Raw genomic sequence first — 57,671 nt, forward strand, 5'->3', positions numbered from 1 at the left:
TTTTATCAAATAAATAACCGCTAACGCGGCTATTTATTATTTTGTGTAGATCGATCTTACTGCTTTTCTAACCACTCTTCGATGAAATCTGCAATGTGTCCGATGTTATTAATATCTAACATAGGGATATTGCAGCTGATGTCTCCATCGCTTGCTAGCATCACCACGTGATCGTCAATTATTCCAGCAAAAGGCTTCCCAACTGATTCGCGATATAACGCGATCTTAGGAATAGGTTCATGCTTAAAGCCTTCAACCAAAATAAGGTCGCAGCGCGAGGGATCGATCTTCGAAGCCAGAAATTGCAAATCCAGCGGCTCTTCTTCTGGCGTTTCCGTCATCAGCGCCCATCGTTTATCACTTGCCACCAAGGTTTGCTCTGCTCCTGCTTTACGGAGCTCATAGCTATCTTTTCCCGGTGTATCAATATCCATATCATGGTGTGTGTGCTTAATAAGCGCGATCCTTATCCCTTTAGCATTCAGCAGCGGAATAAGCTTCTTCAATAATGTTGTTTTTCCTGTCCCGCTATAAGCGGCTATACCAAGCAAAGGTATGTTGTTCTTCATTTTTGTTCCTTTAGCTTCTGCTCGTAGCGCAAACACTCTTCGTATGTATTGAAATTAATAAAGCACTCTTCTGTGGGATACGTAACTCTTTGGGCTTCAAATTGTTCTAAAAATATCATTAATTTACGCTCGCCTCGTTCAAGATAATTCATCAGAGGTGAAATAAGGGAGCGGTGCAATAGCACAATTGTTGGATGTGCTCTGCTTCCATCAAATATGTATGCGGCCATTTTGTCTGCTTTAGATGTCCATAGGTGATGCACAATATCTGTTGGAATAAAAGGAACATCACATGGAGCAAACACAACCCATTCATGTTGGCTTTGTTGTAAGCCGCTTAGCATTCCTGCTAATGGTCCGGGATAATCATTAAGAACATCGGGGAATACGCTTAGCCCTGAACGTTGGTAAGTTGATATATTACGATTAGCATTGATGGACAGCCTTGTTACCTGGGGTGCCAGCGTTTCCTGCACATATTGATAGAGAGGCTTGCCATTGAGTAGAACGAGGCCTTTATCATTACCGCCCATTCTAGAGGCTCTTCCTCCAGCTAGAATTACGCCTTCGATGTCATGCATACAGGGTCTCTCTCTGTAACTAATAGCGTATTGTAACGTGCCTGCACCATACTTTCCTGCGCGTGTAATAGTTTGTAAAAAGTGAATGTTATACGTGCAGGGGCTATCTTTGGTAAATTAAGACTGATAATTTGTCTGCCCATTAAGCATCAGGGAGAAATACACAATGAAATGCCATCGCGTTAATGAACTTATTGAACTGATCCATCCAGCTTGGCAACAAGAACCTGATTTAAATCTGGTCCAATTTTTACAAAAACTTGCCGATGAAGCAGGATTTAAAGGCAATTTAGCTGACCTGACCGACGATATTCTCATTTATCACCTCAAGATGCGTAATAGCGCCAGCACTGAAGTTATCCCTGGTCTAAAGAAAGACTACGAGGAAGACTTTAAGACCGCTATTCTGCGCGCTAGAGGCGTAATTAAAGACTAATTTCAGACAAGATAGCGCATAAACAGCGCGGTAGGTCGATTTGATAATGTTATCATCTTGGTTTATTGCGCGAGTTCTGGCCTGACTATGACTAACCCAACTTTCAGTTTTCAAACACTTACGCCAGATCTTATTCTCGATGCTATCGAGAGTACGGGGATCCGTATTGATTCAGGTTTAACCGAACTCAATAGCTATGAGAACCGCGTCTTTCAACTGATGGATGAAGATCGTCAGCGTTACGTTGCGAAGTTCTACCGTCCAGAAAGATGGTCAGATAGCCAAATCGGCGAGGAACATAGCTTTGCTCGAGAGCTTCATGATAGCGAGATCCCTGTTGTCGCGCCGTTATCATTAAATGGGCAAACGCTTCATCATTTTGCTGGTTATGCATTTACCCTATTTCCAAGCGTGGGCGGCCGCGCATATGAAATCGACAATGACGATCAGCTTGAATGGGTTGGGCGTTATATGGCGCGTATCCATCAAGTTGGTCAGCAGAAGCTCTTTACCGAGCGACCAACCATGGGGTTGGATGAGTATCTCTATCAGCCAAGAGCGGTTTTAGAGCGTACTTCATTAATACCCATAAAGCTTAAGCCTGCGTTTCTTGCTTCTTTAGATTCATTGATTTCGGAAGTTGAGCAGTATTGGACGACCGACTGGGCGCCGGTACGACTACATGGTGATTGCCATCCCGGCAATATTCTATGGCGAGATGGCCCGCTGTTTGTTGACTTAGATGACGCGCGCAATGGTCCTGCGATCCAAGATTTATGGATGCTATTGCACGGTGAGCGCCAAGAGCAGCTTATCCAACTGGATATTTTGCTTGAAGCTTATGGCGAATTTGCTGATTTTGACTCTCAGCAGCTAAAACTAATAGAGCCTCTGCGTGCTATGCGTATGGTGCACTATTTGGCATGGGTTGCCCGTCGTTGGCAAGATCCTGCCTTTCCAAAGAGTTTTCCGTGGATGACCGATGAGAGTTTCTGGTTGAGACAAACATCTGCCTTCATGGAGCAGGTTAGGCTGTTACAAGCACCACCGTTGCAGCTAATGCCGATGTATTAAATCAAAAAACTTAAGACGATGGAGAAGTTCGCATGAAAAAGATTTGGTTGGCGTTAGTTGGGATCGCAATGGCATTTGGTGCCTCTGCGGCTCAATTTTCTGAAGGCGATCAGTATGTGAAGCTAGATAAAAGCATCACTAATGAGCCACAGGTTTTAGAGTTTTTCTCATTCTACTGCCCGCATTGCTATGAGTTCGAAGAGGTTTACCACGTTTCTGATGCAGTACGCAAAGGCCTGCCAGAAGGCGTGAAAATGACCAAGTATCACGTCGAATTCTTAGGTCCATTGGGCAAGCAGTTAACTCAAGCATGGGCTGTTGCAATGGCTCTGGGTGTTGAAGATAAAATCACTCAGCCAATGTTTGAAGCTGTGCAGAAAACCCAGAGCGTTCAGAGCCCTGAAGATATCCGTAACGTCTTCATTAAAGCGGGCGTTAGCGCTGCAGACTACGATGGCGCGTTGAACAGCTTCGTAGTGAAATCCTTGGTTGTACAACAAGAGAAAGCGGCTGAAGATCTACAACTGCGTGGCGTTCCTGCTATCTTCGTTAATGGCAAATATATGGTCAAAAACGATGGGCTGGATACCAGCTCAATGGATTCCTACGTTCAGCAATTCTCTCACGTTGTAAATTTCCTACTGAAACAGAAATAATCCGACGTTTGTCTCAGTAATAAAAAACCGGGCTTTTGCCCGGTTTTTTATTTATGTGGTGCTGCGTACACCTTTTTAAGGTGCTCGATGAGCCGATCTTTTTGCAGCCAAAGATTGTTCAACCAGAGCTGGAAGTGTCGTTTAAAGGCCTTATCGTTGAAATAGTCGCCGTGCATTTCCGCTGTGATAGGCAATGTTTCTACTCGGACGACAATTTTCTTCATTCGGCCACAGAGTAGATCTAAGAATGGACTGTGATTATTGTCGGGGTAGACCAGCGTAATATTTAATACACGATCAAACTGATTGCCCAATGCGCTAAGAGTGAATGCGATGCCTGCTGCTTTGGGGGGAAGCAAATTTCGATAAGGGGAGTGTGTTTTTACTCGTTTTTCTTCAGTGCTTCGCGAGCCTTCGACAAAATTAACAATAGTAGTTGGGCGCAGGCGAAATTTTTCGCAGGAACGACGTGTGGTTGCAATATCTTTGCCGCGCAATTCAGGATGCTTAAATAAATAGCTGCGTGAATAGCGTTTCATAAACGGCATATCCAGCGCCCAGCAGGCTAAGCCAACAAAGGGAACCCAAGCAAGCTGTTGCTTTAAAAAATACTTATTCATGGGAATGTGATTGCGCAATAGTACGCAGAGCACGACGATATCGGTCCAGCTTTTATGATTGCTGATGACCAAATACCAATTGTCTTTGCTCAGACCTTCTAAACCGTCTATCTCCCACTTTAATCCAACGTTAAGCTTCATCAGTATCGATAAACCTTGGCACCAGCACCACATCATGAAATCAGCGAAGCTTGAGATATAACGCCAAATAAAAGGGATGGGGAGGAGTAGTTTCATGATGCCAGCCATCGTAATCGGTATAGAACATAAAACTGTCACGAGGATGGTCAACGCCGTGGTTAACACAAATAGGATGGGTGATAGAACCAAGGCAATCAACGTAGGCATTAGCTTATTCGTGTAATAGCATTTGAGGAATCAAAGCGCGATTTTACCAGAAGGCTTATTGAACAACAGCATTTCGCCAGATATATGAAAGATAAATTCAAAAGTATTAGCGTAGTTGATTATTTAGACTAATCTGTATGAGTGCTAGCAGTAATATGAAAATAACGGTGACTAATTGAAATATTATCCACATCGCGAGGGTGTTGGCTATTTTATGTTCTGCTAGAGATTTTTACGTGTAAGTTATTTAAAAGACTAATGAAATTGTAAATAAAAGCAGGATAAGAACACCTATTATTAAAACCATGATCTTTTGTTCACAAACTTATCCACAATTTGATCGTTCAGATCTGAATACTTGATCGCATTACTTATCAAATCTCCCGCTAAAATTCGTCTCTTGTCTCGAGGTATGGCATCCTTACCTCTAAGTCCACCATCACGATAAAGACATACTATGGCCGAAATCCCTGAAAATCCCCTGATCCTAGTTGATGGATCCTCATACCTGTACCGTGCATACCATGCTTTTCCTCCGTTAACGAACCGTGCAGGAGAGCCAACAGGGGCAATGTATGGCGTGTTGAATATGCTGCGCAGCCTGATGCTGCAATATCAGCCGAGTCACGTCGCTGTGGTATTCGACGCCAAAGGAAAGACTTTCCGTGATGAGCTGTTCGCTGAATACAAATCACATCGTCCACCCATGCCAGATGACTTGCGTGAGCAAATAGAGCCGCTGCATAAAATGGTTCAGGCCGTTGGTTTGCCTCTTCTGGCCGTTTCTGGCGTCGAGGCTGATGATGTTATTGGTACGTTGGCGCAGGCAGCTGAAAAGGCGGGACGCCATGTATTGATTAGCACCGGCGATAAAGATATGGCGCAGCTTGTGACGCCAAGTATCACGTTGATCAACACGATGAATAACACCATTTTGGGGCCACAGGAAGTTTGCGAAAAATATGGTGTGCCGCCGGAGTTAATCATCGATTTCCTCGCCCTGATGGGGGATTCCTCGGATAACATCCCTGGCGTGCCCGGCGTTGGCGAAAAAACGGCTCAGGCGCTGTTACAAGGTATTGGCAGCCTAAAACAGATCTATAGCGATTTGGATAAAGTAGCGACGCTGAGTTTCCGCGGTGCCAAAACGATGGGCGCTAAACTGGAGCTGAATAAAGATAAGGCCGATCTTTCATACCTGCTGGCGACGATTAAAACTGATGTTGAGTTGGATATTACCTGCGACGATCTCCAGCTCAAGCCGATGGATACTGAACAGCTGCACGAGTTATTTAGCCGCTACGAGTTCAAACGCTGGTTAGAAGACGCTGAGGCTGGTTCTTGGCTCAGCGGTGAAAAGAAAGCACCAACGGCGCGCAAACCTGCAAAAGCTGACAGTGAGCCGCTGGCGGCGGCTGTGGTGGAAGAGGCTACGTCGGTTTTATCACAGGAAAATTACCAAACTATTCTGGATGAGTCAGCGCTGGATGATTTGATTACCAGCTTAAAATCAGCGAAGGTTTTTGCCTTCGATACTGAAACTGACTCTCTGGATGTCTTAACGACCAATCTGGTTGGTTTATCATTTGCAACTGCGCCGGGCGTCGCGGCTTATATTCCGGTCGGCCATGATTATCTCGATGCGCCAGATCAACTGAGCCGAGATACAGTCTTGGCGAAGCTAAAACCCCTGTTGGAAGATGACAATCTTCATAAAGTTGGGCAGAACCTAAAATACGATCAAGGCGTCATGGCGCGTTATGGCATTGAGCTAAAAGGCATTGCATTCGACACCATGCTGGAATCGTATGATCTCGACAGCGTTGCCGGTCGTCATGATATGGACAGCTTGGCAGAGCGCCACTTAAACCATAAAACCATAACGTTTGAAGAAATTGCGGGTAAAGGTAAATCTCAGCTGACCTTTAACCAGATTGCACTTGAGCAGGCAGCCCCTTATGCGGCTGAAGATGCCGATGTGACTTTGCAGCTACACCTCAAACTTTGGCCACAGCTGGAAAAAGAAGCGGGTTTGAAGAAAGTCTTCACCGATATTGATATGCCTTTGGTTCCGGTACTTTCACGTATGGAGCGAACCGGCGTACTGATCGATAGCCATATTTTGGGCAAGCATTCTCAGGAACTGGCTATCCGTTTGGATGAGCTGGAGAAGAAGGCCCATGAGGCTGCGGGAGAACCCTTCAACCTCTCCTCGCCAAAACAGCTACAGGCGATTTTATTCGAAAAGCAGAAGCTGCCTGTTGTGAAAAAAACGCCGGGTGGCGCGCCTTCAACAAATGAAGAGGTGCTGGCTGAATTAGCGGAGCAAGGCTTTGAACTGCCAACCATTATTTTGGAACACCGCGGTTTAGCGAAGTTAAAAAGCACGTACACGGACAAACTCCCGCAAATGATTAATGGTGCGACTGGTCGAGTCCATACGTCTTATCATCAAGCGGTTACCGCAACCGGACGGCTTTCCTCCAGCGATCCTAACCTGCAGAATATCCCAGTACGTAATGATGAAGGACGCCGGATCCGTCAGGCTTTCATTGCGCCACAGGGCTATAAAATTGTTGCGGCCGACTACTCTCAGATTGAATTACGCATCATGGCGCACTTGTCGGGTGACAAAGGCCTGCTGGCAGCGTTTGCCGCCGGTAAAGATATTCACCGTGCAACGGCGGCAGAAGTCTTTGGCCTAGCGCTTGAAGATGTCACCAGCGAACAACGCCGCAGTGCTAAAGCGATCAACTTTGGGCTGATTTATGGCATGAGTGCTTTTGGTTTGGCTCGTCAGCTGAATATTGCTCGTGGCGAAGCGCAGCGCTATATGGACCTCTATTTTGAGCGTTATCCTGGCGTGCTGGAATATATGGAGCGTACACGGCAGCAGGCGGCAGAGCAGGGATATGTAGAGACGCTAGATGGCCGTCGCCTCTATCTGCCGGAAATTCATTCCCGTAACGGTATGCGCCGTAAGGCGGCAGAACGCGCCGCGATCAACGCTCCGATGCAAGGAACCGCGGCTGATATTATCAAGCGTGCGATGATCGCCGTTGATGCATGGTTATTGGAACAGAAAGAACCTTTAGTTCGCATGATTATGCAGGTGCATGATGAATTGGTCTTTGAAGTTCATGAGTCCATCATCGATCAAACGGTTGAGAAAGTTCGTGAACTGATGGAGAAAAGCCTTGAGTTGGCGGTTCCGTTAAAAGTTGATGTGGGTACCGGTGAAAACTGGGATCAAGCTCACTAAGTGATGGTTAATTAACCTATTTATGTAATTTAACTACATAAAATTGCGTTCATAATGCCGTTTGCGCTGATTAATTGAACGTATTCTTGTAAGTTAGCTACAAAAAAGGGTTTTCCCCCGTCTGAAAATGTTGTAGAGTTACAGACGTAGGGTACAGAGGTAAGATGTTCTATCTTTCAGACCTTTTACTTCACGTAATCGGATTTGGCTGAATATTAGCCGCCCCAGTCTTTTATGACTGGGGCGTTTTTTTTTGTCCAAACCAAAAAAAGGCCGCCTCAGCGACCTTGTTCAATAAGATGTTAGGCAGCTATTCCCCGCCTTCTTCCTCATCTTCTTCAGACAGTGTTTCAGGCTCAATCTCACTGAACCACGTATTCAGTTTTTCACTCAGCTTATCGACGCCAAACTTCTTCAGTGAAGAAAACGCTTCAACCTGAATATCGCCCATAAACGGCAAAATAGCCTCACGCACCATATTTAGCTGAGCTTTGCGTGCACCGGATGCCAACTTATCGGCTTTGGTGAGCAACAGCATAACTGGCAGGTTAACGTCTACGGCCCATTGGATCATTTGCTGATCGAGATCTTTCAGCGGATGGCGGATATCCATCAACACCACCAATCCCTTCAGGCAGTTACGTTTTTGCAGGTATTCACCTAACGCTTTCTGCCATTTGCGTTTCATCTCTTCCGGAACTTCAGCATAACCATAGCCGGGTAAGTCAACCAGACGAATACCGTCGGTGACTTCAAACAGGTTAATCAGCTGAGTACGGCCTGGGGTTTTACTGGTACGTGCTAAGCCTTTTTGGTTGGTCAGCGTATTAAGTGCGCTGGATTTACCTGCGTTAGAGCGGCCAGCAAAGGCAACTTCAATTCCGGTATCGGCCGGCAGTGCGCGAATATCAGGGGCGCTGGTGACGAAGTGTGTCACATGATAGTTATAAGTTTTACGGTTCAAAACGTTCGTCTCCATTAAAGCATGGGGGTATCTGGTGGGGATTATAACTGCATCAGCCGCAAAGAGCGCATAAAACCGCTGTTTATCTGCTGTAAGCTCACGGCTTACAGCCGTGTAAGACATTGACCATTCGTTTTTCGGGCAATCACGTTTTCAGCTATAAGCCTGAATTTATTAAAGTAATAGATTCATATAATTACAAAACAACGTGATAAAGATCACATGAGAGCGGGCGTGCTAACCCATTGTGAAAGTAAGCCAATACTTTAAAGTATCTTTCAACGCCAAGGATAACGGCACGGAAAACTTCGTCAGGAAGACGAATCTCAGGGAACGCAAGAATGCGTAACGAGAGAAAGGATTCACGCTAAAGGAATTAGCGAAGATATACAGGATGTATATCGTAAAGGAAGACACAAACTCAGGATGAGTTTAGCGCTGGGATTGGCGCAACAAGGACAAGAGCCTCAGGAAGAGGATGCTAGGAGCAAAACGGCAAAGGGAAAAACCGGGACGTTGACTGCATTCAAGGATTGAATTGCGTGAATATCCTTCATTTGAAGGCTAGAATTAAGGCGACAGTTTAGGCTGTCGCCTTTTTTCTTTGTGTGCTTTCTGGTAGGGTGTGCGCATTGTCCGCCCCCTCAGCCTAAACGCCTGTTTTACGGGTGTCGGAGACTGGCGTATCAGGAATTAACCTGAGCTCGCTAATATTTCTCTACTCGATTTATCTCTCTGTGAGTACACGCTAATGAGTCCTGCCAATAAAACGCCGAAAGCTAAAACTTCAGCGCCAAAACAAAAACGAAAAACCCGTGTTGAGCTCGATCTGGAAGCTCGCGCCCGTAAGCGCCAGAAAAAGCACCGCGGTAACAAATCGGGTGGCCGTGCCAACCCAGAAGCTGCCAATAAAAAAACCGGTGATGCAGCTAAAGTTGTAGATCCGCGCATCGGCAGTAAAGTGCCTGTATCGCTGGTGGCAACAGAAGTGAAGAAGCCAAAAGCAAAAACGCCTAAACCGGAAGCGAAAAAACGACTGACGCCAGAAGAAGAGCTGACTCAGTTGGAAAACGATCCGCGTCTGGATGCGCTGCTGATCCGCCTCGATGATGGCGAAGATCTCAACCAAGAAGAGCAAAGCTACGTCGACAATATGTTGGACCGTATTGATGCGCTGATGGAAGAGCTAGGCATCGAGTTGGGCGACGAAGATGACGAAGTCGACGAAGAAGAGCCAAAAGAAGACATCGTTAAATTGCTCAAACGCGGTAACCCGAAAGACGTATTTTAATCGTCAATGGGGCTAATCCTAACAATAGCCTTACTGCTTACGTGTTATCTGTTGTGGTTATTAGGTAAACTATGGTGGCTGTCGCGGCGTAAACAACGCTGGCGACAAGCTGCCATGACCCGCCAGTTTTCACGGCTTCCTCGTCACCGGTCTGGCAGACGAAATCATCGGAAGGAGTAAGCATGTCGGAACAGGCAATTGTCTGGGATCTGGCCCTGATTCAAAAATATAATTATTCTGGGCCGCGTTACACCTCATACCCTACTGCATTAGAATTCAGCGAAAGCTTCACCGACACTGAATTTGCGAATGCTGTAGCTCGTTATCCTGAACGTGCGCTTTCGCTTTACGTTCATATCCCGTTTTGCCACAAGCTGTGTTACTTCTGCGGCTGCAATAAGATCGTTACTCGCCAAACACATAAGGCGGATGAATATCTTGATAAGCTGGCATTTGAAATCCGCCAACGTGCACCGATGTTTGTGGGGCGAAAAGTCTCCCAATTACATTGGGGCGGTGGTACGCCAACTTATTTAGATAAAAACCAGATTTCACGCTTAATGCACATGCTGCGCGATGCCTTTGATTTTCTGCCGGATGCAGAAATTTCAATTGAGGTCGATCCGCGTGAAATTGAGCTGGATGTGCTCGACCACCTACGCCAAGAAGGTTTCAACCGCCTCAGTATGGGCGTGCAGGACTTCAACAAAGAAGTTCAGAAACTGGTGAATCGTGAGCAAGACGAACAGTTCATCTTCGATTTGATTAATCGGGCTAAAGCGATCGGTTTTACCTCAACGAATATCGATCTTATTTACGGCTTACCAAAGCAAACGCCAGAGAGTTTTAGCTATACGCTGCAAAAAGTGGCTGAGCTCAATCCTGACCGTTTGAGCGTATTTAACTATGCGCATATGCCGAAGCTATTTGCCGCGCAGCGCAAAATCAAAGACGAAGATCTGCCATCGGCAGACAGCAAGCTGTCTATTCTGCAAGAAACTATCGCGATGCTAACGGGTTCTGGCTATCAGTTTATCGGCATGGACCATTTTGCTCATGCTAATGATGAATTGGCGGTGGCTCAGCGTGAAGGCAAATTGCACCGTAACTTCCAAGGCTATACCACGCAGGGCGATAGCGATCTTCTGGGATTGGGCGTTTCCGCGATAAGCATGATCGGGGATAGCTATGCGCAGAATCGCAAAGTGCTGAAAGAGTATTACGCCGACGTACAAGACCATGGTCACGCGCTTTGGCGTGGGCTTTCCATGACTGAAGATGACTGTTTGCGCCGTGATGTGATTAAAAATCTCATCTGCAATTTCCGCTTAGACTATTCCCAAGTTGAGAGCCAATACGCGATTGTGTTTGCCGATTACTTCGCCGATGACTTAAAACTGCTGGCACCTTTGGTCGACGATGGGCTGGTGGAAATCACGTCAACCAGCATTGAAGTGACTCCGCGCGGTCGTTTGCTGATCCGTAATATTTGCATGTGCTTTGACATCTATCTGCGTAAGCAGGCGAGAATGCAGCAGTTTTCGCGGGTAATCTAAAAGGTGTATGTCTTGGTAGGAAAAGCCGATGTGGCTGGGCCTACCAAGACTTGAACTGAAGATCGAAGTCGTTACTTCAACAAATGTGCATTCACACTGTTTTCTGTTACTTCCCCCGTTAATGCCGTGATCAGGTTATCTACCGCGCAGGCCGCCATGTTATAGCGGGTTTCTTCCGTTGCTGAGCCGATGTGAGGCAGTGCAACAACGTTAGGTAACAGCAGTAACTCTGAATCAGCAGGCAATGGCTCCACTTCGAACACATCTAACCCCGCAGCGCGAATCGTACCGTTTTTTAACGCTTCAATTAATGCCGCTTGATCGACAATTTTGCCGCGCGCGCCGTTGATCAAAATAGCGCTGGATTTCATTTTAGCTAAACGTTCAGCGTTGATGAGCTTATGCGTTTGTTCACTGTAAGGCAGCGTAATACAGACGAAGTCAGACTGAGTGAGCAATTCATCCAGTTCGCAGCGACGAGCATTAAACTCCTCTTCCACCTGCGTATTGGGGCGATCGTTCCAGTACAAAACATTCATGCCAAAACCCGCGTGGGCTCGACGCGCCAGCGCTGCACCGATACGCCCCATGCCCAAAATACCTATCGTTTTATGGTGAACGTCGACGCCATAGCTATCGTTGCCGATGCTGCGCGTCCATTTTCCGGCTTTCACCATTTCTGCCATTTCCAAAGTGCGGCGTGCGGTCATCAGAATCAGCGTAAACACGGTATCTGCAGTAGTTTCGGTGAGCACAGTTGGCGTGTGCATCAACACAATTTTACGCTGTGTCAGATCGGCTACGTCGAACTGATCGTAGCCAACTGAAATAGTTGAGATCGCTTTTAGCTTGGGCGCATGGTCTAGCAACTCAGCGCGCACCGGTACGCTTGCGCCAATCATGCCATCGGCATTTTTAAGCGCGGCGATAACTTCTGCGCGGTTAGTCTCATTGATTCCATCAAAGAATCGGACATCAAAATGGTCTTCTAATCGCTGTAGCAAATCAGAGGGTATTTTTTTATACAGAACAATGGATTGCTTCATAAAACTATTTCCCCTGAGCGACGGCTGAAGTGGGTTTAACGGTGGCTTTTTTTTGCGTATCTGATGGCTTAACAATGAGCGTTAAGCCAACGGCGACCAGTAGCGCACCGGCCATAAATACGTAGGACGCAGCTGGAGAGCCGGTAGAACCATTCAGATAACCCACAAACCACGAGCCAAAGAAAGAACCCAACGCACCCATGCTGTTAATTAAGGCCATTGCGCCACCGGAAACGTTACGTGGCAGCATTTCAGGGATAATGGCGAAGAATGGGCCATAAGGTGCATACATCGCTGCGCCTGCGATAACCAACAGCGCGTAAGACCACCAGAAGTGATTTGCGCCAACGAGATAAGAACCGATAAAGGCCAGTGCGCCGATCAACAGCAGCGGCCATACGAACAGTTTACGGTTTTGCATTTTGTCGGATGCCCAAGACACCACGATCATCGCAATGGTTGCGGCCAAATAAGGCACTGCCGACAGCCAGCCAGCTTCCACCATTCCCATATCAGAACCGTGGCGCAGAATCGAAGGTAGCCACAGTACAAAGCCGTACACGCCGATGCTCCATGCAAAATACTGAGCACACAGGATAATGACGTTACGCGAGCGGAAAGCTTCACTGTAGTTACGTACGGCCTTAATGCCCTGTTGTTCTTCAAGCAGTTTGGCCTGTAGCGCGGCTTTTTCAGATTCACTTAACCAGCCAACTTGTTCAGGTTTATCTTTAACCAGCACCCACCAACAGAATGCCCAAATCACCGCTGGGAAGCCTTCGATGATGAACATTTCGCGCCAGCCATAGGCATGAATTAAATAGCCAGAAACCACAGACATCCACAGAACAGTGACCGGATTACCTAAAATTAAAAAGGTATTGGCTCTTGAACGCTCCGCCTTGGTAAACCAGTTACTGATGTAAATAAGCATGGCGGGCATAACCGCCGCTTCGACCACGCCAAGTGCGAAGCGAATAGCCGTCAGCGCAGGGATATTGCTGACTAAACCGGTTAACGTGGCGCACATGCCCCATAGGATCAGGCACCAAAATACCAGTTTACGTACGCTGCGGCGTTCGGCGTAAATGGCTCCAGGGATCTGGAAGAAAAAATAGCCGAGGAAAAATAGGGCGCCCAGTAGAGAGGCCATTCCTTTGGTGATGCCAAGATCTTCATTAATCCCAGCAGCGGAGGCAAAGCTGAAGTTCGCGCGATCAAGATAAGCCATGCTATAGGTGATAAAAATCACCGGCATGATGTACCACCAGCGCTTCGGGGCAATCGTTGATTTGCTCATGGTTATAATCCTTCAGTGTGGTTCAGATACATCCTTGGGATGTAGGGCCCAGAGGTGGATGTGTTATTTATTATTCGCCGAGCTCGGCACGGGTTGGTAAGCCTTCGCTGTCCCCAATCGCCTGCACCGCTAGCGCACCAATTTTGTTACCGCGCATAACGGCATCCGGTAGCGCTTTTCCTTCAAGTAATGCACTGATAACACCGACGGCAAAACCATCACCCGCGCCAACGGTGTCAATCACGTTCTCAACGCGCACGGCGGCAACGTGCTGCTGCTGGCCGTCTGCGGTTTTAAACCAAGCACCATCTGGCCCAAGTTTGATGACGACGGCTTTTACGCCGCGGCTAAGATAGAAATCAGCAATCTCTTCCGGTGTTTGTTTGCCTGTGAGGATTTGCCCTTCTTTCAGACCCGGTAATACCCAATCGGCTTGGAAAGCTAAAGCATTCAGCTTTTCACACATCACCTGCTGGCTTGGCCATAGCACAGGGCGCAAATTAGGGTCGAAAGAGATGGTTTTGCCCATCGCGCGCATTTCTTGCGCCGCGTGGTTGGCGAGAGCCAAAGAATCAGCGGAAAGCGCTGCGGCAACGCCGCTTAGGTGAAGGTGGCGGGCCTGAGAGAAATAGGCCCGATCGAAATCGTGAACAGAAAGGTGGCTGGCTGCCGATCCTTTGCGGAAATACTCTACCTTGGGATCGGTTCCATTTTCGGCTTTAGATTTCAGCTGAAAACCCGTTGGGAAGCGCTCATCAACTGTAACGCACTGATGATTTATTCCCTCTTGCTGTAGCGTCGCGAGCGTAAAACGGCCAAAAGAGTCGTTTCCTACACGGCTAACCCAGCCCACGTTCATTCCGAGGCGTGATAAACCAATAGATACGTTCAGCTCAGCGCCAGCGATACGTTTGGTAAACTGCATAGCCTGATCCAGTTCACCGGTTTCATTGGCGACGAACATGGTCATTGCTTCGCCATAGGTGATCACGTCTAACGGTGAAGTTTTCATATTAGTCTGCTCTCAATAAATTAACGTAGTGGCGGGTTACTGAGGTTAAGTCATCGCCTTCTAATGGGAATTCAATGCCGCGCATTGCCTGATGAGGAAGCTTAGCCAGTAAGGGTTTCCAGCGACCGTCGCTATTATCTAATTCCACCGCACACCAGCCTTGAGGCCGTTTTTCTGCGGCTTTCACATGTACGTAATGCACCATGTGCGCTAGCTTTTGCGCTGCACTATGCGCGTCTTCGTCTACCCAGTCCCAGTTCGCCATATCGAAGGTCATGCGTATTGGGGAATGGCAATCTTGTACCGCGGCAAAGAACGCGTTTAACGGTGATAAAATGCCGCAGTCTGGTGTTTGATCGTTTTCAACGACGAGTTGCACTTGGCGCTTGCTGAGCAAGGCGTTTAGTTCAGTAATGTCATAGCCTGGCTGATAATGCCCCAGAGAGAATTTCACCGTGCTAGCGTTGAGCTCGGCGGCTTCTCGTAAACGATTTTCGAGCTGTGGATTGAGTGAACCATCGAGGGCAAATAATCCTTCCGGTACTGAATAGACGGCGAAAAGCTGGTGGTCAGCAATTTGACGAGCTAAATGGCCTAAGGTGTTCAGTTCTGATTCGGATAATAGCTCTCGGCGGATTTCAACGCCGTTGGCACCTGATTCGGCGATAATCGGCAGTAAATTAGCTTGTCCGCCTAGCTTTTTGATGTTGTCCCACCCGTAAGCGGCGGTCACAACGACGATATCTCTTTTCATATTCACTCCAATGATGGTCACTTCATCATCAATTCAATAATGCCAAGATATTTGGAACCGGTTCCATAAAAAAGCGAAATAATGAGGATGTATGACAGTTGTCACATATTGGTTTGGGGGGAATTCAGAAGTGTGATCGGGGTGGGATTGTCATTGCAAAATGTAAGCTTAATTCAGTGCATAAATGGCTGCTTATGGAGTATGCCCTTGCGGTGTAAGGTTTCGACCGCCTATCCGGTTCGGCATTTACATATAGCTTCCGTCGAAGGCGTCCGAGTCGGGTGCGCCAGCGCACGCACCCAACACCCGCGCGCTTTTATCCGAGACGCCATCTCCGCTCCGGTTTGGTATCGCCCATCCAGGGCGCCCCAAACTCCGTCACGACATCCCTGTCGTGCCGGCTCTTCCTACCAAGACTTAAACAATTAAAAGAGAGAAATAGAAAGATAAGAAGATAAAAATGTCTTTTGTCTTTTCCTGTTGAAAAAATGCATTTTAGAGCCGCCAGCAGGGATGCTGGTGGCAGGTCGAGGGCGCACAGGACGTGCGCTCTGAGACCGGTCGGCCAAACGGCTCGGTAAAAAGCGCGCGAGTTGAGAGTCCCCGCGCAACGGGACTCTCATCGGACGCCTACGCCAGCGGCTTCATAGAAATGCAAATGCTCACAGGCGTTCGAAACCTTACGTATATCTATAATATTTAGATTGTCTTGTATGAACTTCAGTACAAACATACTCGGCGTTCGAAACCTTACGTATATCTAAAATAAAAAGAGTCCCTACATTGCCCAAAAAATCACCGCCAGCAGCTGTGGTGACATAATCCTTAAGAACATCGCGAGTGGATAAACAGTCGCATATGACAGCGCCGCTGCGCCGCTAGTTGGATGTAGTCCGTTGGCGAAAGCAAGGGCTGGAGGATCGGTCATCGAGCCAGCCAGCATGCCGCAGATTGTTAGATAGTTCATTTTCGCCATAGTGCGAGCGAGGATCCCCGCAGTGAGCAGTGGAATCGCGGTAATTAAAATTCCATAGCCAATCCACGACAAACCATCACCATTAAGCAATGTATCGACGAAATTTCCACCAGACTTCAGACCAACAACGGATAAAAACAGCACGATGCCGAGTTCGCGCAGGGCAAGATTGGCGCTAGGTGGCATAAACCAATACAGCTTACCAATACTGCCGATACGGCCCAAAATAAGCGCGACCACCAATGGACCACCTGCCAAGCCTAATTTCAATGCGGCAGGGAATCCGGGGATGAAAAGGGGAATGGAACCGAGTAATACACCGAGCCCAATGCCGATAAACACCGGCAGCATTTGAACTTGTTGCAGCTTCTGCTGGGCGTTGCCGACGATATCTGCCACGCGATCGATAGATTCCGGTCTTCCCACCAGATTCAAGATATCGCCAAACTGCAGACTTGCATTGCTGCTAGCGACCAACTCAACGCCGGAGCGGTTAAGGCGAGATATCACCACGTCATATTTCTGTTTTAAATTCAGATCGCGGATTTTTTTACCCAATACCTTCTCGTTCGTCACCACAACTCGGCTCACTTGAAGTGCCGTACCGCGTGTAGACAGTGATGTATCGACCTGATCGCCGATGACTAAGCGCGCGTTTTCTAAATCCTGCTTTTGTCCAACCAGATGGATAAGGTCGCCTAATTCCAGCACCGTATCGGGCAATGGCACCATCAGATGTTCGCCGCGTTTTAAGCGTGAACAGACGATTTCATCGCTGTTGATAATAGGAATGCTATGAATCGGCATCCCCGCCAGATTGGGGTTACGCACCGAGATGTTCATGGTTTGCAGCAGCTCATGCTGCAAACCATTTTTAGCGTCAAAATCTCTGGCCTCTGCATCTACGCTAATGCGAAATATTAAGCGTAGCAGCCACATAACCAGCAAAATTCCACATATTCCAAACGGGTAGGCCATGGCATACCCCATCCCCATTTTATCGACCAGCGCGGGATCGGAACCTAAATCAGTCAGAATTTGCTGCCCGGCGCCAAGCGCAGGAGTATTGGTTACTGCGCCTGAAAACACACCAAGGATCACCGGAAGAGGAACATCAAACAGCTTGTGGATGAGCGCCGTCACGATGCCGCTTAGCACTACCATCAGAACAGCAAAGCCGTTAAGCCTGAGACCTGAAACGCGTAATGAGGAGAAGAAACCGGGCCCAACCTGAATTCCGATGGTGTACACGAATAAAATTAGGCCGAATTCTTGGATAAAATGCAGCATATCGCCGTTGAGATCGAGAGCGTACATCTGAGCAAAATGGCCTACGATAATTCCGCCAAAAAGCACGCCCCCGATGCCTAAGCCAACACCATAAATGCGCCAATTGCCGATCCACAAACCCAGCACAGCAACGAGCGCCAGCAGACTAACCGTAAGGGCGATATCGCTCATCGTACACATCCTTGATTCTACTGCTAATAAAAGGCGGCATCGAACTCGCTCGCCGTTGATCAATGGTTAACGTCTAACTGCTTACAATTACTGTGGATTCTCGCAAAAGCAAGCATGCACATCTGTGGCGTAAGCCACATAACCGCAGTCATTGTGAAACGATTCACCTATTGCGTTTGTGAATTGGATGTTTTATCGCCAGCTCAAATCATTGCGATGATGCAGCAATACGCAGACGTGCGCTCTTTAAGATAATCTTACTACTAGTTTAAGTGGTTATTATTACCGTGCATGTGTATTTTTTTCGTTCGATTTAAATTGAATAAGCAACGGTCTGCGCGAATGGATTTTCACACGAGGGGTTGATATGGCATCACGAGCAGAATTAGACGAGTTTCAGCGTTGGTGGGATACAGAAGGCGATTGGGTTGAAGAGCCTAATGAACGTCGCAAAGGTATGAGCGGCGTTCAGCGCATTGAACGTAATGGTAAAACGCTTTATGTAAAACGTCAGGTGATGCACCTATTCCACTCTCTGCGTTATCCATTTGGGCGTCCAACAATTGTGCGCGAAATTCAGGTGATCAACGAACTCTCTGCGGCAGGCGTGATTGTCCCCAAAATCGTATACGGTAAAGCGCTGCAAATTAATGGCGAATGGCGTGCCCTACTCGTGACGGAAGATATGAAGGATTTTGTTTGTATCGGTGATTGGTATACACAGAAACAGAATCAAGCCTGTGAGCCTGACGTGATGAATGAATTGCTCAAGCAGATTGCCGTTGCCTTTAAAAAAATGCATAGCGTAAATCGGCAGCATGGTTGCTGTTACGTCCGGCATATTTATGTGAAAAGTCGCGGAGACGTTCAGGCTGGTTTTTTAGATCTTGAAAAGAGTCGCCGCCGTTGGGTGAGAGAGAAAGCGGTGCGCCATGATTTTAAACAGCTAGAGAAATACTTAGAACCGATCCCGCCTGAAGATTGGCAGCGTGTCAAAGAGCACTACTATTCTTTATAACGTATTCTTTAACATGCGTCCTATTCTCCGCTGAAACATGGGCAGGTTGTCCTGCCCATCACCGGTTTATATTTCTAGTTTTTGACCGCAATCTGAGGATTGACGCAGTTTTCCTTCACCGTGCCGTTTAACGCAGCAATCAGATTATCGACGGCGCATTCTGCCATGCCGTAGCGGGTTTCATGAGTGGCTGAGCCAATATGCGGTGCTAAAACCACATTTTTGAGTTTCATCAGTTCTGAGTCATGCGGCAATGGCTCGCGTTCAAACACATCTAAGCCTGCCGCGAGAATAGAGCCATCTTTCAGCGCCTCAACTAAGGCATCTTCATCAATGACAGGCCCGCGACCTGCATTGATCAAAATCGCACTTTTTTTCATTTTGTCTAACTGTGCACGCCCAATCATATGGTGAGTTTGTGACGTGAGCGGCAGCGTTATGCAAACAAAATCGGATTGGGCGAGTAGCGTATCTAAATCGCAATGTTGCGCCTGATATTTTTGATTCGCCTCTGGGTTTGGGGTGCGAGTGTTATAAAGCACTTTCATACCAAAACCAAAGTGAGCGCGCTGCGCCAGCGCCATACCAATGCGCCCCATGCCAAGAATACCCACGGTTTTGTGGTGAACGTCCGTTCCGTAATAATCGGCTCCAAGGCTATCATTCCAGTGCCCGTCACGGATCCATGCATCTAATTCTGGAATGCGGCGCGCAGTTGCTAGCATCAGTCCCATCAACGTATCCGCGACGGTTTCCGTTAACACGGTGGGTGTATGCATCAGCAAGATGTTACGTCGCGTCATCTCGTCGACGTCAAAATTATCGTAGCCGACTGAAATGGTTGAAGCCGCCCGAAGTTTAGGCGCTTGCGCCAGTAGGTCAGCGTCAATACGTCCGCCAGAACCGATTAACCCTTCTGCGTTTTTTAGTGCCTGTAAAAATGCAGGGTAGGTTTGATGAGATAGCTCGTCAAAGGCGGTCACGCTGAAGTGTTCGTCGAGCTTTTGGCGCAGGTCAGCGGGTAGCGTTTTATAGAGAACGATGGCAGGTTTCATGTTTGCTCCTAAGAGATAGGCGTCAGGATTGGCTGATAATTCAGGCTCTTTCATTTCAGCATAACAGCGAAAGATGCAAACAGGGTTCTGAATTGGGTCTTAATCGCGATGAGTTTTAAGGATTCTGCCAACAAAAAAGGGCGTTGCTAGAACAACGCCCTTTCTCATGAGAGGGGGGAGTGAACGGGTTAACCTAAAAAACTCAGCAAAGCGGCACATAGCACGGCGGCAAATGCAGTCTGCGATGAGTGTCCGGCGGCGGTGGCGAGCTCTGCACCCTGCGAGATCAAGCTCAGTAGCGAATCGATCATCATAACCTCCAAAAACGGTGCCGATGATCATACCGATCCGCGGTGTACTGTTAAAGATCGGCATAGCCGTTTTTTTGTGCGCTAGATTGTATTTTTATTAACCAACCACGGCGCATTAACAAACCTCTAATGATCGGCTAACGATTACTCCATTCCCAACTCTTTTAGCTTACGTGTCAGGGTATTGCGCCCCCAGCCGAGCAGTCGTGCCGCTTCTTGTTTATGACCATGGGTGTGACGCAGCGCGGTCGTCAGCAGAATGCGCTCCATCTCTGGTTGAGCTTCAGACAACAGGTCCTGATGGCCAGACCGCAAGGCATGCTCTGCCCACTGAGCTAAAAGTGCAGACCAGTGATCGGGAGAGACGGTTCCGCTGGTGGATTCCGGTGCGCTGGTTTCAAATAGTTCGCTTGGCAAATCTTGAACCAGCAACTCTTGTCCAGCGGCCATAACGGTAAGCCAACGGCAGGTGTTTTCTAGCTGACGAACGTTGCCCGGCCACGGAAGACGTGTGAGCGCCAACTCGGTATCAGGGTGAAGAATTTTGGCTTCAACGCCTAATTCGGTGGCAGCCACTTTCAAAAAGTAACGCGCGAGGCGAGGGATATCTTCACGGCGCTCGCGCAATGGAGGCAAGTGCACGCGAATAACGTTGAGGCGGTGGAATAAATCCTCACGGAATTTCCCTTCCTGCACCCGTTGCTCAAGGTTTTGATGCGTTGCAGCAATAATGCGTACATCGACTTTGACTGGAGCATATCCGCCAACGCGATAAAACTGACCATCGGCTAACACGCGCAGCAGGCGGGTTTGGACATCCAGCGGCATATCTCCGATTTCATCTAGAAACAGTGTGCCGCCGTCTGCCTGTTCAAAACGACCCTGACGAATTTGATTCGCGCCGGTAAAGGCCCCTTTTTCGTGGCCAAACAGCTCTGACTCAATCAGATCTTTAGGGATAGCAGCCATATTCAGCGCAATAAACGGTGCTTTTCCGCGTGGGCTATGGCGATGTAGCGCGTGCGCGACCAACTCTTTACCCGTACCTGATTCACCGTTAATCAATACGCTGATTGAAGAGCGAGAAAGTCGGCCGATAATGCGAAAGACATCCTGCATCGCCGGTGCTTCACCGATAATATCCGCTGCCGGATCGTTAATGGGTTCGCTGCGTGCGGGATGCTGCTGTTCTTGATAGTGGCTGATTGCACGCTCGACAAGGGCGACCGCTTCATCAATATCAAAAGGCTTAGGCAAGTAATCAAAAGCGCCTTGCTGATAAGCGCTGACCGCGGCATCCAAGTCTGAATGTGCGGTCATTATGATGACCGGAAGCATAGGATGGCGCTGTTTTATCTGCTTAAGTAAAGCTAAGCCATCCATGCCAGGCATGCGGATATCGGATAACAAAACGTCCGGCGTTTGGCTGGCTAAGGCATCCAGTACCTCATTTCCGTTCTCAAACGTGACGCAGCGCAGACCCGCGCCGGTCAGTGCACGTTCCAGCACCCAGCGGATGGAACTGTCATCATCAACGATCCAGACGATTCCCTGTTGCGTTGTCATAATCACCTCTGTTTACGGAAGGCCGCTTAGTGAATGTTGTGAATTACTTGCGAATAGGCAGATAAACCGAAAATTCGGTATGCCCCGGCCAACTATTAAATTCAATTTTACCCTGATGCTGGTCGATGAGATTTCTGGCAATCGACAGGCCGAGTCCGGTACCGCCTTCGCGGCCACTGACCATCGGATAAAACAGGGTATCGTGCAGATGGGCGGGGATCCCCGGACCATCATCTTCAATATCAATGCGCGCCGCTAAACGATAACGTTCGCCATGCAGCGTGAGCTGAAATGCGGTTCGCGTGCGCAAGGTAATCGTACCACCCGCGTTTCCAAGCGCTTGGAGCGCATTGCGGGTGATATTTAGCAGCACTTGTTCAATCTGTTCTGGATCGTGCTCAAGCTCCGGCAGGCTCGGATCATAATCCCGAACCAGCGTGACGTTGTTGGGGCATTCGAGCGAAACCAGCTGGCAAACGCGTTCTGCCACCTGATGAATACTTTGTGTGACGTGTTGACCGGGGCGCTGTGGGCCTAATAGACGATCGACCAAATTTCTCAGGCGGTCTGCCTGCTCGATGATGACCTTGGTGTATTCGGTCAGCGAAGGATCGGGCAATGCTTTGGCTAATAGCTGCGCCGCGCCGCGTAACCCGCCGAGCGGGTTTTTAATCTCATGAGCCAGCCCACGCACTAAATCGCGGGCGGCAACCTGCTGTGCATGCTGGAGCTGCTCTTGGCTTAGGCGGCGCTGGCTATCCATTGGTGAGAGCTCCAACAGGATAAAGTCATCACTCATGGGTTGTGCCGTAAGCGCCATAATGTGGGCATGACCATCGATAACCAGCGTGACTTCATTATCGGTAAACCCCTGTCCGGCGTGCAGGCTATCGTGCATCAGGCGAATATTCAGCGAGAAGTAGCCTAATAAGTCTGGGAGTGGAGTGCCGAATAATTTGCGCGAGCTTTGGGCCAACAGCTGTTGCGCGGCAGGATTGGCGTAATGAATCGCCAGATTGCGATCGAGCAATAATACGCAGGTAATCAGAGAATTGAGAATTTGCCCGGGATCAGGCTGTTTGCGTGCGGTTTGCGCATCGGTCATGGATTGGTCGGCCATACTGCGGGCTCCTGCACTGTTTTGGTGCAAATTAGATAAATGCACTTTAGCATGCTTTCAAAACCGTGGGATTTGGCGAGTAAAAAAAATTTCTCTGCTGGTGCCCATCAGTTAGGTGCTCAAAAAAAGTGGAGAAAAAAACCCATCCGAAGATGGGTATAAAGTTTCCACGGCAACAAAAAATCGACGAACCAATTTGAATCTTTTAGCGGCACACCATAAGGCGTGCCAAGCGTATGAGCGTGTTTTAAGACGCTGGTTTTAAACGCCGGATTTAAACGCCGGATTTAAACGCTGTAGTACAGTTCAAACTCAACAGGATGTGGGGTCATGCGCACACGTTCCATCTCTTCCTGACGCAGTTTGATGTAAGCATCGATCGCGTCGTTAGTGAACACACCACCGCGGGTCAAGAATTCACGGTCAGCATCCAGACAGGCCAGCGCTTCGTCCAGAGAACCCGCAACGGTAGGGATCTCTTTCGCTTCTTCTGGTGGCAGATCGTACAGGTTCTTATCCATAGCATCGCCAGGATGGATTTTGTTCGCAATACCGTCCAAGCCTGCCATCAACAGTGCAGCGAAGCACAGGTATGGGTTAGCCGCTGGATCTGGGAAGCGAACTTCAATGCGGCGTCCTTTCGGGCTGGCGATAACTGGAATACGGATAGAAGCAGAACGGTTACGGGCAGAGTAAGCCAGCATAACTGGAGCTTCGTAGCCAGGGACCAAACGCTTGTAGGAGTTAGTCGTTGGGTTTGCCAGCGCATTAATCGCTTTAGCATGTTTGATTACGCCGCCAATGTAGTACAGCGCCATTTCAGACAGGCCAGCGTATTTGTCGCCTGCGAACAGGTTAGTCCCGTTCTTAGACAGAGACATATGGCAGTGCATACCAGAACCATTATCGCCAAACATTGGTTTTGGCATAAAGGTGGCTGTTTTGCCGAATGCGTGAGCCACGTTGTGAACCACGTATTTGTAAATCTGAATTTCGTCAGCTTTTTTGGTCATGGTATTGAAGCGGGTTGCCACTTCGTTCTGACCGGCTGTTGCAACTTCATGGTGATGAGCTTCAACCACCAAACCCATGTCTTCCATGGTTAGACACATGGTAGAACGGATATCCTGTGAAGAATCGACAGGAGGCACTGGGAAATAGCCGCCTTTCACCGCTGGACGATGGCCTTTGTTGCCGCCTTCGTATTTGGTGCTGGAGTTCCATGCGCCTTCGATATCGTCAATAGCTACGTGGGAGCCACGAATGCTGCTGCCAAAACGAATGTCATCGAACAGGAAGAATTCTGGTTCAGGCCCAAACAGAACGGTATCTGCGATGCCTGAAGCGCGCAGGTAATCTTCTGCACGTTTAGAGATGGAGCGCGGGTCGCGGTCGTAGCCCTGCATGGTGCCTGGCTCAAGAATGTCGCAACGGATAATCAGAGTCGGTTCTTCAAAGAACGGATCCAGAACCGCAGTGCTTGCATCTGGCATCAGCACCATGTCGGATTCGTTGATACCTTTCCAGCCGCCGATAGAGGAGCCGTCAAACATTTTACCTTCTTCGAAGAAGTCGGCATTGACTTGATGAGCAGGGATCGTAACGTGCTGTTCTTTACCTTTCGTATCAGTAAAACGCAGGTCTACGAATTTGACTTCATGCTCATTCAGCATTGTTAATACGTGTTCAGCGGACATACTCTACTCCCGGTTGCCTAAGGTCGTCGTGGAACGAATCTGTATATATAAATGGTTTTTTCACCATAAATTTATACAAGCTAAAACCATGCCAACTTTACAAATCGCTCGGAAAGCGCATAATTGGCGTATCTGGTGATAGGAGACTATGCACCAGAATCGAATTCCGCACCAGAATGGTGCAGTGTAAGATTTCATATGCACCATTCCAGTGCAAATTGTTCATTCCCGCGCCGTTTGGCATCGTGAATAGGATCACAAACTCACCTTTTTACGGTTGTTTATAAGAGATGCTTGTGATCTTGTTTAGTCCCTCGCTTATTACGTGTACAATAGCGCGCTATTTCTAATGCCTGAGGCAAAGCTGTGATCGAAAATCTGCGTAACATCGCCATTATTGCGCACGTTGACCATGGGAAAACCACCCTGGTTGACAAGTTGCTACAACAATCCGGCACGTTCGGTGAACGTGAAGAAGCAACTGAACGCGTAATGGACTCCAACGATTTGGAGAAAGAGCGTGGGATTACCATCCTCGCGAAAAACACCGCCATTAATTGGAAAGACTACCGTATCAACATCGTGGATACCCCGGGGCATGCTGACTTCGGTGGCGAAGTTGAACGTGTAATGTCTATGGTTGACTCGGTACTGCTGGTTGTTGACGCAATGGATGGCCCTATGCCGCAGACCCGTTTCGTGACCAAAAAAGCATTTGCTAACGGTCTGAAACCAATTGTGGTTATCAACAAAGTTGACCGTCCGGGCGCACGTCCTGACTGGGTTGTCGATCAGGTATTCGACCTGTTCGTTAACTTGGACGCAACCGACGAGCAGCTGGACTTCCCAATCGTTTACGCATCTGCGTTGAACGGTATTGCGGGTCTGGACCATAACGATATGGCCGACGACATGACTCCGCTGTATCAAGCGATTGTTGACCATGTATCTCCGCCACAAGTTGAAGCTGACGCACCTTTCCAGATGCAAATTTCTCAGCTGGACTACAACAACTACGTTGGCGTTATCGGTATCGGCCGTATCAAACGCGGTAAAATCAAACCTAACCAACAGGTTACTTTGATCGATAGCGAAGGCAAAACTCGTAACGGTAAAGTCGGTAAAGTTCTGACCCACATGGGTCTGGAGCGTATCGAAGCTGACGTTGCTGAAGCTGGCGACATCATTGCAATCACCGGTCTGGGTGAACTGAACATTTCCGACACTATTTGTGAAGTGGGTAATGTTGAAGCTCTGCCTGCGCTGAGCGTTGATGAACCAACTGTAACCATGTACTTCTGCGTAAACACCTCTCCGTTCTGCGGTAAAGAAGGTAAATACGTGACCTCCCGTCAGATCCTGGAGCGTCTGCAGAAAGAACTGGTACACAACGTTGCTCTGCGCGTTGAAGAAACTGAAGATGCTGATGCATTCCGCGTTTCAGGCCGTGGTGAACTTCACCTGTCGGTTCTGATCGAAAACATGCGTCGTGAAGGTTTCGAGCTGGCAGTATCTCGTCCTAAGGTTATCAACCGTAAGATTGATGGCCGTATGCAAGAACCGTTTGAAAACGTAACTCTGGATATCGAAGAGCAGCACCAGGGTTCAGTCATGCAAGCCATGGGTGAACGTAAGGGCGACGTTAAAAACATGGTTCCAGATGGCAAGGGTCGTATCCGTTTGGATTACATCATCCCTGCGCGTGGCCTGATCGGCTTCCGTACTGAATTCATGACTATGACTTCTGGTACTGGTCTGCTGTACTCCACCTTCAGCCATTACGACGATGTACGTCCAGGCGAAATCGGCCAGCGTCAGAACGGCGTGCTGATCTCTAACGGTCAGGGTAAAGCGGTTGCGTTTGCTCTGTTCGGTCTGCAGGATCGCGGTAAGCTGTTCTTGGGTCACGGTGCAGAAGTTTATGAAGGCCAGATCATCGGTATTCATACTCGTTCTAACGACCTGACCGTTAACTGCTTGACCGGTAAGAAACTGACCAACATGCGTGCGTCTGGTACTGATGAAGCAACTACCCTGGTTCCTGCGATTAAAATGTCTCTGGAACAGGCTCTGGAATTCATCGATGACGACGAATTGGTAGAAGTGACTCCGGTTTCTGTACGTATCCGTAAACGTCACCTGACTGAAAACGACCGTCGCCGCGCAGCTCGTGGCCCTAAAGAAGACTAATCTTCTTTAACGATTGTTTAAGTCTGATATTAGGGCACCTTAGGGTGCCCTTTTTTATACCTAAAAATTAGATCCAGTTTTCATCATCTAGCATTTCTGCCGTTTTTACTGCCGTAGAGTTTTTTACCGTTTTTGTGGTTTGGCCATTAATTTGAAAGACGGCGACGGCCTGTGTGAGGCTGCCTGAGAGATCTTCAACGTTTGCGGCTGTGGTTGCGACCTGCTCGACCAAGGCCGCATTTTGTTGAGTGACCTGATCCATTTGGGTGATGGCTACGCGTATTTGTTCTACTCCACGGCTTTGCTCTTCAGAGGCGTAAGAGATGCTGTCCATCATCGTGCTTGCCTTCGAGATGGCGCTGGTCATTTCCGCGATTGTTGACCCTGTTTTATCTGCCAGTTCCGCACCTTCTTGAATTTGGTAGGCAGATTCAGAAATCAGGCTGTTAATTTCTTTTGCTGACTGTGCAGAGCGTTGGGCAAGGTTACGCACTTCGCTGGCGACAACGGCAAATCCACGCCCAGCTTCGCCTGCACGAGCGGCCTCTACGGCGGCATTCAGAGCCAGTATATTAGTTTGGAAAGCAATGCTGTCGATGACGCTAATGATATCGCCCATCTTTTGCGCATTGGTTTTGATGGTGTGCATTTTGGTGGTCATGTTCTTCATCTGCTGCTCGCCTTCATGAGCGATAGAAGCCGATGTTTGGATCATGGAGGAGGCTTGCACGGCGTTATCCGCGTTGAGCTTAACCGTAGACGATATCTGCTCCATGCTGGCGGCCGTTTCTGCTAACGCGGATGCCTGCTCTTCCGTACGGCTGGAGAGGTCGGTGTTGCCGGCTGCAATTTCTTGAGTGCCAATATTAATCGACTCCACGCCGTCGCGAATGGACTTCACGGTTTCAATCAGTTCATATTGCATCTCTTGCAGTGCGGCGCATAACTTACCGATTTCATTATTGTTTTCGACGTCAATCGGGTGGCGAAGATCGCCTTTACCAATTTGGGCAAAATAGCCGGATACCTTGTTCAATGGCTTCACCAAGATGCGATCCAGCCAGAAGTAAGCAATGATAAATAGCACCACTACGGCAACTAAAATAGCGCACATGATTTGAATGGAGAACGTGTAAGAGGCCGTGCTATCGGCACTCGCCTTGACCAGATTTTCCTGACGCAGGTTCACATAGTTGGCGTACTGGTCATCATATTCTTTCCGCACCTTCACGCGAGATTCTTGATAGCTGGTCATGGACTGTTGCAGTTGTTCTGGTGTGGTGAAATTTTCCAGTAAGCCAATATTCGCCAACGCGCTTGAAACCTGATCCGCCTGGGCTTTTTCCATGATCCTACCGATTTCAGGCCGGCTCATCGTTATACCTGGGATCTTCATGAACAAGTCAAAGTTAGTCTGCGAAGCTTGTAATTCTTGGCGCAATGTTTTGACGACCTGCGGCACATTAACCGGCATGTTATTGGTGAGTTGAATAACGGTGCTATCAATAATCGAACGCAGGCGTAAGACGGCATCACGTGAATCGGAGAGTGCTTTTTGTTCGCTTGCGGTGACTTCCAGAAAGCTGACGTCTTTATCGTTTTGATGAAGAAAAAACATTCCGATTCCACTGGATGTAAATTGGAGTAAGGCAAATACGGCCAATAAAATGAGCAGCCCTGTTCTGATTGTTAGATTTTTAAACATAATTTCCGGCCTTATTTTGGGTAATAAATATGCGATGTTTGATTTGCTATCGGCGGAAGTTAGAAAATTCTTATACCCACAGTGAAATAAAGGTTTTGATGCTATTGAAATAGTCATGCGCAGTGAGGAATTGTGATCTATGTCCAATTTTTGCGCGTTTAAGTAGGGAGTTCGGCTATCAGGGTGTTGTAGAAAGCCCCAGAACAGCGGATTTTGGATATTCTGTATTCGTTGCGGCGTTTAGAGACGGTGCCTATTTCAGCGCACGATTTCAGGTTAGAGTAAAAACTCACAAAAAATCAGGAGCGGCACATGTTGTACATCTTTGATTTAGGGAATGTGATTGTAGATATTGATTTTAAGCGCGTGCTCGGTGTTTGGAGCAAATATAGCGGTGTGCCGCTGGCCACGCTGTCCGAACGATTCAAAATGGGCGAGGTTTTCCAGCAACACGAGCGTGGCACCATTACCGATGAAGAGTTTGCGCACAAACTCTGTGCTGAAATGGGGATAGCACTCAGCTTCGAACAGTTTGAGTTAGGCTGGCAGTCGGTATTTGTTGGTCTGCGTCCGGAAGTGATTGAGCTCATGAAAAAACTGCGCAGCTACGGCAATCGCGTGGTTGTGCTATCAAACACCAACCGCCTACACAGCAACTATTGGCCGAAGCATTATCCTGAAGTGGAAGCCGCCAGCGATCATATGTATCTCTCCCAAGATCTCGGTATGCGTAAGCCAGATGCGGAGATTTATCAGCACGTGTTGGCTCAGGAGCATTGTCCAGCCAGCGATGCGGTATTCTTTGATGACAACGCTGAAAACGTTGCGGCCGCAGCGGCGTTGGGAATTAAGTCTATTCTCGTCACGGATAACCAAGTGGTGCCCGCGTATTTTGCCTAGCCTATCTATGGGGTAGGTAATAAGGGGGCAGGTAATGGGATAATTTGTTTTATCCTGCGCATTTTTTTGCGCAACCCCAAGAAAACGTTAACATTAAAAGATGTTTAACCGCTCAGGCCGTAATGTCATGGTCTGAGCGTTGTTTTCAGGAGGGGGCATGACCCTTTTTTCTTGGCAGTCAGCGAAGTCCTGCATCTCTTTTGGGCGCCTTTTGTGGGCCAGAGTCAATCACGACCGAGTGAGCATGATGGCGGGCAGTTTAGCCTATGTTTCGCTGCTATCTCTGGTTCCTCTCGTCACCGTGGTCTTCTCGTTGTTTGCCGCTTTCCCCATGTTTGGCGAAGTTTCCGAGCAGCTCAAACACTTTATTTTTACCAATTTTGTTCCCGCTGCCGGCGATGTGGTGCAGTCTTATATCGAACAGTTTGTCGCCAATTCGAGCAAGATGACCGCCGTGGGTGCCGTTGGGCTGATTGTTACGGCCCTGTTGGTCATCTCTTCCGTTGACGGTGCGCTAAACCATATTTGGCGTAGCCGTACTCAGCGGCCAATCGTCTATTCATTTGCGATCTATTGGATGGTATTAACCCTTGGCCCCATTTTAGTGGGGGCCAGCATGGCGATTAGCACCTATCTACTTTCCATTCGCTGGCTGGCGATGACCGGCGTGTATTCGCTGGTGGATCAGATGCTGCGCATTTTTCCTTTCCTGCTCTCCTGCGCTAGTTTCTGGCTCATTTACTGCGTCGTGCCCACGCAGCGAGTACCCGCCAGAGATGCGCTGATCGGCGCGGCTGTGGCAGGGCTGTTGTTCGAATTGGGCAAAAAAGGCTTTGGGCTATACGTCACGATGTTTCCATCGTATCAATTGATTTATGGCGTACTGGCCGTGATACCGATACTGTTTGTCTGGGTCTACTGGAGCTGGTGTATTGTGTTATTAGGCGCAGAGATTACCGTCTCGCTAAGTGAATACCGCGCTATGCATCAGCGCGCAAAACGAGAAGAAAACCAGAAAATTCAAGCGACACCGCCAGAAAACGATAAGGAAGAGAAGAACTAAATGATAGCGTTAATTCAGAGAGTAACTCATGCCAGCGTTGTTGTTGAAGGCACCACCGTGGGCGAAATTGGCCCGGGGCTGCTGGTATTACTGGGCGTTGAAAAAGAAGATAACGAACAAAAAGCCCAAAGACTGCGTGACAAAGTGTTGGGCTATCGAATTTTCAGCGATGAAAACGACAAGATGAATCTTAACGTTCAGCAGGCCGGTGGCAGCGTACTGGTGGTTTCCCAGTTTACCTTAGCCGCAGACACTCAAAAGGGGATGCGCCCAAGCTTCTCCGGCGGAGCTGCTCCCGATGAAGCCGAACGCCTGTATGAATACTTCGTTGGCCAGTGCCGTGAAACCGGCATCAACACCCAAACCGGGCAGTTTGCGGCTGATATGAAGGTTTCGCTACTCAATGATGGGCCGGTCACCTTCTGGCTCCAGGTTTAGGCTATCTTGCTTGCCATTTTGAGGTTGGGCAGTGCTCAGAATCCTCACGTACTATTGTACGCTCCGGTTCTTGCGCGCTGTCCGCTCTCAAAATGACTGCGCCGATAACGCCTAAACCACGATGATTATCTGTACCTTTGCGATTGTACGATGAGAGAGAGCAAGTTATGTATCACCTGCGAGTTCCGGTTACAGAGCAAGAGCTAAAAGATTATTACCAGTTTCGCTGGGAGATGCTGCGTAAGCCGCTGCATCAGCCTGTGGGATCGGAGCGTGATGCCTATGATGCGATGGCGCATCATCAAATGGTGGTTGATGAATCGGGAAAACCTGTAGCCATCGGGCGTTTATATATCAATGCCGATAATGAAGCCTCTATCCGCTTTCTAGCGGTTGATCCAACCGTACAGGCCAAAGGGTTAGGAACGCTGGTGGCGATGACGCTGGAGTCTGTAGCGCGTCAGGAAGGGGTTAAACGCGTGGTGTGTAGTGCACGCGAAGATGCGGTAGAGTTTTTTGCCAAGCTGGGTTTTGAAAATCAGGGCGAAATTACCGCACCGCAAACCACGCCGGTACGCCATTTCCTGATGATTAAACCGGTAGCAACGCTTGATGATATTTTGCATCGCCCTGATTGGTGCGCTCAGTTGCAAAAAGCATGGTACGAAAACATCCCGTTAAGTGAAAAAATGGGTGTGCGAATCAGCCAATATACTGGTCAGCGTTTTGTGACCACCATGCCGGAGTCAGGCAATCAAAACCCACATCAAACGCTGTTTGCAGGTAGCCTGTTTTCGCTGGCGACGTTAACGGGCTGGGGGCTGATTTGGCTGCTGCTGCGTGAACAACATTTAGGCGGAACCATTATTCTGGCCGATGCACATATACGCTATAGCGCACCGATTACCGGTCGACCACGCGCGGTTGCGGATCTCAGCTCCGTCAGCGGCGATCTGGACAGGCTTGCTCGCGGGCGCAAAGCTCGCGTTCAGCTTTCGGTAAATCTGTATGGTGATGAGCATCCAGGCGCGGTGTTTGAAGGGACGTATATGGTACTGCCTGCGACCGAAGATGATGATGAGGGCAGTATTCAGTGAGGCTGGGTGAATAGTAGCCCCACCTTGGGCAGTAATGCCGTTCGTTTAAGAGATCGAGATACAAGGGTCTACCACACCGCGGGGCGGTTACGGAACACATTCATGTGTTCCCCCCTAAAGGGCAACGCTTCCGCGTTGTTCAACTTTGCTCCAGGCAAAGTTGTCGGCGGCTTACGCCGCTACGACCCCATCGGTGTGCTCCCCCTAAAATCGAGCTTAAGTGAACGACATTACACTTCGGGTAGGAGTTGTCGCAGAGCTTATGCCGCCTGCGGCATCCCGACCTGCTTATTACGCAAGAACAGCGCCACAAGCGTCAGCCAAATAATACCGCTCATCAGGTTAAATAGGCTGAACCAGCTATTACCGCCGAGCAAATAGGCGTGTTTGGTTAACTCAATACCGACGGTAAAAATCAGCATACTGAGCATGCCCATTGCAGCCGACACTGTGCCTTTGCTCATATCGCTGGAAAATAGCGTTAAACGATATAATCCTGCGTTAGCGATCCCGATCCCGAAGGCGTAGATACTCAGTCCCGCCGTCATCCACAGATAGGCATGAGAAGCGTGCACCGTCGCAACCGCAGCGATTGCCAGTCCCAGCATCATTGGCCATGCGCCAAGTTTAATCAGGGAGCGAACGCTGCGAGTACTGGTCATTTTCGCCAGCGTAAAGTTGCCTAGAATCAGAGCGCCGAACACCGGAACCTGTAGAAGCCCGTAATCATAGCTGCTTAAACCTTCGCCGCTAATTATGATGACCGGAGACTGCGCGATCCAAGCTAAAAGCGGCAAACTGGCGAAACCGGTCGCGAGCGCACCGCACAGAAAATGGCGGTTTGACAGCACCTGTTTATAGTCCTGCCCCAGCGCTTTCAGCGACAGCTTTTCACCGCGACGCGTCGCGGTTTCAGGCATAGCACGCCACAGCCCATAGAATGAGAACGCGGCGAGTGCGGCAAACATCACAAACATCATTTGCCATGGCAAAATATGCACCCAAGCGGCACCAGCCAAAGGCCCTAGCAACGGAGCAATCAGGGCCACGTTTGCCATCAGCGCGGTGATTTTTATGCACACCGACTCTTCAAAGGACTCTTGAATGGCGGCATAGCCCACTGCCCCAATAAAGCACAGGCTCACCCCCTGCAAGAAGCGCAGCAGCGTAAATTGCTCGATTGTCTGTGCCAGCAAAATGGCTAAACACATCACGACAAAATAGGCCACGCCAGCCAACATAACGGGACGACGCCCAATGCGGTCCGACAATGGTCCAAGCAGCCATTGCAGGAACATGCCACCGGCCAGATAAGCGGTCATTGACGTTGGTACCCATTCTTGGCCAACGTTAAATTCTTGCACCACGGTCAACATACCGGGCTGGATCATGTCGTTGCCGATATAGGTGGTGAATTCATACAGAACCAGACAAAGCGGAAACAGCAGCGCCTGTCGGCCCAATCGCCCTGCGGCGGAGAGAGACTTTTGCATATTTATTAGTTATTTGTTTATTCAGAAAAGGGAAAAAAAACCGGCGATGTGTCGGTGAACAGATTATGTTGTTACGAACAACGTAAGGCTGAGTGGCTATTTTGCCGTCAATTATCACGCTTGGCAATCAGTGATGTGTAACTCAAAAATATAAATCACGATTAGCTTAGGCATTCTTCTGATTGCTGACGGAGGGGTCGGAAGGTTAACCTGTTTTTAACAAAAACACCGTCGGTGTTATACGGAATTCAGGTAAGGGCTTGGCGCAAAAACATGAGTCAGAAAATCATTTGGATCGATAACTTACGCGCCACGGCTTGCCTCATGGTGGTGATGATCCATTCAACAACTTACTATGTCACCAGCGGGTTTAGTATTGGCCAAATAAATTGGGATGTGGCAAACCTCCTTAATTCGGCATCTCGGGTGTGTGTGCCCTTATTTTTCATGATTTCTGGCTATCTATTTTTTGGCGAGAAGTCGGCTCAAGGGCGACATGTGCTGCATGTTTTGCGCTGCTTGCTGTTTTATAGCGCGCTAGGGCTGTTGTATATCAGTACGCTGACACATATTAATCCGTGGCTTTCTATTCGATATTTCCTCGTGAAGCCGGTGTTTTATCACCTATGGTTTTTCTATGCGATATTGGCTCTGTATATCATTTCCCCATTGATTAGTGTGCGTGCGGTGAGTGCGCGATATTTGGCGATAGTGGTTGCCGTACTGGCGGTTATCGCCAACCCTAATTTGCCGCAATACAGCTATCAGGGGATTAAGCTTTTCCCTATTAATCTGCATATCTCTGGCGATATGTTTTACTACCTGCTTTATGCGTTGATGGGGCGATCTCTGGGGATGTTACACACCGAGCAGCGGCGTGTATCTTGGAGCGCTGCGCTAGCTTTTATCGGCTGCGTGGCCGCGATTGCATTTTCTACCTACCGCCAAACACAGCACAACGGTGGATTTGCTGATACTTACTACATGTACTGTGGGCCGCTGGTGTTTATTGCTAGCTGCGCTATTTTTCTCTTCTTTAAGAATAACTTTAATCATTCTCAATCTCGGTGGATGGCGTTTATTTCACGTCATTCGTTGGCGATTTATGGCTTCCACGCATTTTTTATCCACTTCATCCGCACCCATCATCTAGATGCACGCAGCTGGCCGCTGGTGGATATTTTCATGGTGTTTTTATTCGCGCTGGCGGGAAGTTTGTTGTGCAGTTGGGTTGTGGGGAAAATTGATAGAAAGGGCTGGGTTTCGTAGTATTTATACCCCATTCTCACGGTGGCAAGAATGGGGGGGTAGAGGGTATCGGCTATTTCTCTAAAAAATGAAGTTTCCACGACGCCAAGGTTCTCGGCATCATTTTTTCATCCTGATTTTTTGAGCTGTAATAGCGCATGGCAAGCTGACCATTTTTATCAGGCACAATCAGGCCAGCCCACATATCGCCTTCTGGCGTATACATAATAATAGCGGCTTGATTATTTGATGCGCCACGTACCCACATTGAAATGACTCTAGCGCCAATATTGTCGAGATCTTCGCTATAGACGTAGACGTTTGCGGTATCGACAAAGCGCTGATAATCGTCTCCCACGAGTTCACGAAATTGCCGATCGCGAGCGGCTTCCGTAATAATCCCAATGGATAATAGCGAAGGCTTTGGGCGAGGATCTTGGGTGGCTTTTGTATATTTTCCATCAATGAATACGCCGTCTGGCATAGACATTCTGCATCCCCAGTCGGCGTTGCTATGAATTTGCAGCGAGCCATCCTTTTTAGGGATGAGCAGTAGTTTACAATTGCTGGTATCAGCCACCCGATCAACGATACCGATGCCGTAGAGCTTACGGGCTTCAGCGGTGTATTCATCACCGTTCATCCCAGCCCAAGCATGGATATCAATGTTAAAGCCCCATTCGTTATTGCGGCTGAACTGAACGGTGCCGCCGCTCATATTGCCTGCGCTGAGATTCCACCACTGGCCATCCCACTGGAAGTTAGTATCGGCATCAGAAAGGGTGCTGATCCCTTCATAATAAGCGCGCTCGATGCAATTATCGCTGGTACATTTTTCGAGCGATTTTTCCCAGTTTTCGTACTGGCTATGCACTTTCAGCGAATCTTCTTTAACCAACATGGCACGATAAATAATGGTCATCGTGGTGTCTAGCCAGTGCAGGCCATCATTACTACAAATGGTATTTTCCAACGGCGTAGTTGCACGCTGGCAGTTGACCGCCATCGCTTGGCTACTGGTCAAGCCAACAAGCAAAAACCAGCAAAACTTAATTAATGTGTTTCTAACACACATATTAAAACCTAATAAGAGTAAATCGGATTAATCCTCGCAAGTATATTTGCCAAAACATTAACCAACAAATTATTTATCATTTTTATGTTTATTTTTTGCGCTTAAGATTTTTCTAAGTCATGTCGCTTTTCATAAATGTTCTTTCTTTTATTGCTTGAGGATGTCATGAGAATAGAAAGTAATAATTTTGCTTACTTATCTACTGAACTTATATCTCAGAATCAAAACGAAATGACACGGAAGCCGCTCGGGATCCAGCGAGTAAGCGGACATGAATGTCCACAAACTGGGGTATGGCGGATGATGAACTCATCTTCACATCCTGTTCTAAATATCCGAAAAGGCACAATTATGCCTTACTACCAAGGATCACCCGTTAATTGGCAGCTAGCTGATTACATATTGAGTGACGAGATCGACAGATAGCGTATTCCCGCCGCTTTGACATTGGTTCCAATCAATATGAATGGAGGCAAAAAGCGGCGTTTTTAGTGAAAGATGGCTAAGATTTTTCTTATCAACTTATTGTTTTATGCGAAATATTTTTTATCCAATATTGTCACCAAAGCGATCGCGATAATCCTTTGGCGTCATGCTGTATCCCTTCTTAAATACCGAATAGAAATATTGTAGCGACGGATAACCACACATTTGAGAGATTTCATTGATCGATAGCGATGTGGCAATTAAGAGGTTACGTGCGCGATCCAATTTCTCTTCATGGATCACGGCATGAATCGTTTGTCCGGTTTCATCTTTAAAACGCTTCTCTAGGTTTGAACGGGACATTCCCACGGCATCCAAAACCTGTTCAACCTTGATCCCTTCGCAGGCATGGTGACGAATAAAATGCATGGCTTGAATCACGGACGGATCGCTTAGCGAGCGAAAATCTGTCGATCTTCGCTCAACCACTTTTATTGGCGGAACTAAAACACGTTGAGGAACCGACGGCTTTCCGCTTGATAGCAGCTGATGCAGCATTTTAGCTGCACGATAACCCATCTGGCGTGTGCCTTGTGCGACCGACGAAAGCGCCACGCGTGACAGATATCGCGTGAGTTCTTCATTATCGATGCCGATGACGCTGATTTTTTCAGGTACGGCAATATCAAGATGCTCGCATACCTGTAATAGATGGCGAGCACGCGCATCGGTAACGGCAATAATGCCGGTTTGCGGCGGCAGCGTCTGTACCCAGTCAGCCAGTCGGTTCTGCGCGTATTGCCAGTTATCCGGCGTTGTTTCCATCCCTTGATAAACCACGCCTTGGTACTGTTCTTTAGCGACCAACTGACGGAAAAAATACTCTCGCTCCTGCGCCCATCGTTTATCGCTGCTGGTTGGCAGGCCATAAAAAGCGAAGCGGTTGATGCCTTTTTCTTTGAGATGCAAAAATGCGCTTTCGACCAGCGCGTGATTATCGGTGGCGATGTAAGAAACGGGTGGATAGTCCTCTTCGCGATGATAGGAGCCACCAACGCCGACAATCGGCACTTCGAGATTGCTTAACAGCGTTTCAATTTCACGATCGTCAAAATCGGCAATCACGCCATCGCCCAGCCAATCTCTGATATTGTCGATGCGGCAACGGAAGTCCTCTTCGATAAAAATATCCCAATCACACTGAGAAGCCTGTAAATACTCACCGACACCTTCCACCACCTGACGGTCATACGCCTTGTTGGCATTGAATAACAATGTAATGCGATAGCGTTTGGCAAACATACTGACTCCGTTAAACGATGATGGGTAAGGCGCAAACAGGGAAGCAAAATCGGGTACGAAGGGGATAACGCATTATTTCACAACACTCATCCGACTTTACGCCGGATGAGTATGAAGGATTTTAGATTTTAATGTCTTGATCCTGTGAGCGAGGACGGTGGGTCCAGAGAGATTCAAGTTCTTCGAGTGATTTCCCTTTGGTTTCTGGAACATATTTCCACATAAACAATGCGGCGAGAATGCCCATGACGCCGTAAATCCAGTAGGAGAATCCGTTATGGAAATGCGCCACCAGATAGGAGTTTTTATCCATCATTGGGAACGTCCAAGAGACAAAATAGTTCGCTATCCACTGAGCAGCCACGGCGACAGCTAAGGCTTTGCTACGGATTGCATTAGGGAATATTTCCGCAAGCAGTACCCAACAAACCGGTCCCCACGACATGGCAAAAGCCGCCACGTAAAATAGCATTGACGCGAGCGCCACCACGCCAGAAAGCTGGGCATAGAAAGCGGTGCCTAAGCCAAACATCCCAAGCGACATGCCTAATGCGCCGATGATCTGCAAAGGTTTACGGCCAAATTTATCGACCGTCATAATGGCCACTACGGTAAAGGTTAGATTGATAACCCCAACGATGATGGTTTGTAGCAGGGCGATATCCGTGCTGGCACCTAAGGTCTTAAACACTTCTGGTGCGTAATACAGCACTACGTTGATCCCGACGAACTGCTGGAATACCGAAAGCATGACGCCGATAACGATGACTCCCGCCCCAAACATCAGCAAGCGCGCATTCGCATGCTCGGGATTATTGAGTGAGCGGGTGATCTCTTTCAGCGCGGGTTCGGCCTGCAATTTCCCCATGATGCGAGTCAGAATATCGCCAGCCCGTTTGGTTTCACCACGAGCAATGAGCCAACGAGGGCTTTCTGGCACGGAAAACAGCAAACCAAAGAATAAAATCGCTGGAATAGCCTCTGATGCAAACATATAACGCCAACCGATGCTATTTAGCCATAGCGCATCGCCAGAGCGTGCAATAAAATAGTTAACGCAATAAACCATCAGCTGACCAAAAATAATAGCAAATTGGTTAAATGAAACTAATTTACCTCTTATTTCTGCCGGTGCAATTTCCGCAATATACATAGGGGAAAGCATTGAGGCTAATCCTACGCCGACGCCACCGATGATTCTATAAATAACAAACTCTGGAATATATCCTGACAAGTAAACAGGTATTCCGCCATCTGGATTAATGGTGCTTAACCCTAATTCTGGCCATCCTGATCCGATAGCGGAAATAAGGAAAAGCAGCGCTGAGATCATTAATGAGTTTCGACGACCAAAGCGATTGCTAAGATAGCCCCCCATTGCTCCACCGATAATACACCCAATCAGCGCACTGGCTACGCAGAAGCCCAGTAGTGAGTTAGCCGCGGCTTCGCTGAGGCCTTGTGGTTGTACAAATACTTGATTTATCGAATCAACCGTACCTGATATGACCGCCGTATCATAGCCAAAAAGGAGCCCTCCCAGTGTGGCAACCAGCGTGATTCTAAAGATATAAGATGAGTTATAGTGCTGTTTCATAGTAATTGCCCTGCCTTACTTTTTAGACATGCAACATCTGATTTATAATAAAAAAGCTCTTTTTTATTTCTATCCGTAGAGTAATACTGAACTTCTAATAAAAATCAGATAAGAGGTTAAACCGGAAGATAAAACGGAGTTAATCCTCTAGCGGCAATCGTTTTAAAACAATTGCCATATTTTACTTCTGAGTTATGAATTGTGTTTTTTATGACAAGCATCATACTTCGCTACTTTCAATGTTATTTTTTGAGACTTTGGGATATAGAGCACAATTAATAATTCTCTTAACAACGGAGTGAAATTTCGTAATTGATATGGCGGTGTGAGACTTCCAAGATGGTGATGTCAACGCACATTGAACCTACTTAGAGGGTATCGCCATGCAATCATATTTTGATCAACTAGAACGTGTTCGTTTTGAAGGAACTCATAGTACTAATCCTTTAGCTTTCCGCCATTACAATCCAGACGAAATTGTTCTTGGTAAACGCATGGAAGAACACCTGCGCTTTGCGGCGTGCTACTGGCATACCTTCTGCTGGAATGGTGCTGATATGTTTGGCATCGGTTCATTTGACCGTCCTTGGCAGCAGCCCGGCGAAGCGCTGGAACAAGCTAAACGCAAAGCCGATGTCGCCTTTGAATTCTTCCACAAGCTGAATGTGCCGTATTACTGTTTCCATGATATCGACGTATCGCCAGAAGGCGCTTCGCTTAAAGAATACGTCAATAACTTTGCGGTGATGACCGACGTGCTGGCTGAGAAGCAAGAAAGCAGCGGTGTGAAACTGTTGTGGGGCACGGCGAACTGCTTCACCAATCCGCGCTACGGCGCAGGTGCGGCTACTAACCCAAATCCAGACGTTTTTGCCTGGGCTGCCACACAGGTTTGCCAAGCGATGCAGGCGACCAAAAAACTGGGTGGCGAAAACTACGTGCTGTGGGGCGGACGTGAAGGTTATGAAACCCTGTTAAACACCGATTTACGCCAAGAGCGCGAACAGTTAGGGCGTTTCATGCAGATGGTGGTCGATCACAAACACAAAATTGGTTTCCAAGGCACGCTGCTGATCGAGCCAAAACCACAAGAGCCAACCAAGCATCAATATGACTATGATGTTGCGACGGTTTATGGATTCTTAAAACAGTTCGGTTTAGAAAAAGAGATCAAGGTCAATATCGAGGCCAACCACGCCACGCTGGCAGGTCATACTTTCCACCATGAGATCGCCAGCGCGATTGCTCTGGGTATTTTTGGGTCGGTAGATGCCAACCGAGGCGATGCACAGCTCGGCTGGGATACCGATCAGTTCCCGAACAGCGTAGAAGAAAATGCGCTGATCATGTTTGAAATCCTCAAAGCAGGCGGTTTCACCACCGGTGGTCTGAACTACGACGCTAAAGTTCGTCGCCAAAGTACGGATAAATATGATCTGTTCTACGGTCATATTGGCGCTATGGATACGATGGCGCTGTCGCTGAAAATTGCGGCCAAAATGATTGAAGACGGTGAGCTAGATCGTCGCGTTGCGAAACGTTATTCCGGCTGGAACGGCGAATTTGGTCAGCAAATCCTGCAGGGCAAACTTTCTCTGGATGGTATTGCGCAATATGCACAGCAAAACCAGCTTGCGCCGCAGCACCAGAGCGGACATCAAGAGCTGCTGGAAAACGTGGTTAATCGTTATATTTTTGGTTGATACTTTCCCCTGCTAACCTCCCCCACTTAATCGGGGGAGGAACCGTTCGAGAACAGGAGCTACGCCATGTATCTGGGTATTGATTTAGGGACCTCCGGCGTAAAAGCCATTTTGCTCAGCGAAGAGGGCAAGGTGATAGCCAGCCATGGCGAGCCGTTACAGGTCAATCGTCCGCATCCATTATGGTCTGAGCAAGATCCCGCATCATGGTGGCGTGCCACGGATGCGGCGGTGCTGGCGCTTGGCAAACAACATTCACTGAGCAACGTGCGAGCGGTAGGGCTGACAGGCCAGATGCATGGGGCTACGCTGCTCGACAAACAGCAAAATATTCTGCGGCCGGCAATTCTTTGGAACGATGGGCGCAGCGCGCAAGAGTGTCGAGAATTAGAGGCCAGTGTGCCCAATTCTCGCCAGATTACCGGCAATTTGATGATGCCGGGCTTTACCGCGCCGAAGCTCAAATGGGTGGCAAAGCATGAGCCTGACGTGTTTGCTCAAATAGATAAAGTGCTGTTACCCAAGGATTACCTGCGCTGGAAGATGAGCGGTGTTTTTGCCAGTGATATGTCCGATGCGGCAGGCACGATGTGGCTAGATGTGGGCCAGCGCGATTGGAGTGATGAGCTGCTGGCAGCAACGGGGCTTAATCGCAGCCATATGCCTGCGTTGTTTGAAGGCTCGCAGATTACGGGCGAATTACTGGCATCCATTGCGCAGCGTTGGCATATGCCGGTTGTGCCTGTGGTGGCTGGCGGTGGCGATAACGCCGCGGGTGCCGTGGGCGTGGGTTTATATCGTTCAGGTCAGGCGATGCTTTCGCTTGGAACCTCCGGCGTCTATTTTGCCGTCAGTGATGGTTTCTTAAGTAATCCAGAAAGCGCGGTACACAGTTTCTGCCACGCCTTGCCGAATACGTGGCACCTGATGTCAGTAATGCTCAGCGCGGCATCGTGTTTGGATTGGGTTGCGAAACTCACGGGGCTTAGCAGCGTGTCTGAGCTGCTAAAAGAGGTGGAAAGCAGCGCTCCGGCTGAAGCTCCGCTGTGGTTTTTACCTTATCTCTCCGGTGAACGCACGCCGCATAATAACCCAGAGGCCAAGGGCGCATTCTGGGGACTGACCCATGAGCATCAGCGTGCCGATTTATGCCGAGCTGTGTTAGAAGGCGTGGGTTTTGCGCTGGCGGATGGGATGGATGTGCTACATGCCACAGGTCTGAGGCCACAGCGCATTACGCTGATTGGCGGCGGCGCACGCAGCGCATATTGGCGTCAGATGCTGGCTGATATCAGCGGTCAAACGCTCGAATACCGAACCGGCGGCGACGTTGGCCCCGCGCTAGGCGCCGCACGTTTAGCTCAGATCGCACTGCATCCAAATACGCCGCTCGCCGAACTGTTACCAGAACTTCCGCTGGAGCAGGTGCATAAACCCGATGCGGCACGGCATGAGAGTTATCAAGAAAGACGACGTATTTTCAGGGAGTTGTATCGGGCGTTGGAGGTATTTACATTGCCTAAAATCTAGGGCGAATATTTGCAGAGTGCGAAGCGTGATTTCGTCCGCCGGTCAGGTTTGGTATTTATATGCAAATATCATTGTTGGCGACCGACGAAAGGTCGCTAGCGCGCGACCTCTCGACTCTCGCGCTTTTGTCCTGTGTTGTTAGGCCGACCGGTCTCGGAGCGTGCATCTCTGCACGCCCTCAACCTGGCGCCATCTTCCTGATGGCGGCTCTATACTGAATTAAACTTGAAGTCTTGGCAGGTTGAGCCACGCAGACAGGACGTCTGCGTGGAGTTTGGGGCGGCCTGAATGGCCGATACCAAACCGGAGCGAAGATGGCGTCGCGGATAAAAGCGCGCGGGTGTTGGGTGCGCGCGCTGGCGCACCCGACTCGAACGCCTTCGCGTAAGGTTAAATGTGAATGCCGCAATTGAGAGGCGGCCGAAACCTGACATTACCCGATTAGAAGATATAAGCTTATTAAACAAAACCTAAGCCAACGTCCCCACAATACTCAAATCACTATCATCCGGCACTTCGTTATACGAAAGCACCTGCAATCCTGCGGCGAATAGGCGTGCGTAGCGTGAAAGGATAGGGCGAAGCTGCGGAGCAACCAGCAAAATAGGTGCGTATCCTTGAGCCTTCATCTGCTCGTGGATCATCGGCATGGTATTTTGTAACTGCGACAAAATATTCGGGTCGACAGGGAAACTATCCAACGCCACTTTTCCCGCCTGCTGAGACTGATTCAGTGCGCTAAGCAGCAAGTTTTCCAATTCATTATCAATGGTATATACCGCCAGAGAACCTTTATCGCCATTGACGCTATTAATAATCGCGCGGCGTAACGCGTAGCGCACATCGGCGGTTAGCAGGATAGGATCTTTGGTTACCGCGGCGCTTTCTAACAGCGTCGAGGCAATGGTCACAATATCTTTTAGCGAAACGTGTTCGGTCAGTAGCTGACGATAAATTCGCAGCAGCTGGCTGAAGTTAAGCGCGCCAGCCAGATCTTCTGCCAGTTTTGGTGCCTGTAAGCCCAAACGCGCATGAAGATGAGTGATATCGTCATAGTTGAACAGGTCCGGTAAATAGTGACGCGCCACTTTATTGACGTGCGTGGCGACCACGCTGGCGCAATCCACAACCTGATAGCCCAGATTTAACGCTTTGGCCTTTTGGTCTGGCACGATCCAGATGATCGCCATGCCGTAGGCCGGATCGGTATCTAATACGCCGTCAATTTCGCCATACAGTTCAGCGCCCGGAATAGCCATTAACTTGTCGGAGTGAACTTCGCCGGTTGCCACTTTTATCCCGTTGATATGAATGGCGTATTGGGCTGGCTTCAGGCGGAAGTTTTCACGAATCCGAATTTCAGGTAGCAATACGCCACAGGTTTCAGATATCACCTGGCGAACACCGCGAATACGCTGGGAAAGCGGGCTGCCTTTGGCGGAATCAACCAGCGTGACCAGTTTATACCCCAAGTTCAAACCGATAGGCTCGATGAGCGGAATACTATCCCAGCTCACGACCGGCGTATTGTCTTTGGAGATAGCTTCGCTGATAGCCTCCATATCGGTAACCGGCTCGGCTTTTTGCACCTTCTTGCTCTGCTTCCATCCGGCGAACAAGAGCAAACCGGTGAAGCTGAGGAAGGCAATATGCGGCATGCCTGGCACCACGGCCAGAATGAACATCACAAACGCAGCGGTATAGAGAACGGTCGGTTTTGCTAGCAGCTGAGTTTTGATTTCATCGCTAACGTCTTCACCATCGCTAACGCGGGTCACGATAATCGCCGCGGCGGTCGCCAACAGCAGGGATGGGATCTGACCCACCAAACCATCACCAATCGTCAGCAGAACATATTGCTGGAACGCATGGCTGGCATCCAAATCGTATTTAAAAATACCAATACAGATACCGCCGATCACGTTAATAATCAGGATCATGATCCCGGCAACGGCGTCACCGCGAACAAACTTCGACGCGCCGTCCATTGCGCCGTAGAAATCGGCCTCGTTGGCAACGTCTTTACGGCGCGCTCTGGCCTGTTCCTGATTGATCAAGCCGGCGTTCAGATCGGCGTCGATAGCCATCTGTTTACCCGGCAGGGCGTCTAGCGTAAAGCGAGCCGAAACCTCGGAAATACGCTCAGCGCCCTTGGTAACAACCACGAAGTTGATGATCATCAAAATAACGAAGACCACAAAACCCACGACGAAGTTACCGCCGATCACTACCTGACCAAAGGCTTCGATAACCTTACCGGCGGCGCCTACGCCTTCGTGACCGTGAAGTAAAACTACACGGGTTGATGCCACGTTTAGCGTCAGTCGCATCAGCGTGGTTATCAGCAAAATCGTGGGGAAAACGGCGAAGTCGAGTGGACGCTTACTGTTGACCGCAACCAATAACACCAACACCGCCAACACGATGTTGAAGGTGAAGAGAATATCCAGCACCAGCGGTGACAAAGGCAAAATAACCATTGCCAGTACGCACAGCAACAGGATCGGGACGCCGACGTTTCCCTGCCTTAATGTTGTAAAAGCCAGCTTTAACTTACTGTTTGCCATGCGTCTTTAGCACCTCTTTCGGGATCTCGATTTGCGTATTCAAACGGGGTTTAAATTCGGTTTGGCCTGAACGCCAAGATTTAATCTGCATCACATAGGTCAATACGTGAGCGATAGCGCGGAACAGCTGCGCGGGTATCTGTTGATTCACGCGGGTGGTGTGATAGACCGCACGCGCCAGCGGGGGAAACTCCACCACTTCAATGTTATTGGTCATCGCCACTTCACGGATATAAAGCGCAATATCATCCACGCCCTTGGCGACAATAAAGGGGGCTTGGGCTTTATCGGGGTCATACTTCAACGCCACCGCATAGTGCGTTGGGTTCGTCAGAATCACGTCGGCGGTGGGCACGGTTTGATTAATCTGCCCCATGGCCATCTGCCGTTGCAGCTGACGAATACGCCCTTTGATTTGCGGATTACCGTCGTTGTTTTTGTATTCTTCTTTCACTTCCTGTTTGGTCATGCGCATCTTTTTGGTGAACATGAATTTGCTTAGCGGCACGTCAATAAAGGCAAACAGGACGATAATGGCCACGAAATAGCTGAGAACGTGATGCAAAATGTCGAAGCCAGCCATAATGGCCTGACGCAGATACATGGTTTGCAGCTGCAACAGCGGCGTCAGGGAGTCGTGCACCATCATGTAAAGCGTTATTAGCAATACGCCACATTTCGCCAGCATCTTGCCCACGTCCACGTAGTGGCTGGCGGAGAACATGCGCTTTACACCGCTGATGGGATTAATTTTCTTAAAATCAGGGATTAATTTATTTGGCGTAAAAATCCAGCCGCCCGGCACCAGACTAGCCACAATGCACGCCACCGGGATCGGGATCAGCGTGGCGATAAATTTCAATAAGATAAAAACGTTACGCAGTAAAAACTGCTCAATCACGCCATCATCATCCAGCTTGTTTCCCATAAGGCTCACTGACATAAACGATTCGCTGATCAGGTGCTTATAAAAAGGGAAAAAAACCGTCATGGTAATAAACGAGGCCAACAGTCCGGTCGCCATCGTCATATCTTTGGAACGGGGAATATCACCTTTGCCGCGTGCTTTTCGCAGTTTGCCCGAGGTGGGTTTTTCGCTCTTTTCACCTGAACTGGCAGACATCAGTTCACCCTCATATTGTCGAGGCGTGCCAAGATCTCGTTGGTTAAATTGAGATAGTGGTCGGGGACGTTAGCGATAATCAGCGTCATACACAGCAGGCCAAACAGCATGCTGATGGGGAAGCCGAGAGAAAACAGGTTCAACGTGGGGGATACACGGTTAAGCAGGCCAAATCCGCCCTGCACAATCAGCATCACGAAGGTGGTCGGCAAGGCAATTAATGTGGCTGCTGACATAATCCAGCCTAAGCTCAGCGCCAGCGTACGCAGTGAAAACTCATTAATCGCTTGCCCAATAGGCCAATAGACAAAGCCTTTGTACAGGATGGTCATAAACAGCAGATGCCCATCCATGGTGAAAAATAGTAGGGCACAAAATACAAAAATAATCTGTGAAATCACGGTGGTGGATGAGCCGCTGCTGGGATCGTTCATCATCGCCATACCGAGTCCCATATTCATAGAAAGAATATGTCCCGCGGTTTGCAGCGCAACAAATACCAGCTGTAGCGTCGCCCCGAACAGGAAACCCCACAGAATTTGTTCGCCCATCAAAATCACGCTGCGCATCGACATCAGTTCGGTGAGCACCACGTTATTGTGCAGCATGGGGGTTATCAGAATGGAAAGCCCCAGCGCGGTGCCAATTTTGATGCGGCGTGAAAACGACTTCTGATCGAAAATTGGGCTGAAATGCAGAAAAGATAAAATACGCACGAAAGGCAGCCAAAGCGCCAACAACGGCGTAATTAACGTCTGAATATCAATGCCCATAGCGATTTATCCAACCAGTACCGCAGCTTGGTGGAAGATATCGATAGTGAAATCGGACAGCTGAGTCAGCATCCATTTTCCACCAAAGATCAGCACCAGTAGCGTCATAACCAGACGAGGCAAGAAACTCAGCGTTTGTTCGTTAATCTGCGTGGTGGCCTGAAAAATACTGACGCACAGGCCAATCAACAAGCTGGGAATAATCGCCACCACAGAGATCATCAGCACGAGGCGAATACCGCTGGCCATGATGTCGCCAGCAACGTCCATCGTCATCATAGCTATAACCCCTGTACGCTAGAGGTTAGGGTGCCGACGATAAGCGTCCACCCATCGCACAGCACAAACAGCATTAGCTTGAACGGCAGCGAGACGATCAGCGGTGATAGCATCATCATACCCATCGCCATCAGAATGCTGGCGACGATCAGGTCAATAACCAAAAATGGAATGTAGATCATAAAGCCAATCTGAAACGCGGTCTTAAGCTCGCTCAGAATATAGGCGGGTGTCACCACGGTCAGATCCTGCTCTTCGGCCGCTCCGGTCACCTGAGCGATGCCCATCATCTGCGCCATCGCTTTCTGGCTGGTTTGCGCCAGCATGTATTTTTTCAGCGGGGCTTCAGCCTTCACCAGCGCTTCTTTCATGGTGATCTGATCGCTTTGATAGGGCACCACGGCATCGTTATAAACCGTGGTCCAAACCGGACGCATCACCAACAGCGTTAGTGCCAGCGCGATGCCGGTCAGGATTTTATTGGGTGGACTTTGCTGTAGGCCTAATGCCTGACGCAAAATGGCCAGTACGATAATAAAGCGGGTAAAGCAGGTCATCATCAGCACCATGATTGGCAGCAGGCCAAGCAAGGTCATCAGGATCAGGATTTCAATTTTGACATTGTAATCCTGCCCGCCGCCGTTATCTGCGGTGCTAAATAGCGTAACGTCTCCGTTTGCGGCGAGCAGCAGCGGAGAGAAAAGCAATCCGATGGTGAGCAGTAGCGTTAAGCCACCGGAGCGGATCAGGCGATTCATCGTGCCAGCTCGCCTAAGTCTTTGCTGTTGAACTCGATAATGCGCAGGCCGTATTTATCGTTAAGTACCACGACTTCTGCTTTGCCGAACAAAATGCCGTTCACCTTAATATCTAGCGGTTCGCCCGCAAGTTTGTCGAGTTCGATGACGGAATCGTTGTTAACCGTCATCAGCTCAGCCAAAGAGATCTCTACGGAGGCAACTTCTAAGGTTAAGGTGACCGGAATACGGCTAAAGAGCGACATTTTGCGCATCTTATCTAGCGAGCTTTCGGCGTTGCTGTCCTGCTGCAAATCGTAGCGAGGGGCACCGTCGCGATTCTGGCTTTCTGCCGTATCAGTCTGAGGAGCTTCAGACAGGTTGAAATCGTCGAAATTAAGATCCTGCGCCAGGTCGGTTTGTTGATCACTCATAGTTCATCTCGGTGGTTTTATCGTTGAATTCAGACAAGAACAATTTGCCGCGGTCTTCTGCTACCACGGCGCTAAACATCTGCTCTTTACCGATAAAGATAGGAAGCTGTTCATTCAACGAAATAGGAATGACATCGCCAGCTTCAATGTTTAATAATTGGGAAACCGTTAAATTTAAACTCGCCAAGCGGCCATTTAGCTTTAATGGTAAACCATAAAACATACGTTCAATTTGAGCGGGGGTAATATTTTCACGTGGCTGAGTTTCTTCGATTGGTCCACGCATATTAGATAGCATTTTATCCACGTGATGGTTATCTAATAGAATAGAGAATCCGCCTTTCTCATAACCTTCTAGCCAGAACGTAACGCAATAAGACCATTGGCTAATTACCGTTGAGTAATCATTTTTAATTTCTAACGGTTCACCAAACGTTTCCTGATTGATAATTAATTGCGTTAATTCCTGAGCCAGTTTTGTTTTTAGTCGCTCTTCTGTTTTTGTTGTTGGTTGTTCTAAATCAGGAGATAGACGCGTGTTGTCTTTACTTAGACCGTAATAGTCATGAAGAATATCGAGCAATAAAATACGGTCGATATCAAATGCAATATTGCCGTAAGGCGTAGAAAAAATTTGCGCGTTCTTGTAATTACAGTCCATTTTAAATGTCATTTTATTTAACGCGACATTAACACGATATTTCTTTAAGAAATAAATACTCAGCTTGGCATCTAAGATGTCAAAGCAGTCGTTCATAATCTTTGGCAGTTTATGATAAGGACGTCCAAGCTTATTCACTTCCAGCTTAACCAAGTCAGGATGCTGGCTTTTGTTGTGTATTCTGATTCTGTTTGCTGAAGGCTGCATTTTTATTCCAAGTGTGACTTTCTTCTGGCAGCTTAAGCTTCTTCAGTCATACCCTGAATCGTGAAATATCTTGGGTACATCAAGGTTTGAATAGTGCTTGCCAAAAAATGTGTAAAAAAATTCATTTGTTACTTAAGTTATGATTTCAGTGAGTCGTACTATTTATTTGAGAGCCACAACTCTAAATCGATAATGCTCGACAATCTTCACAACACATCCTTTTTCACGGGAATAGGATTAAACCTGCATTCCACTTTCTATACAAGGGGGTTGGGCTTATTAATCTATTATTTTTATTAGATTAATATCCATTAATAACTCTGTATCTTGCTGATTATCATGCCTTTATTTTTTAATACTCATTAAAAACAAGACAATGGTTAAGGTATCTATATACTCCATTTTATTGAATCGTCACCTAAGTAAACTAATCACTATGTTTATTAATTTTATGGCGATACGACTGAACTATAAATATGTTTTAGAATTGTTAACTAGAATGGATTGCCGGTAACGAAGAGGGGTAAAGATATTTACTCTCTTTTAATGTGTCACTGCTTGTATAGAGAAAAACACGCTAAGGTTATCACCTTTGCAGCACGCATTAATACGGTATTAAGATACCTGCATACTATATGCAGGCCACTCTCGGTTTATAGAGGCTGCAATACATAATGAATATTATCGTCGATCACAAATCTCACAATGAGAACGGATTTATTGCTAATGCGCCATCCAGTGTTAGCGTGTTTTCATTAGCCCGTCGTGTGGCCAACTTTAATGTTTCTGTACTCATTACGGGTGAGACCGGTACGGGTAAAGAGTGTGTGGCTAAGTACATTCACCATCATGCACTTGGTGAGAATGCACCTTATATCGGCGTAAACTGTGCAGCTATTCCAGAAAGCATGCTGGAGGCTATTTTATTCGGTTATGAGAAAGGCGCTTTTACCGGCGCAGTGACCAGCGTTCCGGGTAAATTTGAACAGGCTAACGGCGGAACTTTATTGCTTGATGAAATTGGAGATATGCCACTTTCATTACAGGCTAAATTATTACGTGTATTACAAGAGCAGGAAGTTGAGCGTTTAGGTAGCCATAAACGCATCCCTCTTGATATTCGTTTAATTGCATCAACCAATAAAGATTTGCAAGTTGAGATTGCTGAAGGGCGTTTTCGTCAGGATCTGTTCTATCGTTTATCCGTGGTGCCAATTCATATTTCACCACTGCGTGAACGTACCCAAGATATTATTCCTTTGGCGCTGCGTTTTATTCAAAAATATCAGGCTTTCCATGCGGGTAAAACCCAGCTAACTGATGAAGCACGTCAGGCATTGTTGCAATATAACTGGCCAGGCAACGTGCGTGAATTAGAAAACGTTATTCAGCGCGGACTGATTCTGAGTAATAACGGCGTGATTAAAGGCAGTGATTTTGGCCTAGCCGCCACACCAATTCCAGCCGCGCCGGGAATGCCGATGTTGCCTGCCTATGATGAAAATGCGCCCGTTTCGGCAAGCGGTGCCGTTCCCGCCATGCGCAATGTGAAGCTGCATGGCCGCATGGCTGAATTCCAGTACATCGTCGATCTGCTGAAACGCCACAAAGGCAATAAATCTAAAACGGCTGAATTTTTAGGTATTACGCCGCGTGCGCTGCGTTACCGGCTCGCGTCAATGCGTGATGAGGGCATTGATGTGGAATGTTATTCGTAGGGGCAACCCCCTCCCAACCTCCCCCAAGGGGGAGGGGCTAAAAGCGTATTCGTGTTATTGACTGGATCGAGATACACGGGGTGAGAACACCGCGGGGCGCTCCGGCGGCTAGAGCCGCTACGACCCCATCGCTGTCCTTCCCCTAATATCGGGCAAAAGTGTGACGTTTTGAACTCTTGTCGGGCGGAAAAAAACATCAGGGTACTGGCCCGTAAAGGAAATAAGTGATGGATAAGATTGAAGGTTTAGGTATGCCGGCGTCGCAGATGCAAATGATGCAACGCATGCAGCAAACCGCGGCGGCAGCGTCGGCGGGCATTGCGCCAAACATGACTATTGCGCCAGCGAACACCTCGTTGTTCCCTTCAGCGCCGCAGTCTGTTTCGTTTGGTCAGGTGATGAATAACGCCATCAACCATGTCGATCAAATGCAGCATGTTGCCAGCGCCAAACAAACGGCGATTGATACCGGCCAAAGTGATGATTTAACCGGCGCAATGCTGGAAAGCCAGAAAGCCAGCGTGGCCTTTTCTGCCATGGTGCAGGTGCGCAATAAGCTCACCACGGCGCTGGACGAAGTTATGAATATCGCCCTCTAAAGGTTAGTCAGTGTTAAACAAAATCAAAGCAAAAATCCCCGCGTTGCCGCAGGGTATCAATAAAAATATGGTGATGATTGGCGCCGCAGCCGTTGTGCTGACCGGCGCAATTGTCATTTCTTTATGGCGCAGCAATCAGGGCTATGTCGCGCTATTTGGTTCTCAGGAAAACATACCGGTTTCACAGGTGGTTGAAGTTTTGGGCGCTGAGAATATTGCTTACCGCATCAATCCTGATAACGGCCAACTTCTGATTGATGAAAGCAGCCTGCCAAAAGCCCGTATGGCGCTGGCAGCCAAAGGTATTTCAGCGGTAATGCCAAGCGGCTACGAGCTGATGGACAAAGAGGAGATGCTGGGCAGCAGCCAGTTTATCCAGAACGTTCGTTACAAACGTAGCCTCGAAGGTGAGTTGGCACAAAGCATTATGGGGTTGGATCCGGTTGAGCATGTGCGCGTGCATCTTGGCCTGATGGAATCCAGCTCGTTTGTGATGAGCAATAAACCCGACAGCAGCGCCTCCGTGGTGGTGCGTTTGCGCTATGGCAAAGAGCTGAACGATCAACAGGTTGGTGCGATTGTGCAGCTGATTGCCGGTAGCATTCCCGGTATGAAAGTCGCCAACGTGCGCGTCGTCGATCAGAACGGCACTTTACTGTCAGAAGGCTTCCAAGCGGGGAATTCCAATATTGCCGGTATTCGTCAGGGCAACGACGTGATCAACCGTCTAAAAGCCGATACCGAAAAGAATATTGCCAATCTGCTGAGCTCCGTGGTGGGTACCTCGAACTACCGTATCAGCGTCGTTCCACAGGTTGATATGAGCAGCGTTGAAGAAACGCAGGAACGTCTGGGCGGCGATCCGCGCATCAGCAACGAAAGCGTCAATCAGGAGAACACCACCAACGAATTAGCGATGGGCGTTCCGGGTTCCTTGAGTAACCGTCCGGCTCCGCCAGCTCCAGCGGCAGGTGCAGCTCCCGCCGATGCGAACAACAACCAACAGGCGCTTTCCACGCGCAATCAGGCTCAGCGTAATTACGCCTACGACCGCGACGTGCGCCATATCCGTCATCCGGGATTCAAGCTAGAAAAAATGACGGTCGCCATTGTGTTGAATAAAGCCGCCCCGGCGTTAGCCGAATGGACGCCAACTCAGGTTACCGGCCTCACTAAATTAATTGAAGATGCGGCGGGTATCAGCCGCGATCGCGGCGACTCGCTCACGCTCGACATGATGGCATTTACGGCTCCGGCCGATATTGACATGCCGATGATGACGTGGTGGCAAGATCCCGCTATTCAGCGCTGGGGTGAGATGGGCGGAATCGGCTTCTTGGCTCTGCTCGCCGTGCTATTTGGTGTGCGTCCGGTTGCGCGTCGATTCAGTCAGGCACGCGAGCCTGTGACCGTTGATGCGATTACCGATGAAATGCCAGATAACAAGCTACTTGAAAAAGAGATGGTGACAACGGATGAGGGACTCACCCAAGGGCTCCCGAATGCCATCGCCTTCCAAGAAGACAACAATCTGCCGCCGCAAAGCTCCGGTCTGGAGACCAAGGTGGAATATATGCAAATGCTGGCTCAACGTGAAACCGAGCGAGTGGCTGAAGTATTGAAACAATGGATTAACAGCAATGAGCGTGATGGCACAAAACAATAGTAGTCGAATCGGTTCGAACGCCAATAGCGAACGTAGCCGCGTGGAGCAAGCCGCTATTTTGATGCTGAGCATTGGTGAAGCAGCGGCGGCAACCGTGATGCAAAAACTCAGCCGTGAGGAAGTGATTCGCATCAGTGAAACCATGGCGCGCATGCACGGCGTTAAGGTGGCGCACGCTCGTCAGGCGATTAATAACTTCTTTCAAGATTATCAGGAGCAGAGCGGCATTAACGGCGCCTCGCGAACTTACCTGCAAGGGATCTTGGAAAAATCACTCGGCGGTGAAATTGCCCGCAGCGTGATCAACGGTATTTATGGCGATGAAATTCGCTATCGCATGGCGCGTTTGCAGTGGGTCGATATTCCCCAGTTAGCCGCGCTGATTGAGCAAGAGCACTTGCAGCTGCAGGCCGTGTTCTTGGCTTTCCTGCCGCCGGAAGTGGCTGCAGGTATTTTGACTTATCTGCCTGAAGAACGTCAGGACGAAGTGGTTTATCGCATCGCTAAGCTGGATGACGTGAACCGCGACGTCATTGATGAACTGGATCGACTGATCGAACGCGGCGTTGCCGTGCTCTCAGAACACGGTTCGAAGGTCACCGGTATTAAGCATGCGGCAAACATTGTGAACCGTATTCCTTCTAACCAGCAGATTTTGTTAGACCAGCTGCGCGAGCGTGACGAAGAAGTGGTGGATGAGCTGAAAGATGAAATGTACGAATTCTTCATTCTTAGCCGTCAAAACACCGCCACGTTGCAGCGTCTGATGGATGAAATTCCGATCGAAGATTGGGCGGTGGCGCTGAAAGGCACCGAAACCGTTTTACGCCAGTCCATTTTCAACGTGATGCCAAAGCGTCAGGTTCAACTGTTGCAAAGCACCACGGCCCGCTTGGGCCCCGTGCCGGTTAGCCGTATTGAGCAGGTACGTAAAGAGATCATGAGCTCGGTGCGCTCGCTGGCTGAAGATGGCGAAATTCAGGTACAGCTCTTCGCTGAGCAAACGGTGGAATAACGGTTATGCATAAAGAAAACCAAAAATCAGTTTTTGCACCGCTAAATAGCCGCCGTTCCGCTGCGCGTCAAAGTGCCGTTCCGCGCCAGCATAAGTTTCCGCCGTTGCGGAAAAGCTGGCAGAAAGCCAATGGCTTAGCGAGTGAAAGCGGCGACTTAATGCAGGCGCTCGATCCGGCAGAATATCAAAAGCAACTGATGGATGGTTTTCAGGACGGATTAAACCGCGGCTTTGCTCAGGGTCTGGAAGAAGGCAAAGAGGAAGGCTATCAGGAAGGTGCGAATACGGGTTTTGAAGAGGGAATGCGCAAAGGTTTTGCCGAAGGCAAACTGGCGGGCAAACAGCAATTTATCGATGCCGCTGAGCCGCTTGATTCTCTCACCGCTCAGCTACAGCGTTATCTTGATGGCTATGAACTTCGTCGCCGTGAAGAGCTGTTACAGCTGGTAGAAAAAGTGACACGTCAGGTGATCCGCTGCGAGCTGACATTACAGCCAACCCAGCTATTAACGCTGGTGGAAGAAGCGCTCAGCAGCCTGCCGCAGATCCCCGAACAGCTCAAGGTGTACCTCAACCCTGAAGAATTCCGCCGCATTAGCGAAGCGGAGCCTGAGAAGGCGCGCGAGTGGGGACTGTGTGCGGATGCGGATATGGCACCGGGCGAGTGTCGAGTAGTGACCGACACCTCCGAGATGGATGTTGGCTGCCAGCATCGCCTCGATCAGTGCATGGACGTGCTGCAAAGCAGCTTACTGCCTGATACCGCAGACGAGCTGGTTGCATGATAAACACCGACTTTGAGCAGGCGCTAAAATCCATTGAAAACATCAATCTGGCGCGTGTGGCCGGACGTTTGGTGCGAGTCAACGGCATTCTGCTGGAGTGCGTTGGCTGCCGCTTAGCGGTGGGGCAACTTTGCCGCGTAGAAAGCACTGAACATGAGTTGATGGATGCACAGGTTGTCGGCTTTGACCGCGATGTCACTTACCTGATGCCGTTCAAACACCCGGCCGGTTTAATTGCGGGCGCGCGCGTATTTCCAGCCGAAAAAGATGAAGGCGTGCTGATTGGCGATCAGTGGCTAGGCCGCGTGGTGAATGGATTAGGTGAACCGCTTGATGCCAAGGGCAAACTTGGCGGCGATACCTTATTACCTCAGCAAATTGCGCAAATTCACCCGCTGACGCGACGTCCGGTTGAAGAACCATTAGACGTTGGCGTGCGCGCTATTAATGGCCTGCTCACCATCGGTAAAGGGCAGCGTGTTGGTCTGATGGCCGGCAGCGGCGTGGGTAAAAGCGTGCTGCTTGGCATGATCACCCGATATACCCAAGCAGAAGTCGTCGTGGTTGGATTAATCGGTGAGCGTGGCCGAGAAGTGAAAGAATTTATTGATAATTCGCTGGGCGCTGAAGGCATGGCGAAGTCCGTGATCGTCGCGGCGCCGGCGGATGAATCGCCGCTGATGCGTATCAAAGCCACCGAGCTTTGCCACTCGATTGCCAGTTACTACCGCGACAAAGGCAAAGACGTGCTCTTGCTGGTGGATTCACTCACCCGTTATGCGATGGCACAGCGTGAAATTGCGCTGTCATTGGGCGAGCCTCCGGCAACCAAAGGCTATCCGCCTTCGGCGTTTGGCATCATTCCCAAGCTGGTAGAAACCGCAGGCAACAGCACCGGTACAGGCACCATGACGGCAATTTATACGGTTCTGGCCGAAGGTGATGACCAGCAGGATCCGATAGTGGACTGCGCGCGAGCGGTGCTCGACGGGCATATCGTTTTGTCTCGCCATTTAGCAGAAGCGGGGCACTATCCGGCAATTGATATTGGCCAGTCAATCAGCCGCTGTATGAGTCAGGTGACGCAACGCGATCACCAGCGTGCGGCACGTACCCTCAAACAGCTGTATGCCGAATATATGAGTATCAAACCGCTGATCCCTCTTGGTGGCTACGTCGCGGGAGCCGATCCCACGGCCGATCGCGCGGTAAAACTCTCCCCGGCGATCCACAATTTCTTGCAGCAGGAAGTCTCAGACGCCGCGCTGCTTAACGGCACCATCAGCGATCTTTGCCTGCTGGCAAAGGCCTAACTCGATAGGTATTTCTATGAGCAAGATGATTTCAACGCTGGAACAGCTGCGCCAACTACGTAACCGTGCGGTACAGGACATCAGCGGAAAGCTCTCCTCACAGAAGCAGCTTTGCCAGCGCTATGAACGCAACATCGCTGCGCTCACTGAGCTTTCGGCCGGAGTGCCACAGCTACAGGGAAGTTCGGCACTGCTGATGAACAACCAGTCTGGCTACAAGAAAAACATTCAGCGCGTAATCGAATGGCAAAGACAGGAACAGGCGCTGGCGGATATTCAGGCTAAGCAGCTACAGGCAGATTTAGTTCACGAAGCTCGCCGTGAAAAAAGCGTGGAGCTGGTACTCGAACAGCGCCGTGATTTTGTGGCGCGCGAACGTGAGCGACAGGCTCAAAAAGTGACTGATGCGATCTCGACCCAGTGCTGGTTGCGCCGTCAGGCCGCGACGCGTTAATCAGATACGGTACATAAGTGTGAAAAATAAACTGAATAATAAAAAAAATACGTCGTCGAATTTGATGAACCATTTGCTCCAACGCCAGGGAAATCATCGGATTGAAGGCGAACAACCTTTTGTGAGCGTGGTGTGTCCGAGCTACAACCGCCGCGAATTTTTGCCCTATTTACTCTATATCTATCAATATCAAGATTATCCAGCCGATCGTCGTGAGCTGATTATCATCGATGATTCGCCACACAGCAGCCAAGATCTGGTTGATATGCTGGTTGACCCTAGCACGGAGAACGTACGCTATATCCACAGCGAGCGTCGTCTGATGCTGGGTGAAAAACGCAACATGCTCAATGATCTGGCTAACGGTGAATATATCGTCTGTTTCGACGATGATGACTACTATTCGCCGCAAAAAATCTCTTATCAGGTGGATGAACTCCAGCGCAACAACGCGCTGTTTTCTGGTTCAGATCAGATCTACGTTTGGTACAGCCATCTCAATAAAATCTATCGCACTCACCCTTTTGGGCCGAACCATGCGCTCAACGGTACTTTTGCCTATCACAAAAAATTTCTCAGAAAGCATCGCTATGAGCATGAGGCGATGCTGGCTGAAGAGCAGGGCTTTCTGAATAATTTTACCGCGCCGGTATTACAAATTGATCCCAAGCGCGCCATTTTGTGTGTATCGCACAGTGCGAATACCTATGACAAAGATTACATCATGTCGAGCTGTGAGCCGGTTGAGCTAACGCTGGAAGACTTTGTTCAAGATACCAATTTGCTGGCGCATTACCGCCGCCTAAGCCTGACACCTTCGACCCAGCCTGTTTATTGGGAGTGTTTTGAGAAAGTGGTGGTGCTATTTGACCCCGCTAGTGAAGCCGATTTGCCCGATCG

50 protein-coding genes (1 of these 50 running past the window's edge) are annotated in these 57,671 nt (G+C 48.9%); 24 read left to right on the forward strand and 26 right to left on the reverse strand.

All coding sequences use genetic code 11. The annotated features are described in order from the left end of the window. Positions 1 to 56: 56 nt before the first annotated feature. Positions 57 to 569, reverse strand: coding sequence for a molybdopterin-guanine dinucleotide biosynthesis protein MobB (gene mobB / locus BN1044_RS17540; RefSeq protein WP_072309762.1), 513 nt, complete (start codon positions 567 to 569; stop codon positions 57 to 59). Continuing rightward, a complete protein-coding gene (gene mobA, locus BN1044_RS17545) occupies positions 566 to 1,150 on the reverse strand; it encodes a molybdenum cofactor guanylyltransferase MobA (RefSeq protein WP_072309763.1) in 585 nt (194 codons plus the stop codon). The genes mobB and mobA overlap by 4 nt, the downstream gene beginning before the upstream one ends. Before the next feature lie 166 nt (positions 1,151 to 1,316). Between mobA and BN1044_RS17550 the strand changes: the two genes are divergently transcribed. From BN1044_RS17550 to dsbA, 3 genes are all read left to right on the forward strand, one after another. Next, positions 1,317 to 1,586: a YihD family protein gene (locus BN1044_RS17550; protein WP_072309764.1), complete on the forward strand. Its 270-nt coding sequence runs from the start codon at positions 1,317 to 1,319 to the stop codon at positions 1,584 to 1,586. A gap of 87 nt (positions 1,587 to 1,673) precedes the next feature. Then, on the forward strand, positions 1,674 to 2,660 hold the full coding sequence (locus tag BN1044_RS17555; RefSeq protein ID WP_072309765.1) for a serine/threonine protein kinase: 987 nt from the start codon (positions 1,674 to 1,676) through the stop codon (positions 2,658 to 2,660). Positions 2,661 to 2,692: 32 nt separating this feature from the next. Continuing rightward, a complete protein-coding gene (dsbA, locus tag BN1044_RS17560; RefSeq protein ID WP_040044562.1) occupies positions 2,693 to 3,316 on the forward strand; it encodes a thiol:disulfide interchange protein DsbA in 624 nt (207 codons plus the stop codon). A gap of 47 nt (positions 3,317 to 3,363) precedes the next feature. Here dsbA and BN1044_RS17565 read toward each other — a convergent pair whose 3' ends face one another. Continuing rightward, positions 3,364 to 4,284: an acyltransferase gene (locus BN1044_RS17565; protein WP_072309766.1), complete on the reverse strand. Its 921-nt coding sequence runs from the start codon at positions 4,282 to 4,284 to the stop codon at positions 3,364 to 3,366. A gap of 457 nt (positions 4,285 to 4,741) precedes the next feature. Here BN1044_RS17565 and polA point away from each other — a divergent pair, with 457 nt between their 5' ends. Next, a complete protein-coding gene (gene polA, locus BN1044_RS17570; RefSeq protein ID WP_072309767.1) occupies positions 4,742 to 7,546 on the forward strand; it encodes a DNA polymerase I in 2,805 nt (934 codons plus the stop codon). A gap of 164 nt (positions 7,547 to 7,710) precedes the next feature. Continuing rightward, positions 7,711 to 7,758 carry a small protein SpfP gene (locus tag BN1044_RS24320; protein WP_071892919.1) on the forward strand — a complete coding sequence of 16 codons (48 nt, stop codon included), beginning with the start codon at positions 7,711 to 7,713 and terminating at the stop codon, positions 7,756 to 7,758. Positions 7,759 to 7,856: 98 nt separating this feature from the next. Here BN1044_RS24320 and yihA read toward each other — a convergent pair whose 3' ends face one another. Beyond that, a complete protein-coding gene (gene yihA, locus BN1044_RS17575; RefSeq protein WP_025799755.1) occupies positions 7,857 to 8,510 on the reverse strand; it encodes a ribosome biogenesis GTP-binding protein YihA/YsxC in 654 nt (217 codons plus the stop codon). A 751-nt stretch (positions 8,511 to 9,261) separates the two neighbouring features. Here yihA and yihI point away from each other — a divergent pair. Further along, positions 9,262 to 9,801, forward strand: a complete 540-nt coding sequence (gene yihI / locus BN1044_RS17580; RefSeq protein WP_072309768.1) for a Der GTPase-activating protein YihI — start codon at positions 9,262 to 9,264, stop codon at positions 9,799 to 9,801. 182 nt (positions 9,802 to 9,983) lie between these two features. Further along, on the forward strand, positions 9,984 to 11,357 hold the full coding sequence (gene hemN, locus BN1044_RS17590; protein WP_072309769.1) for an oxygen-independent coproporphyrinogen III oxidase: 1,374 nt from the start codon (positions 9,984 to 9,986) through the stop codon (positions 11,355 to 11,357). Between the two features lie 71 nt (positions 11,358 to 11,428). Here hemN and ghrB (BN1044_RS17595) read toward each other — a convergent pair whose 3' ends face one another. The 5 genes from ghrB (BN1044_RS17595) to BN1044_RS17620 all read right to left on the reverse strand — a co-directional run bounded on the left by ghrB (BN1044_RS17595) (position 11,429) and on the right by BN1044_RS17620 (position 17,906). Further along, positions 11,429 to 12,403, reverse strand: a complete 975-nt coding sequence (ghrB, locus tag BN1044_RS17595; RefSeq protein WP_072309770.1) for a glyoxylate/hydroxypyruvate reductase GhrB — start codon at positions 12,401 to 12,403, stop codon at positions 11,429 to 11,431. 4 nt (positions 12,404 to 12,407) lie between these two features. After that, positions 12,408 to 13,703, reverse strand: coding sequence for an MFS transporter (locus BN1044_RS17600; protein ID WP_072309771.1), 1,296 nt, complete (start codon positions 13,701 to 13,703; stop codon positions 12,408 to 12,410). A 70-nt stretch (positions 13,704 to 13,773) separates the two neighbouring features. Continuing rightward, the gene (locus tag BN1044_RS17605; protein WP_072309772.1) at positions 13,774 to 14,715 is read right to left on the reverse strand and encodes a sugar kinase; all 942 of its coding nucleotides are present in this window, start codon (positions 14,713 to 14,715) and stop codon (positions 13,774 to 13,776) included. 1 nt (position 14,716) lies between these two features. Continuing rightward, complete coding sequence (locus BN1044_RS17610; protein WP_072309773.1) at positions 14,717 to 15,469, reverse strand: sugar phosphate isomerase/epimerase family protein; 753 nt, start codon at positions 15,467 to 15,469, stop codon at positions 14,717 to 14,719. A 778-nt stretch (positions 15,470 to 16,247) separates the two neighbouring features. After that, a complete protein-coding gene (locus BN1044_RS17620; protein WP_072309774.1) occupies positions 16,248 to 17,906 on the reverse strand; it encodes a putative transporter in 1,659 nt (552 codons plus the stop codon). Positions 17,907 to 18,273: 367 nt separating this feature from the next. Here BN1044_RS17620 and inaA point away from each other — a divergent pair, with 367 nt between their 5' ends. Further along, positions 18,274 to 18,924 (forward strand): lipopolysaccharide kinase InaA, encoded by a 651-nt coding sequence (gene inaA, locus BN1044_RS17625; RefSeq protein WP_072309775.1) that lies wholly within the window; start codon positions 18,274 to 18,276, stop codon positions 18,922 to 18,924. A 74-nt stretch (positions 18,925 to 18,998) separates the two neighbouring features. Here the strand turns inward: inaA and ghrB (BN1044_RS17630) are convergent, their stop codons facing one another. From ghrB (BN1044_RS17630) to glnA, 5 genes are all read right to left on the reverse strand, one after another. Then, positions 18,999 to 19,979 (reverse strand): glyoxylate/hydroxypyruvate reductase GhrB, encoded by a 981-nt coding sequence (gene ghrB, locus BN1044_RS17630; RefSeq protein ID WP_072309776.1) that lies wholly within the window; start codon positions 19,977 to 19,979, stop codon positions 18,999 to 19,001. Positions 19,980 to 20,167: 188 nt separating this feature from the next. Then, positions 20,168 to 20,290 carry a YshB family small membrane protein gene (locus BN1044_RS23435; RefSeq protein ID WP_139130970.1) on the reverse strand — a complete coding sequence of 41 codons (123 nt, stop codon included), beginning with the start codon at positions 20,288 to 20,290 and terminating at the stop codon, positions 20,168 to 20,170. A 144-nt stretch (positions 20,291 to 20,434) separates the two neighbouring features. Further along, positions 20,435 to 21,856 carry a nitrogen regulation protein NR(I) gene (glnG, locus tag BN1044_RS17635; RefSeq protein ID WP_072309777.1) on the reverse strand — a complete coding sequence of 474 codons (1,422 nt, stop codon included), beginning with the start codon at positions 21,854 to 21,856 and terminating at the stop codon, positions 20,435 to 20,437. Positions 21,857 to 21,899: 43 nt separating this feature from the next. After that, positions 21,900 to 22,961, reverse strand: coding sequence for a nitrogen regulation protein NR(II) (gene glnL / locus BN1044_RS17640; RefSeq protein ID WP_175421623.1), 1,062 nt, complete (start codon positions 22,959 to 22,961; stop codon positions 21,900 to 21,902). 302 nt (positions 22,962 to 23,263) lie between these two features. After that, complete coding sequence (glnA, locus tag BN1044_RS17645; RefSeq protein ID WP_072309779.1) at positions 23,264 to 24,673, reverse strand: glutamate--ammonia ligase; 1,410 nt, start codon at positions 24,671 to 24,673, stop codon at positions 23,264 to 23,266. A 366-nt stretch (positions 24,674 to 25,039) separates the two neighbouring features. Between glnA and typA the strand changes: the two genes are divergently transcribed. Beyond that, positions 25,040 to 26,863, forward strand: a complete 1,824-nt coding sequence (typA, locus tag BN1044_RS17650; RefSeq protein WP_025799735.1) for a ribosome-dependent GTPase TypA — start codon at positions 25,040 to 25,042, stop codon at positions 26,861 to 26,863. A 67-nt stretch (positions 26,864 to 26,930) separates the two neighbouring features. Here the strand turns inward: typA and BN1044_RS17655 are convergent, their stop codons facing one another. Continuing rightward, positions 26,931 to 28,568: a methyl-accepting chemotaxis protein gene (locus BN1044_RS17655; protein WP_072309780.1), complete on the reverse strand. Its 1,638-nt coding sequence runs from the start codon at positions 28,566 to 28,568 to the stop codon at positions 26,931 to 26,933. A gap of 312 nt (positions 28,569 to 28,880) precedes the next feature. Between BN1044_RS17655 and yihX the strand changes: the two genes are divergently transcribed. The 4 genes from yihX (at position 28,881) to fabY (ending at position 32,066) form a co-directional block, all read left to right on the forward strand. After that, a complete protein-coding gene (gene yihX / locus BN1044_RS17660; RefSeq protein WP_040044549.1) occupies positions 28,881 to 29,468 on the forward strand; it encodes a glucose-1-phosphatase in 588 nt (195 codons plus the stop codon). A gap of 157 nt (positions 29,469 to 29,625) precedes the next feature. Continuing rightward, on the forward strand, positions 29,626 to 30,531 hold the full coding sequence (locus BN1044_RS17665) for a virulence factor BrkB family protein (protein ID WP_072309781.1): 906 nt from the start codon (positions 29,626 to 29,628) through the stop codon (positions 30,529 to 30,531). Further along, on the forward strand, positions 30,532 to 30,969 hold the full coding sequence (gene dtd, locus BN1044_RS17670) for a D-aminoacyl-tRNA deacylase (protein ID WP_025799727.1): 438 nt from the start codon (positions 30,532 to 30,534) through the stop codon (positions 30,967 to 30,969). A 167-nt stretch (positions 30,970 to 31,136) separates the two neighbouring features. Then, complete coding sequence (fabY, locus tag BN1044_RS17675; RefSeq protein ID WP_072309782.1) at positions 31,137 to 32,066, forward strand: fatty acid biosynthesis protein FabY; 930 nt, start codon at positions 31,137 to 31,139, stop codon at positions 32,064 to 32,066. Between the two features lie 260 nt (positions 32,067 to 32,326). On the opposite strand, the gene BN1044_RS17680 is transcribed toward fabY, so the two are convergent. Next, the gene (locus BN1044_RS17680; RefSeq protein WP_072309783.1) at positions 32,327 to 33,559 is read right to left on the reverse strand and encodes an MFS transporter; all 1,233 of its coding nucleotides are present in this window, start codon (positions 33,557 to 33,559) and stop codon (positions 32,327 to 32,329) included. Between the two features lie 273 nt (positions 33,560 to 33,832). Between BN1044_RS17680 and BN1044_RS17685 the strand changes: the two genes are divergently transcribed. Next, positions 33,833 to 34,828: an acyltransferase gene (locus tag BN1044_RS17685; RefSeq protein ID WP_072309784.1), complete on the forward strand. Its 996-nt coding sequence runs from the start codon at positions 33,833 to 33,835 to the stop codon at positions 34,826 to 34,828. 52 nt (positions 34,829 to 34,880) lie between these two features. Here BN1044_RS17685 and BN1044_RS17690 read toward each other — a convergent pair whose 3' ends face one another. From BN1044_RS17690 to xylE, 3 genes are all read right to left on the reverse strand, one after another. Beyond that, complete coding sequence (locus BN1044_RS17690; RefSeq protein WP_072309785.1) at positions 34,881 to 35,882, reverse strand: lysozyme inhibitor LprI family protein; 1,002 nt, start codon at positions 35,880 to 35,882, stop codon at positions 34,881 to 34,883. Between the two features lie 546 nt (positions 35,883 to 36,428). Beyond that, positions 36,429 to 37,610, reverse strand: coding sequence for a D-xylose utilization transcriptional activator XylR (gene xylR, locus BN1044_RS17700; protein ID WP_072309786.1), 1,182 nt, complete (start codon positions 37,608 to 37,610; stop codon positions 36,429 to 36,431). A gap of 121 nt (positions 37,611 to 37,731) precedes the next feature. Then, positions 37,732 to 39,207 carry a D-xylose transporter XylE gene (xylE, locus tag BN1044_RS17705; RefSeq protein ID WP_072309787.1) on the reverse strand — a complete coding sequence of 492 codons (1,476 nt, stop codon included), beginning with the start codon at positions 39,205 to 39,207 and terminating at the stop codon, positions 37,732 to 37,734. Between the two features lie 383 nt (positions 39,208 to 39,590). Here xylE and xylA point away from each other — a divergent pair, with 383 nt between their 5' ends. Further along, entirely contained in the window at positions 39,591 to 40,910 is a 1,320-nt protein-coding gene (gene xylA / locus BN1044_RS17710; protein WP_025799713.1) for a xylose isomerase, read from the forward strand. 66 nt (positions 40,911 to 40,976) lie between these two features. Next, a complete protein-coding gene (gene xylB / locus BN1044_RS17715) occupies positions 40,977 to 42,440 on the forward strand; it encodes a xylulokinase (protein ID WP_072309788.1) in 1,464 nt (487 codons plus the stop codon). A 470-nt stretch (positions 42,441 to 42,910) separates the two neighbouring features. Here xylB and flhA read toward each other — a convergent pair whose 3' ends face one another. From flhA to BN1044_RS17755, 7 genes are read right to left on the reverse strand one after another with little or no spacing between them, the layout of a single operon-like run. Further along, positions 42,911 to 45,007 carry a flagellar biosynthesis protein FlhA gene (gene flhA / locus BN1044_RS17725; protein WP_072309789.1) on the reverse strand — a complete coding sequence of 699 codons (2,097 nt, stop codon included), beginning with the start codon at positions 45,005 to 45,007 and terminating at the stop codon, positions 42,911 to 42,913. Then, positions 44,994 to 46,130: a flagellar biosynthesis protein FlhB gene (gene flhB / locus BN1044_RS17730; RefSeq protein WP_072309790.1), complete on the reverse strand. Its 1,137-nt coding sequence runs from the start codon at positions 46,128 to 46,130 to the stop codon at positions 44,994 to 44,996. The genes flhA and flhB overlap by 14 nt, the downstream gene beginning before the upstream one ends. Next, positions 46,130 to 46,903, reverse strand: a complete 774-nt coding sequence (gene fliR, locus BN1044_RS17735; RefSeq protein ID WP_072309791.1) for a flagellar biosynthetic protein FliR — start codon at positions 46,901 to 46,903, stop codon at positions 46,130 to 46,132. Before fliR ends, flhB begins: the two co-directional genes overlap by 1 nt. Positions 46,904 to 46,909: 6 nt before the next feature. Further along, entirely contained in the window at positions 46,910 to 47,182 is a 273-nt protein-coding gene (gene fliQ, locus BN1044_RS17740; RefSeq protein WP_025799703.1) for a flagellar biosynthesis protein FliQ, read from the reverse strand. Between the two features lie 2 nt (positions 47,183 to 47,184). Next, a complete protein-coding gene (gene fliP, locus BN1044_RS17745; protein ID WP_025799701.1) occupies positions 47,185 to 47,940 on the reverse strand; it encodes a flagellar type III secretion system pore protein FliP in 756 nt (251 codons plus the stop codon). Then, the gene (fliN, locus tag BN1044_RS17750) at positions 47,937 to 48,353 is read right to left on the reverse strand and encodes a flagellar motor switch protein FliN (protein WP_072309792.1); all 417 of its coding nucleotides are present in this window, start codon (positions 48,351 to 48,353) and stop codon (positions 47,937 to 47,939) included. Before fliN ends, fliP begins: the two co-directional genes overlap by 4 nt. Beyond that, a complete protein-coding gene (locus tag BN1044_RS17755; RefSeq protein WP_072309793.1) occupies positions 48,346 to 49,221 on the reverse strand; it encodes a FliM/FliN family flagellar motor switch protein in 876 nt (291 codons plus the stop codon). The genes fliN and BN1044_RS17755 overlap by 8 nt, the downstream gene beginning before the upstream one ends. Positions 49,222 to 49,892: 671 nt before the next feature. Here BN1044_RS17755 and BN1044_RS17760 point away from each other — a divergent pair. From BN1044_RS17760 to BN1044_RS17795, 8 genes are all read left to right on the forward strand, one after another. Beyond that, the gene (locus tag BN1044_RS17760; protein WP_072309794.1) at positions 49,893 to 50,939 is read left to right on the forward strand and encodes a sigma-54 interaction domain-containing protein; all 1,047 of its coding nucleotides are present in this window, start codon (positions 49,893 to 49,895) and stop codon (positions 50,937 to 50,939) included. 227 nt (positions 50,940 to 51,166) lie between these two features. Further along, a complete protein-coding gene (locus BN1044_RS17765; protein ID WP_072309795.1) occupies positions 51,167 to 51,538 on the forward strand; it encodes a flagellar hook-basal body complex protein FliE in 372 nt (123 codons plus the stop codon). A 10-nt stretch (positions 51,539 to 51,548) separates the two neighbouring features. Beyond that, positions 51,549 to 53,204 (forward strand): flagellar basal-body MS-ring/collar protein FliF, encoded by a 1,656-nt coding sequence (gene fliF, locus BN1044_RS17770; RefSeq protein WP_072309796.1) that lies wholly within the window; start codon positions 51,549 to 51,551, stop codon positions 53,202 to 53,204. After that, complete coding sequence (locus BN1044_RS17775; RefSeq protein ID WP_072309797.1) at positions 53,179 to 54,219, forward strand: flagellar motor switch protein FliG; 1,041 nt, start codon at positions 53,179 to 53,181, stop codon at positions 54,217 to 54,219. The genes fliF and BN1044_RS17775 overlap by 26 nt, the downstream gene beginning before the upstream one ends. Before the next feature lie 5 nt (positions 54,220 to 54,224). Continuing rightward, complete coding sequence (fliH, locus tag BN1044_RS17780; RefSeq protein WP_072309798.1) at positions 54,225 to 55,004, forward strand: flagellar assembly protein FliH; 780 nt, start codon at positions 54,225 to 54,227, stop codon at positions 55,002 to 55,004. Further along, positions 55,001 to 56,317 (forward strand): flagellar protein export ATPase FliI, encoded by a 1,317-nt coding sequence (gene fliI, locus BN1044_RS17785; RefSeq protein ID WP_072309799.1) that lies wholly within the window; start codon positions 55,001 to 55,003, stop codon positions 56,315 to 56,317. Before fliH ends, fliI begins: the two co-directional genes overlap by 4 nt. A gap of 16 nt (positions 56,318 to 56,333) precedes the next feature. Continuing rightward, complete coding sequence (gene fliJ / locus BN1044_RS17790) at positions 56,334 to 56,771, forward strand: flagellar export protein FliJ (protein ID WP_025799682.1); 438 nt, start codon at positions 56,334 to 56,336, stop codon at positions 56,769 to 56,771. Between the two features lie 19 nt (positions 56,772 to 56,790). Then, a protein-coding gene (locus BN1044_RS17795; RefSeq protein WP_254663937.1) for a glycosyltransferase family 2 protein crosses the window boundary here: on the forward strand, positions 56,791 to 57,671 show its 5' portion. It continues 574 nt past the right edge of the window; the window shows 881 of its 1,455 coding nt (coding positions 1-881); the start codon lies at positions 56,791 to 56,793; the stop codon falls past the right edge of the window.

Source organism: Hafnia alvei, assembly GCF_900095695.1.
Taxonomy (GTDB): domain Bacteria; phylum Pseudomonadota; class Gammaproteobacteria; order Enterobacterales; family Enterobacteriaceae; genus Hafnia; species Hafnia alvei_B.

What these genes read in the sequence shown, in the direction of transcription:
- dsbA (WP_040044562.1), top strand. Translation starts at nt 2,693, where the DNA reads ATGAAAAAGATTTGGTTGGCGTTAGTTGGGATCGCAATGGCATTTGGT.
- flhB (WP_072309790.1), bottom strand. Translation starts at nt 46,130, where the DNA reads ATGTCTGCCAGTTCAGGTGAAAAGAGCGAAAAACCCACCTCGGGCAAA.
- BN1044_RS17765 (WP_072309795.1), top strand. Translation starts at nt 51,167, where the DNA reads ATGGATAAGATTGAAGGTTTAGGTATGCCGGCGTCGCAGATGCAAATG.
- BN1044_RS17620 (WP_072309774.1), bottom strand. Translation starts at nt 17,906, where the DNA reads ATGAGCGATATCGCCCTTACGGTTAGTCTGCTGGCGCTCGTTGCTGTG.
- BN1044_RS17555 (WP_072309765.1), top strand. Translation starts at nt 1,674, where the DNA reads ATGACTAACCCAACTTTCAGTTTTCAAACACTTACGCCAGATCTTATT.
- inaA (WP_072309775.1), top strand. Translation starts at nt 18,274, where the DNA reads ATGGCATCACGAGCAGAATTAGACGAGTTTCAGCGTTGGTGGGATACA.
- BN1044_RS17665 (WP_072309781.1), top strand. Translation starts at nt 29,626, where the DNA reads ATGACCCTTTTTTCTTGGCAGTCAGCGAAGTCCTGCATCTCTTTTGGG.
- dtd (WP_025799727.1), top strand. Translation starts at nt 30,532, where the DNA reads ATGATAGCGTTAATTCAGAGAGTAACTCATGCCAGCGTTGTTGTTGAA.
- fliQ (WP_025799703.1), bottom strand. Translation starts at nt 47,182, where the DNA reads ATGATGACGATGGACGTTGCTGGCGACATCATGGCCAGCGGTATTCGC.
- glnL (WP_175421623.1), bottom strand. Translation starts at nt 22,961, where the DNA reads ATGACCGATGCGCAAACCGCACGCAAACAGCCTGATCCCGGGCAAATT.
- BN1044_RS17655 (WP_072309780.1), bottom strand. Translation starts at nt 28,568, where the DNA reads ATGTTTAAAAATCTAACAATCAGAACAGGGCTGCTCATTTTATTGGCC.
- fabY (WP_072309782.1), top strand. Translation starts at nt 31,137, where the DNA reads ATGTATCACCTGCGAGTTCCGGTTACAGAGCAAGAGCTAAAAGATTAT.
- mobB (WP_072309762.1), bottom strand. Translation starts at nt 569, where the DNA reads ATGAAGAACAACATACCTTTGCTTGGTATAGCCGCTTATAGCGGGACA.
- fliR (WP_072309791.1), bottom strand. Translation starts at nt 46,903, where the DNA reads ATGGGCATTGATATTCAGACGTTAATTACGCCGTTGTTGGCGCTTTGG.
- xylR (WP_072309786.1), bottom strand. Translation starts at nt 37,610, where the DNA reads ATGTTTGCCAAACGCTATCGCATTACATTGTTATTCAATGCCAACAAG.
- fliN (WP_072309792.1), bottom strand. Translation starts at nt 48,353, where the DNA reads ATGAGTGATCAACAAACCGACCTGGCGCAGGATCTTAATTTCGACGAT.
- yihI (WP_072309768.1), top strand. Translation starts at nt 9,262, where the DNA reads ATGAGTCCTGCCAATAAAACGCCGAAAGCTAAAACTTCAGCGCCAAAA.
- fliP (WP_025799701.1), bottom strand. Translation starts at nt 47,940, where the DNA reads ATGAATCGCCTGATCCGCTCCGGTGGCTTAACGCTACTGCTCACCATC.
- xylE (WP_072309787.1), bottom strand. Translation starts at nt 39,207, where the DNA reads ATGAAACAGCACTATAACTCATCTTATATCTTTAGAATCACGCTGGTT.
- yihX (WP_040044549.1), top strand. Translation starts at nt 28,881, where the DNA reads ATGTTGTACATCTTTGATTTAGGGAATGTGATTGTAGATATTGATTTT.
- BN1044_RS17685 (WP_072309784.1), top strand. Translation starts at nt 33,833, where the DNA reads ATGAGTCAGAAAATCATTTGGATCGATAACTTACGCGCCACGGCTTGC.
- BN1044_RS23435 (WP_139130970.1), bottom strand. Translation starts at nt 20,290, where the DNA reads ATGATCGATTCGCTACTGAGCTTGATCTCGCAGGGTGCAGAGCTCGCC.
- xylB (WP_072309788.1), top strand. Translation starts at nt 40,977, where the DNA reads ATGTATCTGGGTATTGATTTAGGGACCTCCGGCGTAAAAGCCATTTTG.
- ghrB (WP_072309770.1), bottom strand. Translation starts at nt 12,403, where the DNA reads ATGAAGCAATCCATTGTTCTGTATAAAAAAATACCCTCTGATTTGCTA.
- ghrB (WP_072309776.1), bottom strand. Translation starts at nt 19,979, where the DNA reads ATGAAACCTGCCATCGTTCTCTATAAAACGCTACCCGCTGACCTGCGC.
- BN1044_RS17775 (WP_072309797.1), top strand. Translation starts at nt 53,179, where the DNA reads ATGAGCGTGATGGCACAAAACAATAGTAGTCGAATCGGTTCGAACGCC.
- fliI (WP_072309799.1), top strand. Translation starts at nt 55,001, where the DNA reads ATGATAAACACCGACTTTGAGCAGGCGCTAAAATCCATTGAAAACATC.
- BN1044_RS17565 (WP_072309766.1), bottom strand. Translation starts at nt 4,284, where the DNA reads ATGCCTACGTTGATTGCCTTGGTTCTATCACCCATCCTATTTGTGTTA.
- BN1044_RS17600 (WP_072309771.1), bottom strand. Translation starts at nt 13,703, where the DNA reads ATGAGCAAATCAACGATTGCCCCGAAGCGCTGGTGGTACATCATGCCG.
- xylA (WP_025799713.1), top strand. Translation starts at nt 39,591, where the DNA reads ATGCAATCATATTTTGATCAACTAGAACGTGTTCGTTTTGAAGGAACT.
- glnG (WP_072309777.1), bottom strand. Translation starts at nt 21,856, where the DNA reads ATGACAACGCAACAGGGAATCGTCTGGATCGTTGATGATGACAGTTCC.
- mobA (WP_072309763.1), bottom strand. Translation starts at nt 1,150, where the DNA reads ATGCATGACATCGAAGGCGTAATTCTAGCTGGAGGAAGAGCCTCTAGA.
- BN1044_RS17680 (WP_072309783.1), bottom strand. Translation starts at nt 33,559, where the DNA reads ATGCAAAAGTCTCTCTCCGCCGCAGGGCGATTGGGCCGACAGGCGCTG.
- fliH (WP_072309798.1), top strand. Translation starts at nt 54,225, where the DNA reads ATGCATAAAGAAAACCAAAAATCAGTTTTTGCACCGCTAAATAGCCGC.
- BN1044_RS17610 (WP_072309773.1), bottom strand. Translation starts at nt 15,469, where the DNA reads ATGAAAAGAGATATCGTCGTTGTGACCGCCGCTTACGGGTGGGACAAC.
- polA (WP_072309767.1), top strand. Translation starts at nt 4,742, where the DNA reads ATGGCCGAAATCCCTGAAAATCCCCTGATCCTAGTTGATGGATCCTCA.
- fliJ (WP_025799682.1), top strand. Translation starts at nt 56,334, where the DNA reads ATGAGCAAGATGATTTCAACGCTGGAACAGCTGCGCCAACTACGTAAC.
- glnA (WP_072309779.1), bottom strand. Translation starts at nt 24,673, where the DNA reads ATGTCCGCTGAACACGTATTAACAATGCTGAATGAGCATGAAGTCAAA.
- BN1044_RS17690 (WP_072309785.1), bottom strand. Translation starts at nt 35,882, where the DNA reads ATGTGTGTTAGAAACACATTAATTAAGTTTTGCTGGTTTTTGCTTGTT.
- BN1044_RS17550 (WP_072309764.1), top strand. Translation starts at nt 1,317, where the DNA reads ATGAAATGCCATCGCGTTAATGAACTTATTGAACTGATCCATCCAGCT.
- BN1044_RS17755 (WP_072309793.1), bottom strand. Translation starts at nt 49,221, where the DNA reads ATGCAGCCTTCAGCAAACAGAATCAGAATACACAACAAAAGCCAGCAT.
- flhA (WP_072309789.1), bottom strand. Translation starts at nt 45,007, where the DNA reads ATGGCAAACAGTAAGTTAAAGCTGGCTTTTACAACATTAAGGCAGGGA.
- BN1044_RS17605 (WP_072309772.1), bottom strand. Translation starts at nt 14,715, where the DNA reads ATGAAAACTTCACCGTTAGACGTGATCACCTATGGCGAAGCAATGACC.
- hemN (WP_072309769.1), top strand. Translation starts at nt 9,984, where the DNA reads ATGTCGGAACAGGCAATTGTCTGGGATCTGGCCCTGATTCAAAAATAT.